The organism is Nonomuraea montanisoli (assembly GCF_013363975.1).
GTDB classification, from domain to species: Bacteria; Actinomycetota; Actinomycetes; order Streptosporangiales; family Streptosporangiaceae; genus Nonomuraea; species Nonomuraea montanisoli.
Map to the genome: position 1 here is coordinate 222,795 of NZ_JABWGN010000004.1, position 54,949 is coordinate 277,743.

54 protein-coding genes (2 of these 54 only partly in view) are annotated in these 54,949 nt (G+C 74.4%); 38 read left to right on the forward strand and 16 right to left on the reverse strand.

Annotated elements, in window-relative coordinates; genetic code table 11:
• The 3 genes in view from HTZ77_RS10805 to HTZ77_RS10815 are tightly spaced (each overlapping or abutting the next) and all read left to right on the forward strand, a layout consistent with a single transcriptional unit that may run on beyond the window.
• Positions 1–1,367 carry the 3' portion of an MFS transporter gene (locus HTZ77_RS10805; RefSeq protein WP_175589374.1) on the forward strand. Its footprint begins 28 nt before the window's first position, so only the last 1,367 of its 1,395 coding nucleotides appear in the window; its start codon lies off the left edge, out of view; its stop codon occupies positions 1,365–1,367.
• Complete coding sequence (locus tag HTZ77_RS10810) at positions 1,364–1,876, forward strand: GAF domain-containing protein (RefSeq protein WP_205302485.1); 513 nt, start codon at positions 1,364–1,366, stop codon at positions 1,874–1,876. The genes HTZ77_RS10805 and HTZ77_RS10810 overlap by 4 nt, the downstream gene beginning before the upstream one ends.
• Positions 1,873–3,087 (forward strand): metal-dependent hydrolase family protein, encoded by a 1,215-nt coding sequence (locus HTZ77_RS10815; RefSeq protein ID WP_175589375.1) that lies wholly within the window; start codon positions 1,873–1,875, stop codon positions 3,085–3,087. Before HTZ77_RS10810 ends, HTZ77_RS10815 begins: the two co-directional genes overlap by 4 nt.
• Positions 3,088–3,163: 76 nt before the next feature.
• On the opposite strand, the gene pdxR is transcribed toward HTZ77_RS10815, so the two are convergent.
• Positions 3,164–4,582 carry a MocR-like pyridoxine biosynthesis transcription factor PdxR gene (gene pdxR, locus HTZ77_RS10820; RefSeq protein WP_175589376.1) on the reverse strand — a complete coding sequence of 473 codons (1,419 nt, stop codon included), beginning with the start codon at positions 4,580–4,582 and terminating at the stop codon, positions 3,164–3,166.
• A 151-nt stretch (positions 4,583–4,733) separates the two neighbouring features.
• Here pdxR and HTZ77_RS10825 point away from each other — a divergent pair, with 151 nt between their 5' ends.
• Positions 4,734–5,663 carry a DMT family transporter gene (locus HTZ77_RS10825; protein ID WP_175589377.1) on the forward strand — a complete coding sequence of 310 codons (930 nt, stop codon included), beginning with the start codon at positions 4,734–4,736 and terminating at the stop codon, positions 5,661–5,663.
• 126 nt (positions 5,664–5,789) lie between these two features.
• Here the strand turns inward: HTZ77_RS10825 and HTZ77_RS10830 are convergent, their stop codons facing one another.
• On the reverse strand, positions 5,790–6,611 hold the full coding sequence (locus tag HTZ77_RS10830) for an SDR family NAD(P)-dependent oxidoreductase (RefSeq protein ID WP_328808520.1): 822 nt from the start codon (positions 6,609–6,611) through the stop codon (positions 5,790–5,792).
• 133 nt (positions 6,612–6,744) lie between these two features.
• Here HTZ77_RS10830 and HTZ77_RS10835 point away from each other — a divergent pair, with 133 nt between their 5' ends.
• From HTZ77_RS10835 to HTZ77_RS10850, 4 genes are read left to right on the forward strand one after another with little or no spacing between them, the layout of a single operon-like run.
• Positions 6,745–7,344 carry a TetR/AcrR family transcriptional regulator gene (locus HTZ77_RS10835; RefSeq protein WP_175589379.1) on the forward strand — a complete coding sequence of 200 codons (600 nt, stop codon included), beginning with the start codon at positions 6,745–6,747 and terminating at the stop codon, positions 7,342–7,344.
• A gap of 60 nt (positions 7,345–7,404) precedes the next feature.
• Positions 7,405–7,815, forward strand: a complete 411-nt coding sequence (locus tag HTZ77_RS10840) for an SRPBCC family protein (protein ID WP_205302486.1) — start codon at positions 7,405–7,407, stop codon at positions 7,813–7,815.
• On the forward strand, positions 7,812–8,246 hold the full coding sequence (locus HTZ77_RS10845; RefSeq protein WP_175589380.1) for a MarR family winged helix-turn-helix transcriptional regulator: 435 nt from the start codon (positions 7,812–7,814) through the stop codon (positions 8,244–8,246). The genes HTZ77_RS10840 and HTZ77_RS10845 overlap by 4 nt, the downstream gene beginning before the upstream one ends.
• Positions 8,243–9,082: a DNA-3-methyladenine glycosylase family protein gene (locus tag HTZ77_RS10850; protein ID WP_175589381.1), complete on the forward strand. Its 840-nt coding sequence runs from the start codon at positions 8,243–8,245 to the stop codon at positions 9,080–9,082. Before HTZ77_RS10845 ends, HTZ77_RS10850 begins: the two co-directional genes overlap by 4 nt.
• A gap of 240 nt (positions 9,083–9,322) precedes the next feature.
• On the opposite strand, the gene HTZ77_RS10855 is transcribed toward HTZ77_RS10850, so the two are convergent.
• The gene (locus tag HTZ77_RS10855; RefSeq protein ID WP_235994544.1) at positions 9,323–10,081 is read right to left on the reverse strand and encodes a TetR/AcrR family transcriptional regulator; all 759 of its coding nucleotides are present in this window, start codon (positions 10,079–10,081) and stop codon (positions 9,323–9,325) included.
• Between the two features lie 258 nt (positions 10,082–10,339).
• On the opposite strand from HTZ77_RS10855, the gene HTZ77_RS48155 reads away from it, so the two are divergent.
• The gene (locus tag HTZ77_RS48155) at positions 10,340–11,227 is read left to right on the forward strand and encodes an NAD(P)-dependent oxidoreductase (RefSeq protein ID WP_175589382.1); all 888 of its coding nucleotides are present in this window, start codon (positions 10,340–10,342) and stop codon (positions 11,225–11,227) included.
• Between the two features lie 245 nt (positions 11,228–11,472).
• Here HTZ77_RS48155 and HTZ77_RS10865 read toward each other — a convergent pair whose 3' ends face one another.
• Positions 11,473–12,024: a PadR family transcriptional regulator gene (locus HTZ77_RS10865; RefSeq protein WP_175589383.1), complete on the reverse strand. Its 552-nt coding sequence runs from the start codon at positions 12,022–12,024 to the stop codon at positions 11,473–11,475.
• A gap of 92 nt (positions 12,025–12,116) precedes the next feature.
• Between HTZ77_RS10865 and HTZ77_RS10870 the strand changes: the two genes are divergently transcribed.
• Both HTZ77_RS10870 and HTZ77_RS10875 read left to right on the forward strand, forming a co-directional pair.
• Entirely contained in the window at positions 12,117–12,701 is a 585-nt protein-coding gene (locus HTZ77_RS10870) for a hypothetical protein (RefSeq protein ID WP_175589384.1), read from the forward strand.
• A gap of 99 nt (positions 12,702–12,800) precedes the next feature.
• A complete protein-coding gene (locus HTZ77_RS10875; RefSeq protein ID WP_175589385.1) occupies positions 12,801–14,177 on the forward strand; it encodes a carotenoid oxygenase family protein in 1,377 nt (458 codons plus the stop codon).
• A gap of 27 nt (positions 14,178–14,204) precedes the next feature.
• Here HTZ77_RS10875 and HTZ77_RS10880 read toward each other — a convergent pair whose 3' ends face one another.
• Positions 14,205–15,491: a serine hydrolase domain-containing protein gene (locus tag HTZ77_RS10880; RefSeq protein WP_235994545.1), complete on the reverse strand. Its 1,287-nt coding sequence runs from the start codon at positions 15,489–15,491 to the stop codon at positions 14,205–14,207.
• A 309-nt stretch (positions 15,492–15,800) separates the two neighbouring features.
• Between HTZ77_RS10880 and HTZ77_RS10885 the strand changes: the two genes are divergently transcribed.
• From HTZ77_RS10885 to HTZ77_RS10895, 3 genes are read left to right on the forward strand one after another with little or no spacing between them, the layout of a single operon-like run.
• Entirely contained in the window at positions 15,801–16,907 is a 1,107-nt protein-coding gene (locus HTZ77_RS10885; RefSeq protein WP_328808521.1) for a protein kinase family protein, read from the forward strand.
• A 57-nt stretch (positions 16,908–16,964) separates the two neighbouring features.
• Positions 16,965–18,179: a cytochrome P450 gene (locus tag HTZ77_RS10890; RefSeq protein WP_175589386.1), complete on the forward strand. Its 1,215-nt coding sequence runs from the start codon at positions 16,965–16,967 to the stop codon at positions 18,177–18,179.
• Positions 18,173–18,943 (forward strand): TetR/AcrR family transcriptional regulator, encoded by a 771-nt coding sequence (locus HTZ77_RS10895; protein WP_175589387.1) that lies wholly within the window; start codon positions 18,173–18,175, stop codon positions 18,941–18,943. The genes HTZ77_RS10890 and HTZ77_RS10895 overlap by 7 nt, the downstream gene beginning before the upstream one ends.
• On the opposite strand, the gene HTZ77_RS10900 is transcribed toward HTZ77_RS10895, so the two are convergent.
• Positions 18,888–19,340, reverse strand: a complete 453-nt coding sequence (locus HTZ77_RS10900; RefSeq protein WP_175589388.1) for a helix-turn-helix domain-containing protein — start codon at positions 19,338–19,340, stop codon at positions 18,888–18,890. The genes HTZ77_RS10895 and HTZ77_RS10900 overlap by 56 nt on opposite strands.
• Before the next feature lie 132 nt (positions 19,341–19,472).
• Between HTZ77_RS10900 and HTZ77_RS10905 the strand changes: the two genes are divergently transcribed.
• Positions 19,473–20,216 (forward strand): TetR/AcrR family transcriptional regulator, encoded by a 744-nt coding sequence (locus HTZ77_RS10905; RefSeq protein WP_175589389.1) that lies wholly within the window; start codon positions 19,473–19,475, stop codon positions 20,214–20,216.
• 52 nt (positions 20,217–20,268) lie between these two features.
• Here HTZ77_RS10905 and HTZ77_RS46020 read toward each other — a convergent pair whose 3' ends face one another.
• Positions 20,269–20,994 (reverse strand): DUF4440 domain-containing protein, encoded by a 726-nt coding sequence (locus HTZ77_RS46020; protein ID WP_175589390.1) that lies wholly within the window; start codon positions 20,992–20,994, stop codon positions 20,269–20,271.
• A 149-nt stretch (positions 20,995–21,143) separates the two neighbouring features.
• Between HTZ77_RS46020 and HTZ77_RS10915 the strand changes: the two genes are divergently transcribed.
• The 5 genes from HTZ77_RS10915 to HTZ77_RS10935 all read left to right on the forward strand — a co-directional run bounded on the left by HTZ77_RS10915 (position 21,144) and on the right by HTZ77_RS10935 (position 24,265).
• The gene (locus HTZ77_RS10915; RefSeq protein ID WP_175589391.1) at positions 21,144–21,758 is read left to right on the forward strand and encodes a TetR/AcrR family transcriptional regulator; all 615 of its coding nucleotides are present in this window, start codon (positions 21,144–21,146) and stop codon (positions 21,756–21,758) included.
• Positions 21,759–21,760: 2 nt separating this feature from the next.
• Positions 21,761–22,630, forward strand: coding sequence for an NAD-dependent protein deacetylase (locus HTZ77_RS10920; protein ID WP_175589690.1), 870 nt, complete (start codon positions 21,761–21,763; stop codon positions 22,628–22,630).
• A 102-nt stretch (positions 22,631–22,732) separates the two neighbouring features.
• Positions 22,733–23,134, forward strand: a complete 402-nt coding sequence (locus HTZ77_RS10925) for a YchJ family protein (protein ID WP_175589392.1) — start codon at positions 22,733–22,735, stop codon at positions 23,132–23,134.
• An 8-nt stretch (positions 23,135–23,142) separates the two neighbouring features.
• Positions 23,143–23,709, forward strand: coding sequence for a TetR/AcrR family transcriptional regulator (locus HTZ77_RS10930; protein ID WP_328808523.1), 567 nt, complete (start codon positions 23,143–23,145; stop codon positions 23,707–23,709).
• Positions 23,710–23,743: 34 nt separating this feature from the next.
• The gene (locus HTZ77_RS10935; RefSeq protein WP_175589393.1) at positions 23,744–24,265 is read left to right on the forward strand and encodes a GNAT family N-acetyltransferase; all 522 of its coding nucleotides are present in this window, start codon (positions 23,744–23,746) and stop codon (positions 24,263–24,265) included.
• On the opposite strand, the gene HTZ77_RS10940 is transcribed toward HTZ77_RS10935, so the two are convergent.
• The gene (locus tag HTZ77_RS10940; protein WP_328808524.1) at positions 24,262–24,750 is read right to left on the reverse strand and encodes a MarR family winged helix-turn-helix transcriptional regulator; all 489 of its coding nucleotides are present in this window, start codon (positions 24,748–24,750) and stop codon (positions 24,262–24,264) included. The genes HTZ77_RS10935 and HTZ77_RS10940 overlap by 4 nt on opposite strands.
• A 94-nt stretch (positions 24,751–24,844) precedes the next feature.
• On the opposite strand from HTZ77_RS10940, the gene HTZ77_RS10945 reads away from it, so the two are divergent.
• From HTZ77_RS10945 to HTZ77_RS10955, 3 genes are all read left to right on the forward strand, one after another.
• Positions 24,845–25,705, forward strand: coding sequence for a haloalkane dehalogenase (locus tag HTZ77_RS10945; protein ID WP_175589394.1), 861 nt, complete (start codon positions 24,845–24,847; stop codon positions 25,703–25,705).
• 137 nt (positions 25,706–25,842) lie between these two features.
• Entirely contained in the window at positions 25,843–26,493 is a 651-nt protein-coding gene (locus tag HTZ77_RS10950) for a LysE family translocator (RefSeq protein WP_175589395.1), read from the forward strand.
• A gap of 124 nt (positions 26,494–26,617) precedes the next feature.
• Positions 26,618–27,283 carry an alpha/beta fold hydrolase gene (locus HTZ77_RS10955; RefSeq protein WP_175589396.1) on the forward strand — a complete coding sequence of 222 codons (666 nt, stop codon included), beginning with the start codon at positions 26,618–26,620 and terminating at the stop codon, positions 27,281–27,283.
• A gap of 17 nt (positions 27,284–27,300) precedes the next feature.
• Here HTZ77_RS10955 and HTZ77_RS10960 read toward each other — a convergent pair whose 3' ends face one another.
• Positions 27,301–28,563 (reverse strand): M48 family metalloprotease, encoded by a 1,263-nt coding sequence (locus HTZ77_RS10960; protein ID WP_175589397.1) that lies wholly within the window; start codon positions 28,561–28,563, stop codon positions 27,301–27,303.
• Between the two features lie 134 nt (positions 28,564–28,697).
• Here HTZ77_RS10960 and HTZ77_RS10965 point away from each other — a divergent pair, with 134 nt between their 5' ends.
• The 8 genes from HTZ77_RS10965 (at position 28,698) to HTZ77_RS11000 (ending at position 40,964) form a co-directional block, all read left to right on the forward strand.
• Positions 28,698–30,044 (forward strand): alpha/beta hydrolase, encoded by a 1,347-nt coding sequence (locus tag HTZ77_RS10965; RefSeq protein ID WP_175589398.1) that lies wholly within the window; start codon positions 28,698–28,700, stop codon positions 30,042–30,044.
• Positions 30,045–30,161: 117 nt separating this feature from the next.
• Positions 30,162–31,478, forward strand: a complete 1,317-nt coding sequence (locus HTZ77_RS10970) for an alanine racemase (protein WP_175589399.1) — start codon at positions 30,162–30,164, stop codon at positions 31,476–31,478.
• A 50-nt stretch (positions 31,479–31,528) separates the two neighbouring features.
• Entirely contained in the window at positions 31,529–32,944 is a 1,416-nt protein-coding gene (locus HTZ77_RS10975) for a diaminobutyrate--2-oxoglutarate transaminase (protein WP_175589400.1), read from the forward strand.
• Positions 32,941–34,521: a pyridoxal phosphate-dependent decarboxylase family protein gene (locus HTZ77_RS10980; protein ID WP_175589401.1), complete on the forward strand. Its 1,581-nt coding sequence runs from the start codon at positions 32,941–32,943 to the stop codon at positions 34,519–34,521. The genes HTZ77_RS10975 and HTZ77_RS10980 overlap by 4 nt, the downstream gene beginning before the upstream one ends.
• Positions 34,518–36,410 carry an IucA/IucC family protein gene (locus HTZ77_RS10985; RefSeq protein WP_175589402.1) on the forward strand — a complete coding sequence of 631 codons (1,893 nt, stop codon included), beginning with the start codon at positions 34,518–34,520 and terminating at the stop codon, positions 36,408–36,410. The genes HTZ77_RS10980 and HTZ77_RS10985 overlap by 4 nt, the downstream gene beginning before the upstream one ends.
• On the forward strand, positions 36,407–37,786 hold the full coding sequence (locus HTZ77_RS10990) for a lysine N(6)-hydroxylase/L-ornithine N(5)-oxygenase family protein (protein WP_175589403.1): 1,380 nt from the start codon (positions 36,407–36,409) through the stop codon (positions 37,784–37,786). The genes HTZ77_RS10985 and HTZ77_RS10990 overlap by 4 nt, the downstream gene beginning before the upstream one ends.
• Positions 37,783–39,612, forward strand: a complete 1,830-nt coding sequence (locus HTZ77_RS10995) for an IucA/IucC family protein (RefSeq protein WP_175589404.1) — start codon at positions 37,783–37,785, stop codon at positions 39,610–39,612. The genes HTZ77_RS10990 and HTZ77_RS10995 overlap by 4 nt, the downstream gene beginning before the upstream one ends.
• Positions 39,609–40,964, forward strand: a complete 1,356-nt coding sequence (locus HTZ77_RS11000; RefSeq protein WP_175589405.1) for a glutamine synthetase family protein — start codon at positions 39,609–39,611, stop codon at positions 40,962–40,964. The genes HTZ77_RS10995 and HTZ77_RS11000 overlap by 4 nt, the downstream gene beginning before the upstream one ends.
• A 26-nt stretch (positions 40,965–40,990) precedes the next feature.
• Here the strand turns inward: HTZ77_RS11000 and HTZ77_RS11005 are convergent, their stop codons facing one another.
• From HTZ77_RS11005 to HTZ77_RS11020, 4 genes are read right to left on the reverse strand one after another with little or no spacing between them, the layout of a single operon-like run.
• Positions 40,991–42,991: a dipeptide ABC transporter ATP-binding protein gene (locus HTZ77_RS11005; RefSeq protein WP_175589406.1), complete on the reverse strand. Its 2,001-nt coding sequence runs from the start codon at positions 42,989–42,991 to the stop codon at positions 40,991–40,993.
• Between the two features lie 2 nt (positions 42,992–42,993).
• Positions 42,994–43,866: an ABC transporter permease gene (locus HTZ77_RS11010; protein WP_175589407.1), complete on the reverse strand. Its 873-nt coding sequence runs from the start codon at positions 43,864–43,866 to the stop codon at positions 42,994–42,996.
• Positions 43,863–44,822 (reverse strand): ABC transporter permease, encoded by a 960-nt coding sequence (locus HTZ77_RS11015; protein ID WP_175589408.1) that lies wholly within the window; start codon positions 44,820–44,822, stop codon positions 43,863–43,865. Before HTZ77_RS11015 ends, HTZ77_RS11010 begins: the two co-directional genes overlap by 4 nt.
• 4 nt (positions 44,823–44,826) lie before the next feature.
• Complete coding sequence (locus tag HTZ77_RS11020) at positions 44,827–46,545, reverse strand: peptide ABC transporter substrate-binding protein (protein WP_175589409.1); 1,719 nt, start codon at positions 46,543–46,545, stop codon at positions 44,827–44,829.
• A 200-nt stretch (positions 46,546–46,745) separates the two neighbouring features.
• On the opposite strand from HTZ77_RS11020, the gene HTZ77_RS11025 reads away from it, so the two are divergent.
• Positions 46,746–47,870 carry an ROK family transcriptional regulator gene (locus HTZ77_RS11025; protein ID WP_175589410.1) on the forward strand — a complete coding sequence of 375 codons (1,125 nt, stop codon included), beginning with the start codon at positions 46,746–46,748 and terminating at the stop codon, positions 47,868–47,870.
• Between the two features lie 92 nt (positions 47,871–47,962).
• Positions 47,963–49,393, forward strand: a complete 1,431-nt coding sequence (locus HTZ77_RS11030; RefSeq protein WP_328808525.1) for a M81 family metallopeptidase — start codon at positions 47,963–47,965, stop codon at positions 49,391–49,393.
• Positions 49,394–49,405: 12 nt separating this feature from the next.
• Here the strand turns inward: HTZ77_RS11030 and HTZ77_RS11035 are convergent, their stop codons facing one another.
• Both HTZ77_RS11035 and HTZ77_RS11040 read right to left on the reverse strand, forming a co-directional pair.
• A complete protein-coding gene (locus HTZ77_RS11035) occupies positions 49,406–50,146 on the reverse strand; it encodes an SDR family oxidoreductase (RefSeq protein ID WP_175589411.1) in 741 nt (246 codons plus the stop codon).
• A 111-nt stretch (positions 50,147–50,257) separates the two neighbouring features.
• Positions 50,258–50,890 (reverse strand): LysE family translocator, encoded by a 633-nt coding sequence (locus tag HTZ77_RS11040; protein WP_175589412.1) that lies wholly within the window; start codon positions 50,888–50,890, stop codon positions 50,258–50,260.
• Positions 50,891–50,969: 79 nt separating this feature from the next.
• Here HTZ77_RS11040 and HTZ77_RS11045 point away from each other — a divergent pair, with 79 nt between their 5' ends.
• The gene (locus HTZ77_RS11045) at positions 50,970–51,494 is read left to right on the forward strand and encodes a GNAT family N-acetyltransferase (protein WP_175589413.1); all 525 of its coding nucleotides are present in this window, start codon (positions 50,970–50,972) and stop codon (positions 51,492–51,494) included.
• A gap of 100 nt (positions 51,495–51,594) precedes the next feature.
• On the opposite strand, the gene HTZ77_RS11050 is transcribed toward HTZ77_RS11045, so the two are convergent.
• Positions 51,595–52,200 (reverse strand): TetR/AcrR family transcriptional regulator, encoded by a 606-nt coding sequence (locus tag HTZ77_RS11050; protein ID WP_175589414.1) that lies wholly within the window; start codon positions 52,198–52,200, stop codon positions 51,595–51,597.
• Positions 52,201–52,302: 102 nt separating this feature from the next.
• On the opposite strand from HTZ77_RS11050, the gene HTZ77_RS11055 reads away from it, so the two are divergent.
• The 4 genes in view from HTZ77_RS11055 to HTZ77_RS11070 are tightly spaced (at most 37 nt apart) and all read left to right on the forward strand, a layout consistent with a single transcriptional unit that may run on beyond the window.
• Positions 52,303–52,911, forward strand: coding sequence for a TIGR03086 family metal-binding protein (locus HTZ77_RS11055; protein WP_205302487.1), 609 nt, complete (start codon positions 52,303–52,305; stop codon positions 52,909–52,911).
• Entirely contained in the window at positions 52,905–53,297 is a 393-nt protein-coding gene (locus HTZ77_RS11060) for a hypothetical protein (RefSeq protein ID WP_175589415.1), read from the forward strand. The genes HTZ77_RS11055 and HTZ77_RS11060 overlap by 7 nt, the downstream gene beginning before the upstream one ends.
• Positions 53,294–54,502, forward strand: a complete 1,209-nt coding sequence (locus HTZ77_RS11065; RefSeq protein ID WP_175589416.1) for a patatin-like phospholipase family protein — start codon at positions 53,294–53,296, stop codon at positions 54,500–54,502. Before HTZ77_RS11060 ends, HTZ77_RS11065 begins: the two co-directional genes overlap by 4 nt.
• A gap of 37 nt (positions 54,503–54,539) precedes the next feature.
• Positions 54,540–54,949, forward strand: the 5' portion of a protein-coding gene (locus HTZ77_RS11070) for an SRPBCC family protein (RefSeq protein ID WP_175589417.1). Its footprint extends 109 nt past the window's final position; only the first 410 of its 519 coding nucleotides appear in the window; it begins with the start codon at positions 54,540–54,542; the stop codon falls past the right edge of the window.

The window sequence follows — 54,949 nt, forward strand, 5'->3', positions numbered from 1 at the left end:
TCCCGCTGAGCCGTCCCCACTACCTCCTGCTGCTCATCGGCGGCCTCGGCTACACCTTCGACGGGATGGACTCGGCGGTGGTCGCGTTCCTGCTGCCGAGCGCGCAGGAGGCGTGGGGCCTCGACAACGGCCAGCTCGGGCTCATCGGGTCGGCCACGCCGTTCGGGTTCCTGTTCGGCGCGACCGTGGCGGGCCTGCTCGGCGACCGCATCGGCCGCAAGAAGGTCATGATGTACGCGCTGGCGTTCTACGCGGTGTTCTCCGTGATCGCCGCCGCGGCGCCCAGCTACGAGGTGTTCCTGGTGGCCCGGGTGCTGGCCGGGGCCGGCGCGGGGGCGGAGAGCGCGATCATCGCGCCGTTCCTGTCGGAGTTCGTGCCCGCCCGGCGGCGCGGCTGGTTCATCGGGGCGCTGGCCGGGTTCTTCTCGTTCGGGTTCGTGCTGGCGGCGCTGATCGGCCGGTTCGTCGTGCCGACCATGGACGACGGGTGGCGGGTCGCCCAGGTGCTCACCGCGGTGCCGATCGTCATGCTGCTGTGGTGGCGGCGCTCGCTGCCGGAGTCGCCGCGCTTCCTGGTCCAGCAGGGCCGCCACGACGAGGCCGAGGCCGTGGTCGCCGACCTCGAACGGCGCGTCGAGCGGGCCACCGGCCGGCCGCTGCCGCCGGTGCCCGACGGCGACGCGCCGCCGGTGTCCGAGACGCCGAAGGTCAACCTGCTCAGTGCGCTGCGCTTCCTGTGGAGCCCGGCCATGGCCCGGCGGACCGCCGTGATCTGGCTGATCTGGTTCGTGATCACGTTCTCGTACTACGGGTTCTTCTCCTGGATCCCGACGCTGCTGGTCCAGCGCGGCATCACCGTGACCAGGAGCTTCGAGTTCTCGATCATCATCTACCTGGCGCAGATCCCCGGATACTTCTCCGCCGCCTGGCTGTCGGAGCGGCTCGACCGCAAGAACACCATCGCGCTCTACCTGGCCGGCTCGGCGGTCAGCGCGTTCTGGCTCTCGCAGATGGAGTCGCCGGCCGCGATCACGCTGGCGGGCGCCGTGCTGTCGTTCTTCCTCAACGGGACGTACGCGGGCGTCTACTCCTACACCCCCGAGGTGTTCCCCACCTGGATCCGGGCCACCGGCACCGGCCTGTCCAGCGCGTTCGGCCGCGTGGGCAGCATCCTCGCGCCCACGATCATCGGCCTGTCGGCGGCGAGCCTGGGCTTCGGCGGCGTGTTCGGCCTCACCACCGCCGTCCTCGTGGCCGGGGTCGTGTGCGTGGTCGTCTTCGGCCTGGCCACGGCCGGCCGTTCACTGGAGGACCTCACCGAAGGCGGCGAGCCCGCCCGGCAGAGCCGAGAGGAGATGACGTCATGACCGGCTTCCGGGATCCCCGGGGTTTCGAGGCGCTGGAGGAGGAGGTGCGCCGGACGGTCGGGGTGCGGCTGTTCACGGTGCTGGCCTGGATCCCGGGGCGCAACGCGCTGCGCCGGGTGCACAGCAGCCACCCCGAGGCGTACCCGGTGGGCGGGGAGAAGACCGTCGAGGTCGCCCGCGGCTGGCTGGCCCGGTGCGTCGAGGCCGGGCAGCCGTACCTCGGCCCCGACCGGGCCGCCGTGCGGGAGATCTTCGCCGACCACGAGCTGATCGAGGGACTGGGCTGCGGCTCGGTCGTCAACGTGCCCGTCATCGACGGGGGAAGGGTTCTGGGAGTGCTCAACATCCTCGACGCCGAGGGACGCTACGACGAGGGGTCGGTCGCGGCGGCCGTGTCGCTCGCGCCGCTCGCCGTTCCCGCTCTGCGCGCCGCCACCGCGTCCGTCGCGTCCGTCGCGTCCGGCGAGGCCGGCGGAGCCGGCGCCGCCACCGACGGAGGTGCCGCATGAGCCTGCTGCTGCGTGATGCGCTCATCCTCGACCTGGAGTCCGGCGAGTACGCCGAGGGCGACCTGCGCTGCGAGGACGGCCGGATCGCCGAGACCGGACGGGGGCTGCGCGCGCCGGACGGCGCCCGGGTCCTCGACCTCGCCGGCGCCCGTGTCGTGCCCGGCCTCATCGACGCGCACGTCCACGTCAGCGCCTCCACCGCCGACCTCGGGGCGCTGCCGTCGATGTCGCCCGCGTACGTCGCCGCGCACAGCGCCCGCACCATGGGCGGGATGCTCGACCGCGGCTTCACCACGGTCCGCGACGCCTCCGGCGCCGACTACGGCCTGGCCGACGCGCAGGCCGAGGGGCTGATCCGGGGGCCGCGGCTGCTGTTCTGCGGCCGCGCGCTGAGCCAGACCGGCGGCCACGGCGACCTGCGGGGACGCGGCCAGAGCGCCAAGGACGACCACCTGTGCTGCGCGGGCGTCGGCCGCGTCGCCGACGGTGTGGACGCGGTCCGCGCCGCCGCGCGCGACGAGCTGCGCAAGGGCGCCCACCACGTCAAGGTCATGGCCTCCGGCGGCGTCGCCTCCCCCACCGACCGGATCGACTCCACGCAGTACTCCATGGACGAGCTGCGCGCGATCGTCGAGGAAGCCGAGGCCGCCAACCGCTACGTCGCCGCGCACGCCTACACCGCCCGCGCGGTCAACCGGGCCCTGGAGGCCGGGGTCCGCTCGGTCGAGCACGGCAACCTCATCGACGACACCAGCGTCGAGCTGTTCCTGCGGCACGACGCCTTCCTCGTGCCGACGCTGGTCACGTACTGGGCGCTCAAGGAGGAGGGCAGGGCGTTCGGCCTGCCGGAGGGAAGCTGGCGCAAGGTGGACGAGGTGCTGGACGCGGGGCTGCGGGCGCTGGAGCTCGCCCACCGCGCCGGGGTGCGGCTGGCGTTCGGCACGGACCTGCTGGGCGGCATGCACCGGCACCAGAGCCACGAGTTCCGGCTGCGCGGCGAGGTGCAGCGGCCCCTCGACGTGCTGCGGGCCGCCACGACCGGGGCCGCGGAGCTGGTGGGGATGACCGGCGAGATCGGCACGCTGTCCGTGGGGGCGCGCGCCGACCTGCTCGTGCTGGACGGCGACCCGCTGCGCGACCTCGGCGTCCTCGCCGAGCCGAAGCACCTGCGGCACGTCGTGCAGGACGGCCGGGTCGTCGCCCCCGTCTGACCTCCGGCGGCCGGGCCTTCGCTCCCTGACGTCCGGCGGGCGGGTCGTGGCCCCCCTCTGACGGCCGGCGGGTGGGTCAGCGGGCGTGGAGGAGGTCGGCGACCGCCTCGACCCCGCGGGCGACGGCGTCCTCGCGCAGGTTGCCGAAGCCGAGGACCAGCTCCGCGCGCCCGTGCGGACCCACCAGCTGCCGGCCGGACCGGTAGCCGCTCATCCCGTACAGCCCGACCGACCGTTCCCGCGCGGCGGCGACGACCTCCTCCTCCGCGACCGCCTCCGGCAGGCGGGCCACCGCGTGGAACCCGGCGGCGAGCCCGCGCAGCTCGACGCCGGGCGCGTGGCGGGCCAGGGCGGTCACCAGCGCGTCGCGGCGGCGGGCGTAGGAGGCGCGCATCCGGCGCAGGTGCCGGTCGTAGCGGCCGGAACGCATGAGCAGGGCGAGGGCGAGCTGGTCCAGCCCCGGGGAGCCGCGGTCGGCGAGGTGCTTCTCGGCCGCCACCGCGGCGGCCAGGTGCGGCGGGCACAGGATCCAGCCGAGCCGCAGCGCGGGCGCCAGCGCCTTGCTGACCGTGCCGAGCGCGGCCACGTGCCCCGGGGCCAGCCCTTGGAGGGATCCCACGGGGTCGCGGTCGTAGCGGAACTCGGCGTCGTAGTCGTCCTCGATGATCGTCGCGTCGCGCTCCCGGGCCCACGCCACCAGCGCCTGGCGCCGGGACGGGGCCAGGGCGACGCCGGTCGGGCACTGGTGGGCGGGGGTGAGCACGACCGCGCGGGCGTCCGTGGCGGCGAGGGCCGCGACGTCGAGGCCGTCCTCGTCGACGGGCACGGCGACCGTCTCCAGACCGGCCCGCGCGGCGAGGAGTCGCTGGTCGGAGTCGCCCGGGTCCTCGACGGCGACGCGGCGCACCCCGCGCTCCCCCAGCACGCGGAGCACCAGGCCGTACCCCTGCGCGAACCCCGAGCAGACCACCAGCCGGTCCGGCTCGGCGACCGCGCCGCGCACCCGCCCCAGGTACGCGGACACCACCGCGCGCAGGTCGGCGTCGCCGTACGGGTCGACATAGCCGAGCCGCGAGTCCGGCAGGCGGCGCGACGCCTCGCGCAACGCCCACAGCCAGTCGTTGCGCGGGAAGCTCGCGAGGTCCGGCACGCCGGGACGGAAGTCGGCGGCGAGCCGCGGCGGCTCGGCGGCGACCGGCGCGCGCGGCGAGGGCGGCACCGGGGCGCAGGGGGCCACCCGCGTGGCCGAACCGAGGCGCGTGACCAGGTATCCCTCGGCCTGGAGCTGGGCGAAGCAGTCCACGACCAGCCCGCGCGAGACGCCGAGCCCCTGGGCCAGGGCGCGGGTGGAGGGCAGCCGCTCCCCCGCCGCCAGGCGGCCGGTGCGGATGGCCTCGCGCAGCTCCCGTTCGAGTTGAGCCCGCAGCGGCTCGGGGCGGTCGCGGTCGAGACGCAGCAACAGGTCCGGGATCGAACCGGTCCACTCAATCGGCACAGAACTGGAGCTTATCCGCGTACCGGTTGGCGGCTTACGGTCGGCTGGCCGGCTCAGGGCCGGCCGGCCAAGGGTTCGGCGGCTCGCGGGTTGTTCCGGCGGGCTCCGCGGCTCAGGTGGACGACGTGACATGAGCATGAGGTGGTGGCGCGTGAACGCGCGTGCGTGGGGGGCCTTCGGGGCCGTGTCCCTGCTGTGGGGCTTGCCGTATCTGCTGTTGAAGGTCGGGGTCGACGGCGGGCTCTCGCCCGGCTTCCTCGCGTGGGCGCGGGTGGTGCTGGGGGCGGTGACGCTCCTCGTGCTGGTCCCGCGGAAGGCCGTGCGGGACGCGTTCCGCGGGCGGGTGCGCTGGCTGGCCGCGTTCGCCGTGGCCGAGGTCGTCCTGCCGTTCCCGTTGATCGCGGTGGGCGAGCAGCACGTGTCCTCCTCGCTGGCCGCGACGCTGATCGCGGCGGCGCCGCTGTTCGTGGCGCTGCTCGCCCTGCGCTTCGACGTGACCGAGCGGGTGACCGGGCGGCGGCTGGCCGGCCTGCTGGCGGGTCTCGCCGGGGTGGCCGCGCTGGTGGGGGTGGACGTCAGCGGACGTCCGGACGAGCTGCTCGGCGCGGCGGCGATCCTCTGTGCCGCGTTCTGCTACGCCGTCGGCCCGATGATCCTCAAGCGGCGGCTGGCCGACCTGGACCCGCGCGTGTCGATGGCCGCCGTCCTGCTGCTGTCGTCGGTGCTGCTCGCCCCGGCGGCCGCCCTGGACCCGCCGCGGGCGATGCCGTCGGCCGGGGTGATCACGGCCGTGGTGCTGCTCGGCGTGCTGTGCACGGCGGCGGCCATGGTCTTCTACGGCATGCTGGTCGCCGAGGCGGGCGCGGGCCGCGCGCTGGTGATCACGTACGTCAACCCGGTCGTGGCGGTCATCCTGGGGATGGCGCTGCTCGGCGAGCGGCCGGGCGCCGGCATGGCGGTGGGCCTGCCGCTGATCCTGCTGGGCTCGTGGCTGTCGACGGGCCGGGCGAAGAAGCCGCGGGTCACCGTCGCCGCCCGCGATGGCTCACGATCGTGTCCCCCGGTGCCGGGTACGCCATGACCAGCAGCCGCTGGATGCCGAGCCTCTCGCCCTTCCACGGGACCCACGCGAAGTGGACGCGGACGCGGTAGTGCCCCTTGCGGCCGGCCCCGGACGTGGCGGCCGCCCGGTCGGCACGGTGCCCGGTCAGCCCGGCGCCTGGCGGCTGAGGTGCTCCCACGCCTGGTACAGCTCCGTGCGGGCGCGGTCCATCTGCTGCACCATGTCGTACGACGCGCCGCCGACGATCAGCCGCCGGGGCGGCTCCGGCAGCGACGCCAGCTCCAGGATGACCGGCGCCGCCGTGCTCGCGGCGGGCCCGGCGTCGTCGCCCCACATCTCGGCCAGCTTGGCGCGCAGCGGCTCGTACGCGGGCAGCGGCGCGGTGGCCGTGGTGCCGGCCGTGAACAGGCCCGTGTCGTAGCCGCCCATCTGCACGATCGTCACCTTGACGCCGATCGGCTCCAGCTCCATCGCCAGGGCCTCGCTGAGGGAGTCGAGCGCCGCCTTGCCGGCCCCGTAGAAGCCGACCGAGGCCATGCCCCCGCTCGTGCCCATCGAGGTGACTTGCAGGATGCGGCCCGCGCCCCGCTTCCGCAGGTGCGGGATCACGGCCTGGCTCACCCAGAGCGCGCCGAAGAAGTTCACGTCGAGGTGGGCCCGGACCTGCTCCTCGGTGGCCTCCTCGACCATGCCGTACAGGAGCCCGCCGGCGTTGTTGACCACGACGTCCAGGTGGCCGAAGGCGGCCACCGCCCGTTCCACCGCCTCGTGGACGGCCGCCCGGTCGGAGACGTCCAGCGGCAGCGGCACCAGCCGGCCGGGATGGCGCTCGGCGAGCTCCGCCAGCGGCTCGACGTGGCGCGCGGCGGCCACGACGCGGTCCCCGGCCTCCAGCGCGGCCTCGGTGAAAGCCCTGCCCAGACCACGGGAAGCGCCGGTGATGAACCACACCTTTCCGGTCGTCACAGGCCTCACCTCCTTGTTGTTGTTCTCCTCGATGACGAGGCGAGACGGTTCGTCTCGTCGCCAGAGTCTGCACGACCCGCGGCCTTTCGTCAAGACGAACCGTCTCGTCTCGTTGAGTGGTATCCTCGCGGGCATGTCCGATGCCAGGAAGCCCTACCCCGCGCGGCGCAGCGAGCGGTCGCGGCACGCCATCCTCGAGGCCGCCCGCGCGCTCATCGGCGAGGTGGGCTACGGGAAGGTCTCCATCGAGGCCATCGCCGCGCGCGCCGGCGTGGGCAAGCAGACGATCTACCGCTGGTGGCCGTCCAAGGGCGCGGTCGTCTTCGAGTCGATCCTCGCGCTCAGCCAGGATCCCCAGAGCGAGGAGATCGCGCTGCCCGACACGGGCGACATCGAGGCCGACCTGAAGCTCGTCATGCGGGCGACGGCGGCCGAGTTCGCCGACCCGGCCTTCGAGGCGCCGATCCGGGCGCTCACCTCGGAGATCGTCAACGATCCCGACCTGGCCGCCCAGTACCACGAGAGGCTGGCCGGCCCGCTCGAGGAGGCCAAGAAGGCGCGGCTTCGCGCCGCCCAGGAGGCGGGCCAGCTCGCCGCCGACGCCGATCTCGACCTGGTGCTCGACGTGCTCTACTCCCCGCTCCACCGGCGCTGGCTGTACCGCTCGGGCCCCCTGACGCCCGAGTACGCCGACGCGCTCGTGGACGTCACGCTCCGGGCGTTCCGCCCGTGACGCGTTCCGGGATATAGTCTGCGCATAGACAATCTACGCGCAGACTGAAGGAGTGCGTCCATGTTCATGTGGACTTTCGAGCACAGCGCCGACACGACCGCCCCCGCCGAGGCGGTGTGGGCGCTGTACGCCGACGTGCCCGGCTGGGTGCGCTGGGACAGCGGCCTGGAGCGGGCCGAGCTCCACGGCTCCTTCGCCGCCGGGTCCGAGATCGTCATGACGCCCCAGGGCCAGGACGAGGTCCGCGCCCGCATCACCCGCGCCGACGAGGACGACACGTTCGCCGACGAGACCCTGTTCGGCGAGGTGGTCCTCCGCTTCACGCACACGCTGGAGCCGTTCGCCGGGGGCACCCGGGTGACGCACCGCCTGGAGGTGACCGGCCCCGGGGCCGAGGAGATCGGCCCGGCCGTCGCGGCCGACCTGCCCGACGCGGTGGCCGCCCTGGTCAAGCTGGCGGAGACGGCGTGAGCCTCACCCCGGACGACAGCCCGGGCTTCCTGCTGTGGCGGACCACGCTGCGCTGGCAGCGGGCCGTCACGGCGGCCCTGGAGCCCTTCGACCTGACGCACGTCCAGTTCGTCCTGCTGGCGTGCGCGTGGTGGCTGAACCGGCAGGGCGGCCGGCCGAACCAGCTCAGCGTGGCCCGGCAGGCCGGCACCGACGTGAAGATGGCCTCCCAGGTGCTGCGCAAGCTGGAGGACAAGGGCCTGCTCGTCCGCGAGACCGACCCGGCCGACACCCGCGCCAAGCTGCTGCGGGTCACCGAGCGGGGCCGCGAGCTGATCGAGCGGGCCGTCACCGAGGTGGAGCGCACCGACGCGGCGTTCTTCGCGGCGGCGCCGGACCGGCCCTCGCTCGTCTCGACGCTGCGCGCGCTGGCTGAGGAGGAACGCCGATGATGCTCCTGGGCGCCCGCGCCCCCTTCGACTTCGGCGCGTCCCTGCGCTTCCTCACCTGCTTCCCGCCCGCCGCCGGCGAGCAGGAGATCACCGGGACGACGCTGGTGAAGGCGTACCGGGTGGGCGGGCACACGGTACGGGCGCGCCTGTCCCCCGCCGGGACCGGCCTGCGCTGCGAGCTGGAGTCCCCCGAGCCGCTGACCGACGACGTCGTCACGGCGGCGGCCGACCGGATCCGGTTCCACCTGAGCCTGGACGACGACCTGACCGGTTTCTACGACTCCGCCGACGAGGGGTTCCGGCCGGTGGTGGAGCGGCTGCGCGGCTACCACCAGGTCAAGTTCCCGTCGCCGGTGGAGAACCTGGTGTGGGCCATCCTGTGCCAGCGGACGCCGATGCGGGCCGCCGCCCGGGCCAAGGCCGCCATCGTCGCCCACGCCGGCAATCCGTACGGCGCCTTCCCGGACGTCGGCCAGCTCCTGGAGACACCGGCCGACCTGATCGGCGGCCTGATCGGCGACCCGCGCAAGGCCGGCCGGCTGCGCGGAGCGCTGGAGGAGTGGGCGGGGGTGGACGAGGCGTTCCTGCGTCACGGGCCGTACGAGGAGGTCAGGGCGTTCCTGCTGGGGCTGCCGGGGATCGGGCCGTGGTCGGCGTCGTTCATCCTCATCCGCGGGCTGGGGCGGATGGAGGAGGCGCCGATCGACCGGGAGCTGACGCGCTCGGCCGCGGCGGCCTACGGGCGGACGCTGGGCGAGCGTGAGCTGCGGGAACTGGCCGCCGGGTACGGGCCGTGGCAGGGGTACTGGGCGCACTACCTGCGCGTGGCCGGGTGAGACGGGAGACCTTCCGTTCGGGCGACTGGGCACCCGGCCTCTCACGAAAGACCATCTACTCGGACGACCCCACACCCGCCCCCTCGGGAGACCATCCACTCCGCCGCCCCCACCCGGCCCCCTTACGTGAGCACGTCCCCGCGGGCGCGCTCCCCTGCGGGGCGGACGGATCGGCGAGGCCGTCAGGTCAGCGAGGACGTCAGGTCGACGGGGATGGCAGGCCGCAGGTCAGCAGGGCCCTCAGGTCGACGGGGACGCGGCGGCGTCGAGGAGGGGGCCGAGCTCGCGGGTCACGGTCGTCAGGGCGCGCACGTCGCGTTCGGCTCGCGCGATGAGGATCGCCCCCTCCAGCGCACTGATCATCAAGGTGGCGAGCGGCTCGGCCCGGGCGGCGGGCACGCCCATGTCCGCCAGCGCCCGCGCGACCGGCGCGGTCCAGCGGGCGAACGCGGCCGCCGCGGCCTCCCTGGTGGACTCGGCCGCCTCCGAGCAGTCCACGGTCGCCGCCGCGACGGGGCACCCGCCCGCCTCGAACCCCGCGGAGCCGTACTCGTCGATCCACTGCGCGGCCATCGCGGCGAACAGCCGGCTCGGCGACGGCTCCGGCATGCCGGCCAGGAATCGCGCGACGCGGCCGGCGGCGTAGCGGCCCGCCCAGTCCACGGCCTCGTTGACGAGCTGCTCCTTGCCGCCCGGGAAGTAGTGGCGCAGCGAGCCACGGGGCGCCCGCGCGTGGGCGACCACGTCGCGCATCCCGGTGGCGGCGACCCCGTCGCGGCGGATGAGCTGCGCCGCGCTGAACACCATCCGCTCCCGCGGCCCCCGCTCCTTGTCCGCCATCCCGGCCCCCTTGTCGCCCTTGTCGCCCTCGTCGTTCCACCGGGCCACGCCACCCATCGGCCCGGCCGCCCAGCTCGGTCGCACTGCTCGGCCAGGCACCGCAGGCCCCAGCAGCACCATCATGCCCAGCAGCACCGCAGGTCCCAGCAGCACCACCATGCCCGCAGCACCGCGTGGACCTGCAGCAGCACCATGCCCGCAGCACCGCGTGGACCTGCAGCAGCACCATGCCCAGCAGCACCGCCTGGGCCTGCCGCATCGCCGGGCCCGGCCGCCGCCACACCGGAGCTGCCCTGCCGCTCGGATGCTCACGTCCCAGGAAAAGGTTACCGCCGCCTCTATGACGCTTGTCATATCGCGCTCTAGTATGACGACTGTCATAGACATGCTGGTCGCACGGGCAGGTGGTGGTGCGTCGTGGACGTGGGGTTCATCGGTCTCGGGGTCATGGGACAGCCGATGGCGCTCAACCTGGCCCGCGCCGGGATGCCGCTCGTGGTGTGGAACCGCACCCAGTCCCGGGCCGAGCCGCTGCGCGCGGCCGGCGCCCACGTCGCGTCCGGCCCCGGTGAGGTGTTCGGGCGGGCCCGGGCGGTGATCCTCATGCTGGCGGACGAGGCGGCCATGGACACGGTCCTGGGCCGGGGCACGCCCGCCTTCGCCGCCCGGGTGGCGGGACGGGTCGTCGTCCACATGGGCACGACCTCGCCGGGCTACTCGCGCGAGCTGGAGGAGGACGTCCGGGCGGCGGGCGGCGGCTACGTCGAGGCGCCGGTCTCCGGCTCGCGCGAGCCCGCCGAGGCCGGGCGGCTCGTGGCGATGCTGGGCGGGGAGCCCGGCGACGTCGAGGAGGTGGCGCCGCTGCTGGCGCCGATGTGCCGGGAGACGTTCGCCTGCGGACCGGTGCCGGGCGCGCTGCTGACGAAGCTCGCGGTGAACCTGTTCCTCATCACCATGGTCACCGGCCTCACCGAGGCGTACCACTTCGCCGACCGGCACGGCCTGGACCGCCGGCGGTTCCTCGACATCCTCGACGCCGGGCCGATGGCCAGCGCCGTGTCGCGCATGAAGGCGTCCAAGCTGCTGACCCGCGACTTCGCGGTGCAGGCCGCGGCCCTGGACGTGCTGAAGAACAACCGGCTGATCGCCGAGGCGGCCCGGGCGTCGGGCCTGGCCTCGCCCCTGCTGGACGTCTGCCACGACCTGTTCGGCGAGACCGTGGAGCTGGGGCACGGCGGGGCCGACATGGTGGCGGTCCTGCACGCCATCGAGGCCCGCACCGGGACCCACGCCGGGGCGCGCTAGACCCCCGACCGGGAAGTCACTCCACGTTCACGGATCCGGCCGCCACGTTCGTGCGTACGTGCCGGTGCCCCTCGGCCGGGAAGGCGGGGGGTCGGGCGGGGAGTACGGAGTGGCGTCCGCGGGATCGGCGATGAGCCGCCGTGAGGCCCGCCGCGTCCTCACCTCGCCACGGTCGCGGGCGCAACGCGGGCGCGGACACAGTGGGCTCCACGGACAGGACCACGTGGCGATCCGCGCCGGGTGCGCTAGGCGTGGTCCGCGTCCTCGGGCGGCGCGGCGTGCCGGGCCAGTTCGGCCTCCGCCCACTCGGCCCACTCCTTGCGCATCTCGAAGAAGCGCCGGCCGTACTCCAGGGTGAGCCGCCCGTAGAGCGACAGGTTGTCGTCGCCCCACGTCACCTCCTCCTGGAGCGCGGCCAGGCCGTCGCGCCGCTCCCCCATGAGCGCGGCGCTGTCGCGCAGGTACGCGCGGGCCCGCCCGGGTTCGAGCTGCCCGAGGAAGAACACCTTGAGCAGCACCCCGTCGCGCCGCGCGGGCCTGGGCTGCTCCTCGACCAGCCACCGGCGCAGCTCCTCGCGCCCCGCGTCCGTCGCCCGGTACTCCTTGCGGCCGCGCGGGCCCTCGGCGGCGACCTCGATGAGGCCGTCGGCCGTGAGCTTGGCCAGCTCGCCGTACACCTGGCTCTGGGTCGCCGTCCACACGTTCGCCAGCGAGATCTCGAACAGTTTCATCAGGTCGTAGCCGCTCGCGCCGTCGAGTTCCACGATCAGGCCGAGGACCGCATGCCGCAGGCTCATGTCCAGGACTCTACCGTTCTGAATTGACATGTCAAAACTGGAAGGTCTAGATTCGACGTGTCAAAGTTGGAATGTCGTCTGGAGGCGACGTCATGCTGAAGTACTACGGCCGGACCTTTCTCCCCTGGATCGCCCTCGCCATCGTCAGCGGGTTCGACGCCCGCACCGGCGCGATCACCGGCCTGGCCGCCGCGCTCGTCCTGCTCGCCCTCGACCGGCTGCGCTCCGGCATCGCGTGGGACGCGCTGATCCTGGAGACCTCGACCGCCGTCTACATGGCGCTGCTGACCGCGCTCTCGTTCGCCGCGCCGGGCTCGCCGGTGCTGGGGTACGGCGCGTCGCTGGCCATCGCCTGGCTCGCCGTCACCGCGTGGGGCACCCTCGCCGCCGGCCGCCCGTTCACCGAGGGCATCGCCCGCCGCCAGGTCGACGCGCACATCGCCGCCACGGAGCGGTTCCGGCAGATCAACGTGGTCATCACCAGGGCCTGGGCCGTCGGCTTCACGATCACCGCGATCGCGCTGGCCGGTGTGCAGCACTGGGCGCCGCAGGCCGTCGCCGTGCTGGTGGCCTGCAAGGTCGCCGGTTTCACCCTGCCGGCCGTCTTCACCGCGCGCTACACCGCGCGGGCCCGGGAGCGCGCGGCGGCGGCCGCCGCGACGCGGCCGAGCCTCTGACGCCGCGCCGCCTCGCGCCACCCCGCGCCGCCCCACCACCTCACCACCCACCGCCCCGCCACCCCGCCCCGCCCCGCCGAGCCTGTGAGGAGCATCGAGATGAGCCAGCCGAACGGAACCGCCCCCTCCCTGTGGCTGGAGGGCCACCGCGCCCCCGTCCCGGACGAGATCGACGCGGTCGGCCTGCCGGTCGAGGGCACCCTGCCGCCCGAGCTGACCGGCCGCTACTTCCGCAACGGCCCCAACCCGCTGCCGGGCACCCCGTCGGCCCACTGGTTCACCGGACCCGGCATGGTGCACGGCGTGCGGCTGCGCGACGGCCGCGCCGAGTGGTACCGCAACCGCTGGGTGCGCACCACGGAGTTCACGGACGGCGCCCGGTTCGTACGCCCCGACGGCACGTTCGACCACGCGGCCGTCCCGGCCAACACCCACGTCGTCCCGCACGCCGGCCGCATCCTCGCGCTGGTCGAGACCGGCCTGCCGTACGAGCTGACCCCCGAGCTGGACACGGTGGGGCCGTGCGACTTCGGCGGGCTGCTGAAGGGCGGCATGACCGCCCATCCCAAGGAGGACCCGGTCACCGGGGAGCTGCTGTTCTTCGGCTACGGGCTGGTCCCGCCGTACCTCACCTACCACCGGCTCTCGGCCGGCGGGCGGCTGGTGGAGAGCCGCGAGGTGGAGGTTCCGGGCCCGACGATGATGCACGACTTCGCCGTCACCGCGAACCACGTCGTGTGGCTGGACCTGCCGGTGGTGTTCGACATGGCCCTGGCGCGGAGGGGCGGGGGCATGCCGTTCCGCTGGGACGACGCCTACGGGGCGCGGCTCGGCGTGATGCCTCGGGCCGGGGGCCCGGTGCGGTGGTTCGACGTCGATCCCTGCTACGTCTTCCACGTGGGCAACGCCTACGAGGACGAGGCCGGGCGGGTGGTCGTGGACGGCGTCCGCTACCGGCCGGAGGACTTCATCGCGTTCTGGCCGAGCATCGGCGGCGAGAGCGATCCGTCCGCCGCGACCGTCGCGAACGCCCCGGTCCGGGCGGCGGCCACCGGGAGCTCCCGGCTGCACCGCTGGACCCTGGACCCCGCCTCCGGCGCGGCCAAGGAGGAGCCGCTCGACGACCGGCCCGTGGAGTTCCCCACCCACGACGACGCCCGCACGGGTCACGCGCACCGCTACCTCTACACCGCCGCCGCCGACGCGATCGTGAAGCACGACCTGCGCTCCGGCTCCTCGGCGGCGCTGGAGCTCGGCCCGGACCTGGTGCCGGGCGAGGCGGTGTTCGTGGCGGCCGAGGGCGCCCGGACCGAGGACGAGGGCTGGCTGCTGTCGATCGTCACCGACCGCGCCGGGCAGGGCTCCGAGCTGCTGGTGCTGGACGCCGCCGACCTGTCGCGCACGGCCTCGGTGCGGCTGCCGCGCCGTGTCCCGGCCGGCTTCCACGGGAGCTGGATCCCCGACCCCGTGTCCTGACACTCTCCCTGCTGCGAGACGGGGCGGTCAGGCGAGGGTCTGGTAGGCGGCGGTCCAGAAGTCCCTGATGAGGTTGGGCGTGTCCGGGGAGTCCTGGGCCGTCTGGGTGAGCAGGACGCCGACGAGCCCTTCGGCGGGGTCGGCGTACGCGCTCGTGCCGAGGCCGCCGTCCCAGCCGAACTGTCCCGGCGAGGCCAGGTCGCGGCGGTGGGTGCGGACGGCCATGCCGAAGCCGTAGCCGCCGTGGCGGCCGAAGTGGTCGCCGAAGGCGTCCTTCTCCGTCTTCTGCGCGGGCGTGAGCCGGTCGCCGGTCATGAGCTCGACCGAGGCGCGCGACAGGACCCGCACGCCGCCGAGCGTCCCCTTGCCGAGGAGCATGCGGTAGAAGGCGTGGTAGTCGTCGGCCGTCGAGACCAGCCCGTCGCCGCCCGCCGCGAACACCGGCGGCTTGCTGTACTTGCCGCCCGCGGCCTCGTCCCACACCGTCAGCGCGCCCGTCCCCGGGTCGTGGGCGTAGCAGACGGGCAGCCGGTGGATCTTGTCCTCGGGGACGTGGAAGCCGGTGTCCTTCATGCCGAGGGGGTCGAGGATCCGTTCGCGCAGGAACGTCTCGAACGGCTGTCCCGCGACCCTGGCGATGAGCACGCCGAGCACGTCGGAGCCCGTGTGGTACTGCCACAGCTCGCCCGGCTGGCGCATGAGCGGAAGCTCGCCCAGCCGCCTGATCCACTCGTCGGGCCCGAAGTCCGGCGCGGTGGTGTCGAGGCCCAGCTCGCGGATCGCGACCTGCACGGGGTACGTGTCCGGAGCCGCCAGCACGGCGCCGAAGCCGAAGGTGAAGGTCAGCAGGTCGCGCAGGGTGATCGGCCGGTGGGCCGGCACGGTGTCGTCGAGCGGCGCGTCCAGGCTCCTCAGGACCCGCCGATCGGCCAGCTCGGGCAGCCACGGGTCGACGGGGTCGTCGAGCCGCAGCCGGCACTCCTCGACCAGGACCATCGCGGCGGCCGCCGTGACGGGCTTGGTGGCGGAGGCCATGCGGAAGATCGTGTCCCTGCGCATCGGCTCGTCGCCCCCGGCGCTGAGGGTGCCCATGACCTCGACGTGCGTCTCGTCGCCACGGCCGACGAGGGCGACGAGGCCCGGGACGGCGCCGGACTCGACCGGCCCGGCCAGCACCTCGCGCATCCGGTCGAGCCCGGCCGCGGACAGGCCGCCGCCTGACGCCGGGGCGTGCTCCTCGGCCCTCCCCTGCGTGGCCCATCCCCCCTTGGAGTCCCAGGTGCCGCTCATGTCCCAGGTGGTGGTCTTCGGCATGGTGGCCGTCCTCTCGTTGCGCACATTGCTCGCTGCTTGCGAACACTGTACGCACACTGGCATGCCGTACGCAACCAGGAACGGCGACGGCGCTCAGCCGAGCCGGTCGCGCAGGGCGCGCAGGCCGGTGAGCATGATCGTGAGGCTGTAGCCGAAGTCCTCGTCCGGCGTGATCCCCGCCTCGTGGCGTTCGCGCAGGGCGGCGGCGAGCACGGGGAAGGGGAAACCGTCCCGCGCGGCCGCTGCCGTGACGGGCTCCGGGCCCGAGAACGGCGGAACCCCGGGCGGCTCGCGCGCGTTGGACGCCCCGTGAACGCGACGGAACGAACCGGAAGCAGGACCAGGACCGGGACCGGGGCCGGGGCCGGGACCCGGCGGGAGCGGCTGCGCGCGCACGACGCCGTGTCCACGTCCCTGGCGCTGCTGGGCGACCGGAGGCTGGGCGAGCTGCTGGACGGGGCCGTCCCGGCCGGGGCGGGCATCGGCGGGACGTCGGCGCTGCTGGAGGTCGAGGACGTCCCCGTCTTCGTCAAGCGGGTGCCGCTCACGGCCGTGGAGCTCCTGCCGGCGAACCGGGGCTCCACGGCCGACCTCTTCGGCCTGCCGCCGTTCTTCCAGTACGGCCTCGGCAGCCCCGGGTTCGGGGCGTGGCGGGAGCTGGCGACCCACGTCATGACCACGAACTGGATGCTGTCCGGCGCCTTCGACGGGTTCCCGCTGACCTACCACTGGCGGGTCCTGCCGGGCGGCGCCCCCGCGCCGCACGAGCTGCTCGCCGACGTCGACCGGGCCGTCGGCTCCTGGGGTGGTTCGGCGGGCGTGCGCCGCCGCCTCGAAGCCCTGCGTGACGCCCCCGCGAGCCTGGTCCTCTTCCTGGAGCACATCCCGTACAACGTCCACCAGTGGCTCCGGGAGCGGATGGGCGCCGGCGGGGAGGCCGCCGACCGGGCGTGCGCGCTGGTCGAGCGCGAGCTGGCGGACGGCGTGGCGTTCATGAACGCCCGGGGGCTGCTGCACTTCGACGCCCACTTCCTGAACGTCCTGACCGACGGGCGGCGGCTCTACTTCGCCGACTACGGCCTGGCCGTCTCCTCCCGGTTCGAGCTGTCGCCGGCCGAGACGGCCTTCTACGACCGGCACCGCACCTACGACCGCTGCTACACCCTCAACCACCTGGTCCGCTGGCTGGCCGCCGAGCTGCACGGGTTCGACGGGACGGACGAGCGGATAGCGGCGTGGGCCGGCGGCGAGCCCCCGGAGGGCGCCCCGGAGAAGGCCGCGGCCCTGCTGTCCCGCTACAGCCCGCTGGCCCAGGTCATGTCCGGCTTCTTCCAGGCGCTCCAGCGCGAGAGCAGGTCGACCCCGTACCCGCTGGAGGAGATCCGCGACGTCTGGGCGCGCTGCGGGCTCGGTTGACGGGATTAAGTCATATGGCTTAGACAAGGGGGTGTCGGCCCGAAGCGAGGAGGCCCCATGAGCGACGCCGTCCCCGACTACCCCTTCCGCAACCCGTCCGCGCTGGAGCCGCCTCCGGAGTGGGCGGACCTGCGCGACGGCTGCCCGGTGGCGCCGATCCGGCTGGCCAGCGGCGACCAGGCGCTGCTCCTGACCCGCTACGAGGACGTGCGCCGGGTGCTGTCCGACCCGCGCTTCACCCGGCAGCTCGACGCCGGCGACGCCGCCCGGGTGACGGCCAACGAGTCCGGCGGCGTGTTCGGCCGCTCCGACACCTCGACGTCCGCCATGTCGTCCTCCGGCGAGGCGCACATGCAGTGGCGGCGGCTCGTGGGCCGGGCGTTCACGGCCAAGCGGGTGCTGGCTATGCGGCCGCGCATGGAGGAGATGGCGGACCAGCTCGTCGACGCCATGGTGGCGCAGGGGCCGCCCGCCGATCTCGTCGCCGGGCTGGGGTTCCCGCTGCCGGTGTGGGTGATCTGCGACCTGCTGGGCGTGCCCGACTCCGACCGCGACCGGTTCTCGTACTGGTCCGACACCATGCTGAGCCTGACCCGGTACACGCAGGCGGAGATCGACGCTGCGCAGGCGGAGTTCGACGCGTACCTGGCGGCGCACGTGGGCGCCAAGCGCGCCGAGCCGGGCGAGGACCTGCTGAGCGAGCTCATCGGGATCGTGGACGCGGCCGACGGGCGGCTGACGGAGCCGCTGCTCGTGGGCACCGCCCGCGGCCTGCTGGTGGCCGGGCACGAGACCACCGCGAACATGATCGGCAAGATGGCCGCGATGCTGCTGTCCGACCGCTCCCGCTGGGAGGCGCTGCTGGCCGAGCCGGCGCTCGTCCACCCGGCGGTGGAGGAGGTGCTGCGCTTCGACGCCAACCCCGGCTTCGGCATGCCGCGCTACCTGACCGAGGAGGTCGAGGTGGGCGAGCGCAAGCTGCCCGCCGGCACCACGGTGATCTGCAGCATGGCCTCGGCCAACCGGGACGAGCGGGCGTTCGGCCATGCCGACGGGATGGACCTGCGCCGCTCCCCCAACCCGCACCTCGCCTTCGGCGTCGGCCCCCACTCGTGCCTCGGGCAGGCGCTGGCCCGCACCGAGCTGCAGACCGTGCTGGACGTGCTGCTGCGGCGGCTGCCCGGCCTGGAGCTCGCGGTCCCGGCGGCGGGGCTGGCGGCCCGCGAGGGGCTGCTGGTCGGCGGGTTGCGCGAGGTGCCGGTCCGATGGTGAGCACCGGTCCCGCCCGTACGCGGGACAGGCGGCCCGGCCGCGAAGCGGACACCCGCGAGCGACCCGGACGCGGAGCCGACACCCGCGAGCGACCCGGACGCGGAGCCGACACCCGCGAGCGGATCCTCGCGGCGGCCGAGCGGCTGTTCGCCGAGCACGGCATCGCGGCGGTGTCCAACCGGCAGATCGGCGAGGCCGCGGGCCAGTCCAACAACTACGCCGTGGGCTACCACTTCGGCACCAAGACCGACCTGGTGCGGGCCGTCCTGCGCCGCCACAACGGGGCCATGGAGGAGCGGCGCGCCGCGATGCTGGCGGCCGTCGGCGACGCCTCTGGCGTGCGGGAGTGGGCGTCGTGCCTGGTGCGTCCGGCCACCGAGCACCTGGCCTCGCTGCCCGCCCCCACCTGGTACGCCCGGTTCCTCGCGCAGGCCGACACCGAGCCGACCATGCGGGCCGTGGTCATCGAGGAGGCGGTCGCCATGCCGTCGCTCGGCCCGATCGCGGAGCACCTGTTCCGGCTGGCGCCGGGGGTGCCGGAGGAGGTGCACCGGCAGCGGACCGACATGTGCCGGGTGCTGGTCGTCCACATGCTGGCCGAGCGGGAGCGCGCCCTGCACGAGGACCCGGCGGCCGACCCGGCGGCCGTGTGGCGGCAGACCGCGGACGCCCTGGTGGACGCGCTGGCGGGTCTGCTCGCGGCCCCGGTCACCGCGTCCCGGGGACAGCCCGCTCCTCACCCACCAGCAGGTCGACGATCTTGAGCAGCTCGGCGGCGCCGTCGAGCGTGCCGAGGATGACGATCGTCAGGGCGGCCCGTTCCTCGTCGTAGACGGTCTCGACGCGCAGCGGGCCGCCGCCGTCGCGGGGGCGGCTCCCGGCCGCGGCCACGACGGTGTTGGACAGCCGGATGACCTCCTCGCGCCCGATGCCGTCGACCCGGACGACGGCGGACGTCTCGGCGTGGAGCCCGCCGCGGGCCGGCGCCGGGGCGGGGCGGCCGGTGAACGCCTCCAGGTCCTCGGCGGCGATCCGGTACTGCCGGCCGATGCGGGTGGCCTTGAGCCGGCCGTCGCGGACGTAGCCGCGCACCGTCTTGACGTGCAGGCCGAGCAGCTCGGCCACGCGCTCCACCGAGTAGTACGGCTCCGCCGCCCTCACGCCTTCCCCTCCGCTCCCGGAAGCTCCCAGTCGCTCCCCGACACTGCCCAACCTACAGCCCGCGAGGGAACGACAGCGCCTGTACGCCTATGCGAACACCGTACGCTAGGGTGGGGCGGGAAAGGAGGCGCCATGCCGACCGGCAAGCCGGCCGTCCCCTCTGTGTGGGCGCGGCAGCGGAACAAGCGGGAGCAGCCCGCGCTCAGCCAGGACCGGATCGTCGCCGAGGCCGTCCGCCTGCTCGACGAGGAGGGCATCGAGGCGCTCAGCATGCGCAGCCTCGGCACCCGGCTGGGCGCCGGCGCCACCTCCCTCTACCGGCACGTCGCCAGCAAGGACGAGCTGATCGAGCTGGTGGTGGACGAGATCTACGGCGAGCTGGAGGTGCCGGGCGAGTCCGGGGCGCCGGACGCCTGGCGCGAGTCCGTCGCCGCGTGCGCGGGCAGCCTGCGGGCGATGATCCTGCGCCACCCGTGGGCGGCCTCGGTGCTCGGTCAGGTCGGGCTGGCCGAGCTGGGCCCGAACCTGACCCGGCAGTCCGAGCGGATGCTCGCTCTGTTCCACCGGGCCGGCTTCCCCGCCGGCGAGGCCGACCGGGCCATGAACACCGTCATCGCGTACGTCATCGGCATGACCGTCAGCGAGGCGGCGTACCTGTCGATGCTGGCCCGCAGCGGGCAGAGCGAGCAGGAGCTGATGGAGGGCCTGCGGCGGGTGGCCGAGGAGGCCGTGCGCGACCTGCCGTTGCTGCGCGAGGGGTACGACGAGCGGGCCGGCGAGGACCCGTCGCGGCTGCGCGACGAGGGCTTCGCCTACGGCCTGGAGCGGTTCCTCGACGGGCTCCAGGCGCGGCTGGACGCCCTCGGGGCGCACTAGGAACCGGACGCGTGCCCGGGACTCGTCTGGCGCCGGCCGGCCTCGGCGCGCGTCAGGCGCCGGTCTCCAGCGGCAGGCCCGCCGCCGCCCAGTCCTCGATCCCGTCGGCGTACAGGCGGACGTTCGCGTACCCGAGCCGCGTCAGCTCGGCGACGAGGGCCGGGCCGCGGTCGCAGTCGGCGTCGGTGGAGTAGGCGACGATCGGCGCGGTCCGGTCGGGCAGCAGCTCGCCCGCCGACCCGGCGGCGTCCTCGGCGGTGAGGTTGAGCGCGCCGGGCAGGTGCCTGCGCCGGTACGGGGCCGCGGGCAGGGCGTCGACCACGGTGACCGCCTTCGCCTCGATCGAGGCCCGCAGCTCGTCGCGGGCGACGCGCCCGCCCGGCCGGGCGAAGGGCGGCGGCGCGGACGGGTCCTGGAGCGGGCCGCTGAGCTGGATGTTGGCGATCACCCAGTCGTCGCCCCGCCGCACGGCGACCAGGGTCAGCCGGAACGAGTGGTCGACGTCGTGCCCTCTGACGCTGGTGCGCTGCTCCTGGATCCCGCCCACGATCGCGGTGTCGCCGTGGAGGCGCACGCTCGGCTGCAGGATCGCGAAGTGGTGGTTCTTGAGGTCGCCGCGGTGACGGCCGGCCCACTGTCCCTTGTCGAGGACGAACCCGACGGGGCCGATGCCGGCGAAGTCCGCGCCGAGGAGGTCGTCGAAGGCGTCGGCGTCGCCGTGAAGCTCGGCCTCGGCCCAGCGGTTGACGAGGTCGAGCACCTGCGTCTCGCTGCTCATGATGTGTTCCGTCCCTTCCAGGCGGGTGCAACCGGGGAAAGATTCCCCACTTAACAGTGACACGTCCGCGAGAGCGGCACAAGATGAAGTGGGGGAAATTCCCCCGGTTCGTGGTCTATGCTGATCGTCACGACGCGAGAGGGGACGAGGTGGAGGCCAGACCCATGCGGGCCGACGCGCGGCGCAACCTGGAGCAGATCCTGCGCGCCGCGCGGGACATGATCGCCGAGCGCGGGCCCGACGTGCCGCTCGACGACATCGCCCGGCGCGCGAAGGTCGGCAGCGCCACGCTGTACCGCCGCTTCCCCGACCGCGACCGCCTGCTGCGCGCGGTCGCCCTCGACGCGCTGACCAGCACCGCGACAGCCGCCGCGGCGGCGGCCGAGCAGGAGGACGACCCGTTCGAGGCGCTGGCGCGCTACCTGCGCGACGCGCTGGAGCTGCGGGTCTCCGCCGTGCTGCCCGCCATGATCGACGTGGTGGACCTGGACGCCGACCCCGAGCTGTCGGCCGCGCGCGAGACCTCCGCCCGCCTCGTCCGGCGCCTGGTGGACGACGCCCGCGCCGCCGGGGCGCTGCCCGAGGACGTGACGTTCATGGACGTCGGGACGATGCTGGTGCGCATCGCCCGCCCCCTCCCCGGGCCGCTCGACGCGGACGAGAAGCACGCCTTCGCCCGGCGGCACCTGGAGCTGTTCATCCGCGGGCTCCGGGCGACGGGCGGTGCCCGGCACCCGCTGCCGTCGGGCACCATGGACGGGTGAGCGTGAGCGCAGAGGACCGCGAGATCGCCGTTTCGTCCGGCCTGGCCGGTTTGTGCGAGCTCGTCGCCGGGGGCGGGGCGGTGGTGCTCAGCGGGGCGGGGCTGTCCACCGAGTCGGGCATCCCCGACTACCGCGGCCCGACCGGGCGGGCCCGGCGCGCCGACCCGATGACGTACCAGCGGTTCGTCGGCAGCGCCGAGGCCCGGCGGCGCTACTGGGCGCGCAGCCACGTCGGCTGGCGGCGCATCGGCGGGGCCGCGCCCAACTCCGGCCACCGTGCCGTGGCCGAGCTCGAACGGCGCGGCCTGGTCGACGCGGTCATCACCCAGAACGTCGACGGCCTGCACCAGGCGGCCGGGGCGCGGCGGGTGGTCGAGCTGCACGGCGGGCTCGACCGGGTGGTGTGCCTGTCGTGCCGTCAGCGCACGCCCCGCATGGAGCTGGACCGCCGCCTGCGCCGCGCCAACCCCGGCTGGGAGGCCGCCGCGGCGGCCATCAACCCCGACGGCGACGCGGTCCTCACCGACGAGCAGGTCGCGGGCTTCCAGGTGGTCGACTGCACGGGCTGCGGCGGGCTGCTCAAGCCGGACGTCGTGTTCTTCGGCGAGAACGTGCCGAAGCCGCGCGTGGACGAGTGCTTCGCGCTGGTGGCGGGGGCGCGGGCGCTGCTGGTGCTCGGCTCGTCGCTGGCCGTGCGCTCGGGGCTGCGGTTCGTCCTGCGGGCCGCCGAGCTGGGCATCCCGATCGCCGTCGTCAACCAGGGAGCCACCAGGGGCGACGCCGAGGCCACGATCCGGCTGAACGCGCCGCTCGGGGCCACGCTCACCGAGCTGACGACCCGGCTGCCGGGGCCGGCCGCCCGGACCACCTAGCGATCCAGGCGTTCCGCGGCGTTCCCGGCCCAGGCGTTCCGGGGCGTTCCCCGGACAGGCGCTCACGGCGGGCAGGCGTTCCCGGGCGGGCAGAATGGGAGCATGTCCCGTCGCGAACCCGCCGGCTGCCCGTGCGGCCTGCCCGCCCCCTACCGTGACTGCTGCGGCCGCTTCCACCGGGGCGAGGGCGCGGCCCCCACGGCCGAGCTGCTCATGCGGTCGCGCTTCGCCGCGTTCAGCGTGGGCGACGAGGCGTACCTGCTGCGCACCTGGCACCCGGCCACGCGGCCGGCGAGCGTCGGCCTGGACCGCAAGCTGCGGTGGGTGCGGCTGGAGGTGCTGGAGACCGCCCGCGGCACTGTCCTGCACACCGACGGCACCGTCCGCTTCCGCGCCCACTACGTCGAGCGCGGGCGCGAGGGCGCGATGGAGGAGCACAGCCGGTTCGTACGGCTCGACGGGCGCTGGGTCTACGAAGGCGCTCTCGGGCCGGCGGGGCTATAGTCAGTCAGGTGACCAACTCAGTACGGAGCGGCAAGCGGGAACGCCTGGCGGCCGCGGCGGCCAGGGTGCTGCACGAGCAGGGCGTCGAGAAGACGACGCTGGCCGACATCGCCCGCGTGGCCGACGTCCCGGTCGGCAACGTCTACTACTACTTCAAGACCAAGGACCAGCTCGTCGAGGCGGCCATCGGCGAGCACGGCCGGTTCCTGCGCGGCCTGCTCGACCGGCTCGACGAGATCCCCGAGCCGGAGCAGCGGCTCAAGGCGCTCGTGCGCGGCTGGGTCGATCAGCGGGAGGTCGCCGCCCGCTACGGCTGCCCCACCGGCACGCTGGCCTCCGAGCTGGACAAACGCGCCGACGGCCTCGACCAGGCGGTCGCCGCCCTGATGCGGGAGCTGCTGGACTGGATGGAGCGGCAGTTCGCCGCCCTGGGGCGCGACGACGCGCGGGGGCTGGCCGTCGCCCTGCTCTCCTCCTACCAGGGGATCTCGCTGGTCACCAACACCCTGCGCGACCCGGAGCTGATGAAGGCCGAGGGCGACCGCCTGGAGCGCTGGATCGACGCGCTCCGCTGACTCCTGCCCGCGTGCGACCCCCGAGGAGAGCTGCGTGACGCGTGTGACGCTCCGGCCGGTCCGGGAGAACGACCTGACGATCTTCGAAGAGGAGTTCGGCACGCCGGCCGGGCGCGGCGAGCTGCACTGGTTCGGCCACCGCTCCCCCGGGCGCGACCGGCGCGCGTACGCCGAGAACGGGATGCTGCAGGACGACGGCGGCACGCTGACCGTGTGCGAAGGCGACGACGTGGCGGGCCGGGTCGACTGGGGCAGGGCCTCGGGCTGGGGGCCGCCCGCCGACTCGTGGTGCTGGACGATCGGGATCCTGCTGCGGCCCGCCGTCCGGGGCCGCGGGATCGGCACCGAGGCGCAGCGCCGCCTGGTCGCGTACCTGTTCGACCACACCCGGGCGCACCGCGTCCAGGCGTACACCGACCCCCGCAACCGGGCCGAGCAGCGGGCGCTGGAGAAGGCGGGGTTCCGGCGGGAGGGGGTGCTGCGGGAGGTGCAGTGGCGCGCCGGAGCGTGGCACGACCAGCTCCTGTACGCGCTCCTGCGCACCGACCCGCGCTAGCCCGGGGCGGAATGTCCGCCGGCGTGGCCTCCGTGGTGGTCGAGGAGGCGGGTGAGCAGCGCCGTGAGCTGGTCGCGTTCGGCGGCGTCGAGCGGGGCCAGCACCTCGTCCGCCAGTGAGCCGAGCAGGGCGTCGAGCCGGCGCAGCCGGTCGCGGCCGGCCCCGGTCAGGGTGATGACGTTGCGGCGGCGGTCGCCGGGGTCCGGGGCGCGCTCCACCAGACCGCGCGCGGACAGCTCGTTGATGACGGAGACCAGGTCGCTTCGGTAGACGCCGGTGCGGCGGCTGAGCTCGGCCTGGCTGGCCGGGCCGGCCTCCTCCAGCGTGGCCAGGACGGCGTAGTGCCACTTGCGGGCGTCGGCGCCCGCCAGGCCCTCGGTGACGATGCGGTCGGAGTGCATCGTCACCAGGGACAGCAGCCGCGTCGGCAGGCTGCGCAACCGCGCGGGGGCGGCGGTGTTCCGTTCTTCGGCGGGGTCCGTCACGGGACTGATCCTACCGCTTGCGTTAGTCGCACTAACGATGTACTTTCGTTAGTGCCACGAACGTTAGTCACACGAACGACTTGCGAGGAACCCCATGCCTGTCATCGACCTGCTCGACTCGACCCTGTTCTACGAGGAGACGGGCGCCGGCGCCCCGATCGTCTTCCTGCACGGCAACCCCGGCTCCTCCCGCCTGTGGCGCCAGGTGATGCCCGCGATCGGCGTGTCCGGCCGGCTGCTCGCCCCCGACCTGATCGGCATGGGCCGCTCCGGCAAGCCGGACATCGCCTACACCTTCGCCGACCACGCCCGCTACCTGGACGCCTGGTTCGACGCCCTCGGCCTGGACGACGTCATCCTGGTCGGCCACGACTGGGGCGGCGCCCTCGCCTTCGACTGGGCCGCGCGCCACCCCGAGCGGGTGCGCGGGATCGCCTTCTTCGAGACCATCGTCAAGACGTTGTCCTGGAGCGACCTGGGCGAGGGTCCGCGGGCGCGGTCCCGGGCCATCCGCGGTCCGGAGGGAGAGGCACTCGTCCTCGACGGGACCTTCCTCATCGACACCGCGTACACCGGAGGCGTCCTGAACCCGCTCCCCGAGGAGGAGATCGCGCTCTACCGCGAGCCGTACCCGACGCGCGAGAGCCGCCGGCCGCTGCTGCAGTGGGCACGCTCGATCCCGCTGGACGGCGAGCCGGCCGAGGTGGCGGAGCGGGTCGAGCGCTACGACGCGTGGCTGGCCAAGAGCGACGACGTGCCGAAGCTGCTGCTCACGTTCGACTCCTCGCCGACGCTGCTCATCACGCCGGACGTCGCCGCGTGGTGCGCGGACACGTTCGCGGCGCTGGAGGTCGAGCACTGCGGCCCCGCCGGGCACCACGCCCCGGAGGACCGGCCCGAGGCCATCGCCACGGCCGTCACCGCCTGGGCCCGCCGGCACGACCTGGCCGGTTGAGCCGGGCGCCGCTTCACCGCATCCTCCGGAATCTCGATCGCGGCGCGGACGGCCACTCCGGAATCTCGATCGCGGCGCGGACGGCCACTCCGGAATCTCGATTGCGGCGGGGACGGCCGCGCCGCGATCATCCCGTCATGGAACTCCTGCCCTCCCTGCCCGCCTTCGTCCTCGCCGTGATCCTCATCTCGGCCTCGCCGGGGCCCGCGATGGCCCTCATCCTGCGCCGGGCCGCCGTACGCGGGCTCTCCGGCGCGGTCCCCACGGTGCTCGGCCTCGAGGCCGGCCTCTACGTCTGGGCGCTGTGCGCCGCCGCCGGCCTGGCCGCCCTCGTCGCCGCCTCCGAGGTGGCCTTCGTCGTCCTACGGGTGGCCGGCGCCGCCTTCCTGCTGTACCTCGGGGTGAAGGCGTGGCGCTCCGCGTGGCGCAGCCGCCGGACCGGCGCCGCGGCGCAGCCGGAGGAGGAGCCCCCGGCGGCCTCCGCCCGGTCCTGGTGGAAGGCGTTCGGGGAGGGCGCCGTCGTGATGCTGGCCAACCCGAAGGCCGCCGCCTTCATGATCGCCTTCTATCCGCAGTTCGTGCCGCACGACCGGCCGCTGCTCGCCACCACGGCGCTGCTGGCCCTGCTCCAGGTCGCCCTGGAGACGGTCCTCTACCTGTCGCTCGCGGCGGTGGTGGGGCGCGCGGGCGCGTGGTTCCGCCGTCCGGTCGTCCGCCGCCGGCTCGACGCCGTGAGCGGCACCGTGCTCGTCGCCCTGGGCCTGCGGGTCGCCGCCGAGAGCCGCTGAGAGCCGCTGACCCCATCATAACGATTGCTTCTGGACGCCATCGCGATCATCTCTTGGACTTCTGACAGTCGCCGGGGGCACCCTGGAGGGGAACGACCGGACCCAGCGACAGAGAGCACTCACCATGGCCACCTACGTCCTCGTCCCCGGCATGTGCCACGGCGGCTGGAGCTTCGCCCCCGTCACCGAGCGGCTGCGCTCCCACGGCCACCGCGTCATCCCGGTCACCCTCACCGGGGTGGCCGAACGCCACCACCTCCTGACCGGCGGGGTCAACCTCGACACCCACGTCCGGGACGTGACCGCCCTGCTGGAGGTCGAGGAGGTCGAGGACGCCGTGCTCGTCGGCCACAGCTACGGCGGCATGGTGATCACCGGCGCCGCCGACCGCGCCCCCGGGCGGGCCGGCGCGCTGGTCTACCTCGACGCGGTCGTCCCCTCCGACGGCGACTCCTGCTGGTCGCTCGTCCGCGACGAGGAGCGCCGCTGGTACGCCGACGTGGACGACACCGGCTACGCGACGCGCCCCCTGCCCTTCTTCGACCCGCGCGCCACGGCCCACCCGATCGCCTCGGTGCTGCAGCGCCTGCGGCTCACCGGCGACCTCGCGCACGTGCGCCGCAGGGACTACGCGTACGCGACCGGCTGGGACGGCGAGTCGCCGTTCACCGTCTTCCGTGACCGGCTGCGGCACGACCCGGCGTGGACGGTCCACGACCTGGCCGGCGGCCACAACCTCATGCGCGACGCCCCCGACGAGCTGGTCAAGGTCCTGCTCGGCGCCGCCTGAGCCCGGGGAGAGCCGGGTCAGGCGTAGGACACCTCCCGCCGCTCCTCGCCGAGGGCCGTGGCGATGGCGGCGAAGCGCGGCGCCAGCTCCGCCTCGACGGCCGACTCCTCCTCCTCGCCCAGTTCCACGACGGGCGCCGCGTACCCCAGGGAGCGGACGAACTCCACCCGCAGGTGGGTCGGCGGGTGCGAGTGGAAGACGTGCCCCCGCGTCCGGGCCTCCAGCCGGCGCCGCCGCTCCAGCTCGTGCTCCGGCACCTGGCCGTGCTTCTCGGGCAGCCGCGACCACACGGACGTGCCGAACGAGGCGGCGAGCCAGCTCAGCTCGCCCAGCTCGACGCGCGCGGTGGCCAGGCGGTCCAGCATGACGGCCGCCGCCTCGGACGACGCCACCCGGGCGGCCCGCTCGTCGGCGACGTACTCCCCCTGCCGCGACGCGCGCATCGACACGGCCAGCAGGAGGAACCCGAGCATCCGCAGCACGAGCCCGGCCAGCCACATGAGGGCCGCCAGCGCGAGGGAGAGCATGGCGACGAAGCTCTGCGCCGTCACCTCGGCGGAATCCCTGCCGCCGCGCGCGACCGCCCGGACGACCTCGTGGACCTCCTCCAGAGCGCGGATCGCGGTCCCGGTGAGGCGCCCCTCACGGACGTCGCCGTTGCTGGAGTGGCTGAGCTCGTGCCCCAGGAGCGCCACCTTCTCCTGCGGGCCCAGTATCGCCCAGAGGGGCGCGCCGAGGATGAGGGCCCGCCTGCCGCGCAGCCCGATCCGCGCGTACGCGGCGTTGTACTCGGCCGAGACGAACACCACGTCGACCGGCGGCGCGCCCACCTCGGCGCCGACCCGGTCCAGCAGGCCGAACAGGCGCGGCGCGCGGTCGCGGCCGAGGAGGTGAGGGCCGGCGGGCAGGCGGCCGAGCCGGGGCCGCATCAGCCACGCCGTGCCCAGCAGGAGCACGGCCAGGAGGACGCCCACGATGTTCGGCACCGCGACGACGATCACCGCCGCCGCCACCAGGCAGCCGGCGGTGATCAGGTGGATCAGCACCGCCAGCAGCATGGCCACCGCTCGGGAGAGCCCGCCGCCCTCCAGCGCGGCGCCGCGGCGCAGGACGTGGGCATGCTGCCCGGCGGTGAGCCGGTCCGCGAGCACGGCCCCGAGGGACCGACTGCCGGGTAACTCCTCGGCGAGGTTCCATTCGCACGACGGGCACCAGACGGCGTAGCGGCCGTCCCGGACGATGTCGGCGGAGCACTGGGGACAGGGGGTGTGAGAAGACATGATCGCGAGTGTGGCACGGCCGGCGCCCCGCCGTTCGCACACCGGCCATTGACGGCACGGGCGGATCACTGATGCCATGATCCCAGGCACTGACCAAGCGGCCGTTCGGCCCTGTCGTGCGCCGAGGAGGATCCGTGCGACGCCCCATCCCCCGCTCCCGCCGGCCGGTCCGCGCCCTTGCCGCGGCCCTGCTCACCCCGCTGCTCCCCCCGCTTCTCACCGGCCTTCTCTCCGGCCTTCTCGCCGCGCCGGCGATCGCGCCGCCCGCGCAAGCCGCACAGAGCGCCCACGCCGCCGGCTGCTCGGGCGTCCTGCCCGCGCCCGACGCGTACGGCATCACCTGTTTGCGCGTCGAACGGCACCCGCAGCGCGACGGGTCCGAGCTGCGCGACGTCACCATGACCTCGACCGCGATCTTCCAGGCGTCCGGCGGGACCCCGGTCATCAGCCCCCTGGCCGAGCCGATCACCGTCCGGGTCTACCTCCCCCCGGGCTACGACCCCGCCGCCTCCCCCCGCCACCGCTCCCTCTACCTGATCAACGGCGGAGGCGACGCCCACGACGAGTGGACCACCAAGACGGACCTGGTGTCGCTGCTGGCCGAGGTCCCCGGGCACCCGTACGACGGGATCGTGGTCATGCCGACCGGTGGCCGGAGCGGCTGGTACGCCGACTGGGCGGGCCGCACCGACGGCTTCTTCGCGCCCAGATGGGAGACGTACCACATCTCCCAGCTCGTCCCCTGGATCGACGCGAACTTCGCCACCGTCGCCGACCGGTCGGGGCGCGGGCTGGCGGGGGTGTCGATGGGCGGGTACGGCACGCTGCGCTACGCCGCCGCGCACCCCGACGTGTTCTCGGTCGTCGGCGCGCTGTCGCCCGGCATCGAGCTGCGGGCCAGGCCCGCACAGGGCACGATCTCCGACTCCATGTGGCAGGCCGGCGCCGCGATCGCGCCTCTCGACCTGCTCGACGGCGCGTTCCGGGTCAACAAGTACGACGCCGGCGGCGTGCTCGTGCTCGACCAGGACGTGCAGCGTCTCTATCGGCTGGACACGCTGTTCGGCCCGCACACCACGACCGTCTCCGGCGGACGCACCGTGTACGACTGGCCCTCGGCCAACCCGGCCACGCTCGCCACGCAGGGGAGGTACGCGCCGTTCAACGGCCGGCTCGCCGTGTACGCGGGAGGCTGTGCCCCCGCCGCGGCCGACCCGCCCGGCCACGGCACGGGGCCGGCGCCGTCCGGCTGCGGTTACAGCACCACCTCATCGGCGGTGACCGGCGCGACGACGGTGAACGAGTACATCCTCGGCTCGTACGCCGCCGCCTTCGACGCCACGCTGACCGGCCTCGGCGTCGGCCACCGCTACTGCTACAGCGCGGGCGGCCACGACTGGAACTCCTGGCCGGCCTACCTGACCGATTTCCTCCAGTACGCGTACGGCACGCCACCCGCCCGCTGCCCGACCGTTTCCTGACATTCGCGGCACGCCGAGCCGGAGCCTTTACGTTGTAGATCACACGGACGGGGCCTTGCCAAGCCATGATCCGCAGTTTAGGTTAGCCTTACCTAATACTTCGGAGGCAGAAGCTTCATGTCCGTGCAGTTCCCGCCTTCCGCCGCGCCGCGCTCCGCCTACCCGGTGGACGTGCTCCCCGCCCGGCTCCGCCGACTCCTCCTCCACCTCGCCTCGGCCGGCACCCCGGTGTCGGCCTACGTCTACGACGGCGAGGTGGCCGCCGAGCGCGCCCGCGAGCTGCGGGCCGCCTTACCCGGCTGGGCGGCCGTCCACTACGCCGTCAAGGCCAACTCCTTCCCTGGCGTCGTCGCCGCCCTGGCCCCGCATGTCGACGGGTTCGAGGTGGCTTCCCGGGCCGAGCTCGACCTCGCCCTCAGCGCCCGTCCCACGGCGGACCGGCCGGGGCGGGAGGCGGCGGCCACGCGGAGTTCCGCCCCGGCCCCCGTCGCGGCGGCGGCCATGCGGCGTTCCGCGCCGGCTCCCGTCGTGGCGGCGGGCCCGGCCAAGTCGCCGCCCTTCCTGGCCGCGCTCATCCGGGCACGGGTCGAGGCGATCAACGCCGAGAGCCTGCTGGAGCTGCACCGGATCAGCGCCATCGCCGTCGCCGAGGGCGTCCGCGCCCGGGTGACGCTGCGGGTGAACCCCGCCTCGATCCCCGTCACCGGCTCGCTGCGGATGGGCGGCGTCCCGTCCCAGTTCGGCGTGGCCGAGCCGGACGTGCCGGACGTGCTGCGCGCCGCGGCCCGGCTCCCCGGCCTCGACCTGGTCGGCTTCCACGTGCACGCGGCCTCCGGCAACCTCGACGCCGACGCCCACGCCGCGTACCTGCGCTGGTGCGTGGAGTGGAGCACCCGCACCGCCCGCGCGTGCGGCGTCGACCTGCGCCTCGTGGACGTGGGCGGCGGCATCGGGGTGGCCTTCGAGGGCGAGAAGCCGTTCGACGTCGCCCGCTTCGGCGAGCTGGCCGCCCAGGTGGAGCCGCCACCCGGCGTCCGCGTGCTGCTGGAGCCGGGCCGCTACCTGGTCGCCGACTGCGGCTGGTACGCCGCCGAGGCGATCGACGTGAAGACCTCGTACGGGGCGTCGTACGTGCTGATCCGCGGCGGCATCAACCACTTCCAGCTCCCCACCTCCTGGGACATCGTGCACAACATGGCGGTGCTGCCCGTCGAGGACTGGCCCGAGGACTGTCCGCGTCCCGCCCTGACCGACACCGAGGTGACCGTCACCGGCGAGCTGTGCACCCCCGAGGACACGCTGCTGCGCGACGTCCGGGTGGACCGGGTGCGCGCCGGCGACATCGTCGTCTTCCCGTACGCCGGCTCCTACGGCTGGGAGTTCGCCATGCACCGCTTCCTCGGCCACCCCGTCGCCGAGCGCCACCTGCTGTGACTCCCGCCGGGTTCCGGCTTCCTCCCTGTCCGTCCACTATCTGGAGACCCATGACCGCGCATCCGGCCGACCTGGCCCCGGACTCCGCCCTCGACCCCTTCGCCTCTCCCGACGACGCCGGCGCGGCGGTGCTGCGCCGTCAGCGTGACCGCGAGTCCTCCGCCCGCACCTACGCCCGGTCCTTCCCGATCGTCCCGGTACGCGCCGAGGGCATGGTGGTCGAGGGCGCCGACGGCCGCCGCTACCTCGACTGCCTGTCCGGCGCGGGCACCCTCGCCCTCGGCCACAACCACCCGGTGGTCCTGGAGGCGATCCGGCGCACGCTCGACAGCGGGGCCCCGCTGCACGTCCTCGACCTGGCGACGCCGGAGAAGGACGCGTTCGTGGAGGAGCTGTTCGCCACGCTGCCGCGCGGGCTGGCCGACCGGGCGCGGATCCACTTCTGCGGGCCCGCCGGGACCGACGCGGTGGAGGCGGCGCTGAAGCTCATGCAGACCGCCACCGGCCGCCGCGGCCTGCTCGCCTTCACCGGCGGCTATCACGGCATGACCCTCGGGGCCCTGGCCGCGACCGCGAACGTCGCGGTCAAGGAGCCCGTGGCCGGCATCGCGGCCGACGTGACGCGGCTGCCGTACCCGTACCCGTACCGCTGCCCGTTCGGCGTGGGCGGGCAGGCGGGGGCGCGGCTGTCGGCGGCGTACACGCAGCGGCTGCTCGACGACCCGGCGGGTGGCGTCGTGCCGCCCGCGGCGATGATCGTGGAGGCGGTGCAGGGCGAGGGCGGCGCGGTGCCGGCGCCCGACTCCTGGCTGCGGGAGATGCGGCGGATCACGGCCGAACGCGAGATCCCGCTCGTCGTGGACGAGGTGCAGACCGGTGTCGGACGCACCGGGGCCTTCTGGGCGGTGGAGCACAGCGGGATCGTGCCGGACGTCATGGTGCTGTCCAAGGCGATCGGCGGCAGCCTGCCGCTCGCGGTCATCGTCTACCACGAGGACTACGACGGGTGGCTGCCGGGCGCGCACACGGGAACGTTCCGCGGCAACACGCTGGCCATGGCGGCCGGCACGGCCACGCTGCGCCACGTCGCCCGCGAGGGCCTGGCCGGGCGCGCCGCCGAGGTCGGCGGCCGGATGCTGGACCGGCTCGGCGCGCTGCGCGACGAGCTGCCGGTGGTCGGCGACGTGCGGGGGCGTGGGCTGATGCTCGGCGTCGAGCTGGTGGACCCGGGCGGCGAGCCCGACGCGTGCGGGGCGTTCCCCGCGGCGCCGCGCACGGCGGCCGAGGTCCGCGCGGCGTGCCTGGAGCGCGGGCTCATCGTGGAGCTCGGCGGCCGGTACGACTCCACGGTGCGGCTGCTTCCGCCGCTGGTCATCACGGACGAGCAGGCGGAGGCGGTCGTGGACCGGCTGGCCGACGCGGTCGCCGCGGTGACGGCCCCCCGCCTGGCGGGACGGCTCGCATGACCGACACCTTGCGGGAGCCGGCACAGGCCGGCGCCGAGGAGCCGACCGCGCAAGCCGGTCCTCGTGTGTCGGTCACGCCCCCGGGCGCGCTCGCGGCGGGGGCGGGCGATGGGCTCGCCTCGGTGCGACCGGGCGAGGCGCTGGCGGCGGCGGTGCGGGACGTGCTCGACGGGCTGGCCGCCGGGGCGGCGCGGCGGGGCGGGCCCGTGCCCGCCGAGACCCCTGAGGCCCTGGCCGCGCGGGTCGCCCGCACCCTGGCGGAGACGCGCGGCGAGGAGGCCCTCGGCCGCCTGACCGAGCTGCTGGCGTACGGCGCGGCCGACCCGGCCGACCCCGCCTGCGCCGCGCACCTGCACTGCCCGCCGCTGGCCGTCGCCGTGGCCGCCGACCTGGCCGTCTCCGCGCTGAACCCGTCCCTGGACTCCTGGGACCAGGCCCCCGCGGCGACCGAGCTGGAGACGCTGCTGCTGCGGGAGCTGGCCGGGCTCGCCGGCTACCCCGGCACGGCCGCGGGCGTGCTGACCTCCGGCGGCACCGAGTCCAACGTGATGGGCCTGATGCTGGCCCGCGACCGCGTCCTGGAGCGGGTCACCGGGGAGCCGGTCCAGCTCCGCGGCCTGTCCGGGCGGGTCCGGCCGAGGATCTTCGCCTCGGCCGCCGCCCACTTCTCCGTGCGCCGGGCCGCCGCCCTGCTCGGGCTCGGCGAGGACGCGGTCGTCGCCGTCCCCGTGGACCGGGAGCTGCGGATGGACCCGGCCGCGTTGGACCGCGCCCTGCGGGAGGCCGCGCGGCGGGGCGAGCCGCCGGTCGCGGTGGTCGCCACGGCCGGGACCACCGACACGGGCGCGATCGACCCCTTGCCCGCGTGCGCGGCCCTGGCCGCCGAGCACGGCGCGTGGCTGCACGTGGACGCCGCCTACGGCGGGGGGGCGCTGCTGTCGGACCGGCTCGCGCCGCTGCTGGCGGGCGTGGAGCTGGCCGACTCGATCTCCCTGGACTGGCACAAGCTCGGCTGGCAGCCCGCGGCGGCGGGGGTGTTCCTGGTACGGCGGGAGGAGACGTACGCGTCGCTGGCCCGGCGCGCCGCCTACCTCAACCCGGCCGACGACGAGGAGGCCGGCTACCCGAGCCTGCTGGGCCGCTCGCTGCGCACCACGCGCCGGGCCGACGCGTTCAAGATCGCGGTCACGTTGCGGACGCTGGGCCGGGACGGGCTCGGGCGGCTGGTGGACGCCTGCCACGACCTCGCCCGCGCGGGCGCGGCGGCGGTGCGCGCCCACTCGCGCCTGGAGTTGCACACCGAGCCGGTGCTGACGGCGTTCCTGTTCCGCTACCTGCCCCGCGACCCGGGGCGCGCGGACGAGGTGAACGCCGCGCTGCGGCGCCGCCTGCTGCGCGAGGGGCTGGCGGTGGTCGGCCGCACCGAGCTTCCCGCCGACCACGCGTCCGGCACCGGAGGCGGGCGCGTGCGGCTGAAGCTCACCCTGCTGAACCCGCACACCACGGCCGTCGAGGTCGAGCGGCTGGTCCGCCTGGTGGCGTCGGCGGGCGAGGCCGAGGAGGCGGGTCTCTCGTGAACGCCCCCGACCCGCTCGACCATCCCGACGTGGCGCGGGCCGGGGAGGCGGCGGCCACGGAGACGCTGGTGCGGGCGTACGTGCGCGACCTGGCGATCCCGGTGCCCGCCCCCGGCGAGGAGCTCGTCCTGGACTTCCCCGCTGCCGGGGTGCGGCTGCGGGTCCCGGTGCGCCACCGGTCCGCGACCGGCTGGCACCGCTTCGGCGAGCCGTACCTGGCCGGCGGTGGACCGGCGGCCGCCGGGGTGGCGCTGGTCGCGGCGGTCGTCGTGCGCGAGACCGCCGCGCGCGCCGGGCTGCCCGCCCACCGGGTGTCCGACGCCACCTCCCGGGTGCTCGACTCCGCCCGCCGCGTCACCGCGCACCTGGCGGGCCGCCGCGCCGAGGGCCCGGACACGCCCGTCGACACGGCCGCCTTCCCCGACGCGCAGCCGCTCTCCGGCACGGCGAGCTCCCCGCCCGCCAGCGCGGCCCCCGGCACGGGCAGCCCACCGAGCACCAGCGTGGCCCCCGGCGCGGCAAGGCCCCCGGTCACGGACGCATTTCTCCGGGCCGAGCAGGCGCTGCTGCTGGGACATCCGTTCCACCCCGCGCCCAAGAGCCGCGAGGAGGCGTCCGCCGGCGAGCTGGCCGCGTACTCCCCCGAGCTGCGCGGCTCGTTCCCGCTGCACTGGTTCGCCGCCGCCCCCGGCGTCGTGACCGGCGAGAGCGCGGACGGCCACGACCCCGCGGAGCTGTGCCGGCGGATCGCCCCGGCCGGGCTCGGCCTGCCGGACGGCTGGACGCCCGTGCCCGCCCATCCGTGGCAGGCGCGCGAGGTCATGCGCCGCCCGGCGGTGGCGGCCCTCGTGGAGGCCGGCCTGCTGCGGCCGCTCGGGCCCGCCGGCCCGGACTGGCACCCGACCTCCTCGGTCCGCACGGTGTACCGGGCGGACACGGAGGTGATGCTGAAGCTGTCGCTCGGCATGCGGATCACCAACTCCCGCCGCGAGAACCTGCGCGGCGAGCTGCGCCTCGGCGTGCGGGCCGCCCGGCTGCTGGCCGCCGGGCCCGCCGCGTGGCTGCGCGCCGAGCACCCCGCGTTCGGGATCCTGCGCGACTTCGCCTGGGTGGCTGTGGGAGGCGCGGGAGCCGGGGACGCCGAGACCGGCTTCGAGACCGCCGTCCGCGACAACCCGTTCCGGGGCGGCGCGGGCGGGGCGCTGTGCGTGGCCGGGCTGCTCGCCGAGCGCACCGGCCCCGGCGACGGCTCCCCGCCCCGCCACCGGGCGCTCCTGTCGGCCGCCGTGGAACGCGCCGCCCGCGCCCACGGCCTGTCCGTCGCCGCGGCGTCCGCGCTGTGGCTGGCCCACTACCTCGACGTGCTCGCCGTCCCCCTGATCCGCCTCCAGGCGAGGTACGGCGTCGCGCTGGAGCCGCACCACCAGAACACCCTGGTGGCGCTCGACGCCGACGGCCTGCCCCGGGCCGGCTGGTACCGCGACAGCCAGGGCTACTACGTGGCCGCCTCCCGCGCCGGCGAGCTGGAGCGCCTGGTGCCCGGCCTGACCGACGGCGTGGCCCTGGTCTTCGACGACGCGTTCGTGGACGAGCGGGTGGCGTACTACCTGGGCATCGGCAACCTGCTGGGCGTGGTCGGCGCGTTCGGCGCGCTGGGCCTGGCCGCCGAGGAGGACCTGCTGCGGGTGCTGCGCGCGGCGCTGGAGCGGCTGCGCGCGGCCGAGCCCGGCGCCAAGGGCCTGCTCGGGCTGCTGCTCGACGCCCCGGTGCTGCGCTGCAAGGGCAACCACCTCACCTGTGTGGACGGCCGCGACGAGCTCGCCGGCGACGTCCACTCCCAGTCCGTCTACATCGACCTTCCCAACCCCCTCCCGGAGGTGCAGCGGTGACCGCCCCCTACGACCTGGCCGGTGTCGGCATAGGCCCGTTCAACCTGTCGCTGGCCGCCCTGGGCGACGGCGTCCCCGGCATGCGGGCCCTGTTCCTCGACGCCAAGCCGGCCTTCTCGTGGCATCCCGGCCTGCTGGTGGAGGGCACGGTGCTGCAGGTGCCGTTCCTCGCGGACCTGGTCACCATGGCCGACCCGACGAGCCCCTGGTCGTACCTCAACTACCTGCGCAGCCACGACCGGATGTTCCCGTTCTTCTTCTCCGAGCGCTTCCACATCCCGCGCCGCGAGTACGACCACTACTGCCGCTGGGTGGCCGAGCGGCTGCCGTCGTGCCGGTTCGACGCCCAGGTCACCGCGCTGGAGTGGGACGGCGCGGCCGGGGCGTTCGCGCTGACGTACCGCTCGGCGGCCGGAGCGGTCTCGCGCGCGCACGCCCGGCGGGTGGTGCTGGGCGTCGGGACGGCGCCGGTCGTGCCGGAGCCGCTGCGCCCGCTGCTGGGCGGCGCCCACGCGGGGCGGGTGCTGCACAGCGCCGACTACCGCGCGCACCGGGCCGCGCTGGCCGCCGCCCCCGACGTCACGGTGGTCGGCGCCGGGCAGTCGGGCGCCGAGATCGTGCTGGACCTGCTGCGCCACCAGGACGGGCGGGGTCACGGCGGTCCGTACGTCCGCTGGCTGGCCCGCACCCCGGCGTTCGCCCCCATGGAGTACTCGAAGCTGGGCCTGGAGCACTTCACCCCCGACTACGTGCGCTACTTCCGCCACCTGCCCGAGGCCGCGCGCGACCGGCTGGTCCGCGAGCAGTGGCAGCTCTACAAGGGCGTCAGCGGCGAGACGCTCGGCGACATCCACGACGAGCTGTACGAGCGGACCATCGGCGGCGCCGAGCCGCGCGCCGCGCTGCACCCCGGGGTGGAGGTGGTGGCGGCGGCCGAGCGCGACGACGGTTACGCCCTGACCTGCCGGCACCGGGAGCAGGGCACCACGTTCGAGGTGCGGACCTCGGCCGTGGTGCTGGCCACCGGGTACGCGGCGGCGCGGCCCGCGTTCCTGGAGCCGCTGGCCGAGCTGGTCGACTGGGACGAGCGGGGCCGTTACCAGGTGGACGGCGACTACCGGGTGGCGCTCGACCCGCGGGTGCCGGGCGAGCTGTACGTCCAGAACGCGGAGACGCACACGCACGGGGTGGGCGCGCCGGACCTGACGCTGGGCGCGTGGCGGGCGGCCACGATCCTCAACGCCGCCGCCGGACGCACCGTGGTGCCGGTGCCGGCGCGGGCCGCGTGGACCACGTTCGGCGCTCCCGAGCCCCCGCCCCCGGCCGAGCCCGCGCTCACCGGGTCCGAGGCCCGCTCGGAAGGGAGCGCGAGGTGAGCGGGGTCGCGCGCGGCACGTGGCACGAGGCGTGGGCGGAGGCCGGGCGGCGGCTGCTGGTCAAGGCGATCGAGGAGTTCGCCTACGAGGAGCTGCTGGTCCCGCGGCCGGACGGGACGGACGGCGGTCACCTGCTGGAGCTGGGCGGCGGGGTGAAATGGAGTTTCCGGGCGGCGCGCGGGTCGTTCGGCTCGTGGCGGGTCGAGCCCGGCACGCCGCGCCGCCACCCCGACCCCGGGGACGCGGCGGACGGGCCCGAGCGGCTGCTGCTCGACGCCCGCGCGGTCCTCGGCTGGGACGGCCCTACCACGGCCGAGGCGCTGCGCGAGCTGACCGCCACCCGCCGCGCCGAGGCCGAGATCCTCTCCCGCGCCCGGCCCGCCGCCAAACTGGCCGACCTGGACCACCTCGACCTGGAGGCGCACCAGCACGGCCATCCCTGCATGCTGCTCAACAAGGGCCGCCTGGGCTTCTCGGCCTCCGACGCCGCCGCCTACGCCCCCGAGGCCGCCGGGTCGGTGCGCCTGCGGTGGGCCGCCGTCCACGCGTCGCTGGCCGCGTACTCCGGTGTCCCGGGGCTGGACGCGCGGACGCTGCTGGCGGAGGAGCTGGATGAGGAGGTCCGCAAGGAATTCGCCGTCGTCCTGGAGGAGGCGGCGGCGCGCGGCGGGCTCGACCCGGCCGCGTTCACGTGGCTGCCCGTCCACCCGTTCCACTGGGACGAGGCGGTCGAGCCGCTGTTCGCCCCGTACCTCGCCGACGGCCGGATCGTGCCGCTCGGCGAGGGCCCCGACCGCTACCGGCCGCTCCAGTCGATCCGCACCCTCGCCAACCTGGACCGCCCGGAGCGGCGCAACGTCAAGGTGCCGCTGCTCATCCGCAACACGCTGGTCTGGCGCGGCCTGTCCACGGAGCCGACGCGGGCCGCGCCCGACGTGAGCGCGTGGCTGCTCGCGCTGCGCGAGTCCGACCCGTACCTGCGCGACGAGCTGCGCTTCCACCCGCTCGGCGAGGTGGCGTCCGTGGCCGTGCGCCACCCCCTGTACGCGTCCGTGCCCGACGCCCCGTACCGCTACCACGAACTGCTCGGCGCGGTGTGGCGCCAGCCGGTGACCGGGCTGCTGCGCCCGGGCGAGCGGGCGCGGACCATGGCGGCGCTGCTCGCGGTCGGCTCGGACGGCCGGGCCCTGGCCGCCGAGCTGGTGTCGCGGTCGGGGCTCGCGCCGTCCGCCTGGCTGGCCCGGCTGTTCTCGGCCCTGCTGCCGGGCCTGCTGCGCCACCTCTACCGGCACGGGGTGGCGTTCTGCCCGCACGGCGAGAACACGGTGATCCTCTACGACGCCGCCGACGTGCCGGTCGGGGTCGCGGTGAAGGACTTCGCCGAGGACGTGAACCTGCTGCCGGAGGACCTGCCCGCCTACGCCGGATTGTCGGACCAGGCCCGCGCGGTGCTGCTGCGCTGGCCGGCCGGCGAGCTGGCGCACTCGCTGCTGAGCGCGGTGTTCGCCGGGCACTTCCGGTTCCTGGCGCCGCTGGCCGAGGAGCACCTGGGCGTGCCGGAGCACGCGTTCTGGCGGATGGTCCGCGAGGAGGTCGAGCGCCATCACGCCCGCTTCCCGGAGGACGCCGGCCGGGCGGAGGCGTTCGGGCTGCTGGCCCCGTCCTTCGACCGGGTGGCGCTCAACCGGGAGCAGCTCCTCGGCGGCGGCTTCCACGACCGGGCCGAACGCGACGAGGGCTTCGACGTCGTCCACGGCACGGTCCCCAACCCCCTCTTCCGCGCGCGCGTCCCCGGGCCGCGCGCCGGCTCCCGGGAGGAGCGATGAGCGTGATCGGCTACGAACGGCTGCGCGAGGAGGCCGCCGCCGGGCGCGTGGAGGAGGTGATCGTCGCCGTCCCCGACCTGCAGGGGCGGCTGCAGGGCAGCCGCATGTCGGTGCCGTACTTCCTGGAGGAGGTGGCGCGGGACGGGTTCGGCGCGTGCGTGTACCTGCTGGCCGCCGACGTGGAGATGGCGACCGGCCCCGGGTACGCGATCGACGCCTGGCAGGCGGGTTTCGGGGACTTCGTCCTGCGGCCGGACCCCGGGACACTGCGGACGCTGCCGTGGGATCCCGGCACGGCGCTCGTCGTCGCCGACGCCGTGTGGCCGGGCGGCGAGCCGGTGGAGGTGGCGCCCCGGCGGGTGCTGCGGGCCCAGCTCGACCGGCTGGCCGAGCGCGGCCTGACGGCGCTGGCCGGCACCGAGCTGGAGTTCCTGGTGTTCCGCGGGTCGTACCGGGACGCCTGGGAGCGGCGCTACCACGGCCTGGAGACCGGCACCCGCTACAACGTCGACTACGCGCTGCACGGGTTGTCCGAGGTGGAGCCGGTGGTGCGCCGGATCCGCCGGGAGATGGTCCGCGCCGGCCTGACGATGGAGACCGCGCGCGGGGAGTGCCATCCCGGGCAGTACGAGATCGTGTTCCGGTACGACGAGGCGATGGCCACGTGCGACAAGCACGTCCTGTTCAAGAACGGCGCCAAGCGGATCGCCGAGCAGGAGGGGGTGGCGCTCACGTTCATGCCGAAGTTCGACGAGGGCGAGGGCAACTCCTGCCACGTCCACCTGTCGCTGCGCGGCGCCGACGGCTCACCGGTGTTCGCCGACGCGGGCGCGGGTGACGGGATGTCGGAGCTGTTCCGGCACTTCGTCGCCGGGCAGCTCGCCTGCCTGCCGGAGCTGACGCTGCTCATGGCGCCGAACGTCAACTCCTACAAGCGGCTGCGGCCCGGCGCGTTCGCCCCCACGGGGATCGCCTGGGGGCGGGACAACCGGACGTGCCCGGTCCGGGTCGTCGGGTCGGGCGCCTCCCTGCGCCTGGAGCACCGGGTGCCGGGCGGCGACGCCAACCCGTACCTCGCCGTGGCCGCCGTGATCGCCGCCGGGCTGTACGGGATCGAGCACCGGCTGCCGCTGCCCGCGCCGCACCCCGGCAACGCGCTGGCCGACCCGTCGGTGCCGCGGCTGCCCGCGACGCTGGGCGAGGCGCTGCGCCGCTGGGAGGGCGGGCCGGCGGCGAAGGTGTTCGGCGACGCGGTGGCCGGGCACTACGCGGCGGCGGCGCGGGCCGAGCTGGCGGCCTTCGAGTCGGCGGTCACGGACTGGGAACGCGTCCGCGGCTTCGAACGCCTGTGACCTGCCGCCGGTCCCGCGCCGCACGATCACGGCGCGGCCGTGGCCGTGGCCGTGGCCGTGGCTTCCGGGCGGAGCGGGAAGTGGCAGGCCACCTGGTGCGGGCCGCCCGCCAGCGGCGGCTCGGTCGTGCAGATGTCCTGGGCCAGCGGGCAGCGGGTGCGGAAGCGGCAGCCCGTGGGCGGGTCGATCGCGCTGGGCAGCTCGCCGCGGATGGCCGTGGCGGGGCTGGGCGCGTGCCCGGGGTCGGGCGAGGGCACCGCGTCGATGAGGGCCTGGGTGTAGGGGTGGCGCGCGGCGCGCACCACCTGGCTCGCCGGCCCGATCTCGACGAGCTTGCCCAGGTACATGACCGCGATCCGGTCGGCCATGTAGTCCACCACCGACAGGTCGTGGCTGATGAAGACGTAGGACAGGCCCAGCTCCGCCTGCAGGTCCCGCATCAGGTTGAGGACCTGCGCCTGGATGGAGACGTCCAGGGCGCTGACCGGCTCGTCGGCCACGATCAGCCGCGGCTCCAGCGCCAGCGAGCGGGCCAGGCCGATCCGCTGGAGCTGCCCGCCGGAGAACTCGTGCGGGTAGCGCTCCAGCGCCCGGGTGGGCAGCCCCACCTGGTCCAGCAGCCGGGTGACCCGGGAACGGCGGGCCGCCGGGTCGCCGACCTGCTGGATCTCCAGCGGCTCGGTGAGGATGCCGTCGATGCGCATGCGCGGGTTCATCGCCGCGTAGCTGTCCTGGAACATGAGCTGCACCTCGCGGTGCATGCGGCGGCGGGCCCGCCGGTCCAGGGCGCCGATGTCGGTGCCGTCCAGCACGATCTGCCCGCCGGTGGGCTCCTCCAGCCCGGCCACCAGGCGTCCCACGGTGGACTTGCCGCACCCGGACTCGCCCACGATCCCCAGCGTCTCGCCGGTCCTGACCTCGAAGGAGACGCCGGACACCGCGCTGACGCGGCTCTTGCCGCCGGCGTCGTACTCCTTGACCAGCTCGCGCACCGACAGGATCGTGTCCGACGCGCGAGAGGGCCGGGCCTCGCCCGCGCCGCGGGGGGCGAAGGCGACGGCCTCGGTCACCGGGTGCAGGCAGGCGTACAGGTGGTCCTCGGCGGCCCGGACGAGCGGGACGTCGGTGGCGCGGCAGGCGTCGGTGGCGTTGCGGCAGCGGGGCGCGAACCGGCAGCCGGTGAGCGGCTGCGACAGGTCCGGCGGCAGGCCCGGGATGGAGTACAGCTTGCCCTCCCGGCCCTGCGCCGCCTCCGGCAGCGCGTGCATGAGCGCCTCGGTGTAGCGGTGGCGCGGCGCCCGGAACAGCTCCTCGGTGGTCGCGGTCTCCACCACCCGGCCGGCGTACATGACGGCAACCCGGTCGGCGCGGCTGGCGATCACCCCGAGGTCGTGGGTGACGAGGATGACCGCCATCTTGAACTCGTCGCGCAGGTCGTCGATGAGCTCCAGGATCTGCCGCTGCGTGGTCACGTCCAGGGCCGTGGTCGGCTCGTCGGCGATCAGCAGGCGCGGCGAGCGGATGAGCGCCATGGCGATGACCGCGCGCTGGCGCATGCCGCCCGAGAGCTGGTGCGGGTAGTCGTCGACGACCTTGTCGGGGCGGGGCATGCCGACCCGGCGCAGGATCTCGACGGCCCGGTCGCGCGCCTCGGCCTTGCTCACGCCCTGGTGGACCCGGAGCGGCTCGGACACCTGGGCCCCGATCCGCATGGTGGGGTTGAGCGAGGTGAGCGGGTCCTGGAAGACCATGCCCATCTCCACGCCGCGCACCCGGCGCAGCTCCTCGGGCGCCATCGCCAGCAGGTCACGCCCGTCGAAGAGGATCTGGCCGTTCACGACCCGCCCGCCGGCCGGCAGCAGGCCCATGACCGACAGCACGGTCATGGTCTTGCCGCTGCCGGACTCCCCCACCACGCCGAGCGTCTCGCCCTGCCGTACCTCGAGGTTGACGTGGTCGAGGGCGTGGACGGCGCCGCGGCGCAGCGCGATGTCGGTGCTGAGGTCGACAAGCCGCAACAGGCTCATGGCTACCTCCTCCTGAGACGGACCTCGAAGACGTCCCGCAGGCCGTCGCCGATGAAGTTGAAGGCCAGGACGATGAGGATGATGGCGATACCGGGCGGGTAGAGCAGCCACCAGTGGCCGCTGAAGGTGTCCGACAGGCCGTCGGACAGCATGCCGCCCCAGTTGGCGGCGGGCGGCGGCACCCCGAGCCCGAGGAAGGACAGGTAGGCCACGTACAGGATCGCGTCGGCGATCTGGAACGTGGCGTTGACGATCACGGTGCCGATCGCGTTGGGGATGATGTGCCGGCGCACGGCACGGCCGCCGGCGCCGCCCATGCCGCGCATGGCCAGCACGTACTCGCGGGTGCGCAGCGTCAGCGCCTCGCCGCGCACCAGGCGGGCCGGGCCGAGCCAGGCGAAGGCGCCGATGATGACGATGAGCATCGGCACGGTCGGGGTGACGATGGCGGCCATGAGCATGAACAGGAACAGCGCCGGGATCGACATCATGGCGTCGACCACGCGCATCATGATCGCGTCCACCCAGCCGCCGGCGAACCCGGCGATGGCGCCCCACACGGTGCCCACCACGGTGGCCAGCAGGCCGGCGGCCAGGCCGACCACGATGGAGGTCTGCCCGCCCAGCATCAGCCGGCCGAGCTGGTCGTAGCCGACGCCGTCGGTGCCCATCGGGTGGCCGGCCGTGCCCGGGGAGAGGTAGACGTTGGCCAGGTCGGTGTGGACCTGGTCGCTGTGGAAGAAGAGCGGGCCGAGGAAGGAGAAGGCGGCCAGCAGCACGAAGATGCCCACGCCGGCCAGCGCCAGCCGGTTGTCGACGAACACCTCCAGGCCTTGCCGCCACAGGCCGCGCACGCGGTTGTGCTGGTCGTTCACGAACGGCTCCCCTTCAGCCGGACGCGCGGGTCGACGGCGGCGTACAGGACGTCGGCCACCAGCGCGCCGAGCACGGTCGCCACCGAGATCAGCAGCGTGACGCCGAGCAGGATCGGGTAGTCGCGCTTGAGCGCCGACTGCCAGAACAGCAGCCCCATGCCCGGGTAGTTGAACAGCCGCTCGACCACCAGCGCGCCGCTGAACAGCGCCGGCAGGTACATGCCGAGCAGCGTGATGACGGGGAACAGGCCGTTGCGCAGGGTGTGGCCGACGATGACCCGTCCCTCGGACAGGCCCTTGCTGCGCGCGGTGCGCACGTAGTTCTCGTTGAGGTTGTCCACCATCGAGGAGCGCACGTAGCGGGAGTAGACCGCGACGGTCAGGACGGCCAGGGTCACCGTGGGCAGCACCAGCCCGGCCGGGTCGGCCAGCACCTCGCCGAGGGTGAAGCCCTGCGGCGCCTCGGGTGGCAGCAGCGGCCACACCTGCGAGAACAGGATGATCATCATGAGACCCAGGAAGAAGATCGGCGTGGCGTAGGCCAGCAGTGACAGGGCGTTGATGGTGTAGTCGGGCCACCTGTTGCGGCGTACGGCCTGCACCACGCCCAGCGGGATCGCGACCACGACGGCCAGCGCGGTGGAGGCCAGCGACAGCACCATGGTCTTGGGCAGGCGCTGGGTGATCGCCTCGGCCACCGACTGGTTGAGCTGGAAGGAGTAGCCCAGGTCGCCGCGGACCAGCCGCTGCAGGTACAGCGCGTACTGCTCCCACAGCGGCCGGTCGTAACCCATGTCGTGGTTGAAGGCGGCGATCTGCTCCAGCGTCGCTTCCTTGCCCAGGATGGCCCGCGCCGCGCCCCCCGGCAGGAAGTGCAGGATGACGAACGTGATCAGTGTCACCAGGATCACGATGACCAGGGCCTGGCCCAGGCGGGTGAGGAGGTAGCGGGCCACCGGGTCAGCTCTTCCAGGACCAGTCTTGGAAGTACATCAGGTTCATCGGGTCCTGCGGGTCCACGCCCTGCAGCCCCGACTTGTACGCCGAGATCTGGTAGACCGGGTTCGGCATCCACAGCACCGGCAGGTCCTTGGCCAGGAAGGCGTTGTAGGCCGTCAGCGCCGAGGCGTCGGCGGAGAACTGGGCCTGCTCGATGAGCTTGTCGGCCTCGGGGTTGGAGTAGCTGCCGAGGTTGACCGGCGCGCCGGTCTGGAACAGCCGCTCGCCGGAGGCGAAGGCCGGGTAGTACCAGCTGCCCTGGGAGCCGAAGAAGCTCATGTCCCAGGAGCACTTGGACTCGCTCGGCTTGCAGGCCGGGGTGACCGCGACGGAGTCGGGCACCTCCTTGATGGTCAGCTGCACGCCGACCTTGGCCATCTGCGACTTGATCTCGGCGAACATCTTCGAGGTGGCGGTGAAGCCGGACTGGCTGGTCACGGTGAAGGCCAGCGGCGCGCCCTGCTTGACGCCCTCGCCGCACTTGGCGGCGTCCTGGCAGGTGGTCTGCCCGTCGGGGACGACCTTCCAGCCGTTGGCCTCCAGCAGCTGCTGGGCCTTGGCCGGGTCGAACGGGTAGACGCAGCCGTCACCCTTGGACGGGACCGGACCGCAGGTGGGCGAGGCCATGTCGCCCCAGATGACCTTGCTGATGGTCGGCTGGTCGATGAGCATCTGCAGCGCCTGGCGCAGGTAGGGCTGCTTGAACAGCACCCCGGTCTCGGGGTTGTTGAAGTTCAGCTGCAGGTACGTGATCGACCACCCGTACCAGGGGGAGACCGTGTAGCCCTTGGACTCCAGGTAGGTCTTCTGCGACAGGTTGGCCGGCGGGATGTAGCCGTAGTCGATCTGGCCGGCGCGCAGCACGTTGAACTCGGAGTCGTCGCCCGTGAAGGGGCGCAGCACGACCTTGTTCAGCTTCGGCTTGTCGGGGCCGGAGTAGGTGTCCGCCTTGGCGAGCACGACCTCGCCGTTGGGCACGTACTTCTCCAGCTTCCACGGGCCGCTGCCGACCTTCCACAGCGGGTTGGTGGCGTAGGACTTGGGGTCCTTGGCGGCCGCGGTCAGCTCGGCGAAGGTCTGCTGGGCGTCGCCCTTGTCCCAGGCGTGCTGGGGAAGCGGGACGATGCGGTTGAGCTGGTTGCCGATGAACCAGGCCGCGTTGTAGGCCTTCTTCGTGGTGAAGGAGAAGGTCTTGTCGTCCTTGACCTTGAACGCGTCGATGTTGTCCGGGAAGCCGCCGGGCCGGTAGGAGGCCCACTTGTCCTTGTTGGTGGTAACGAGATCCCACCAGAACTGGATGTCCTTGGTGGTGATCGGCTTGCCGTCGGACCAGGTGTTGTCCTTGAGCGTGATGGTCAGGGTCCTGCCGCCGTCGCTGACCGCCGGAGCCTCGGCCAGCGAGCGCCGCGGGTCGATGTTGTCCGGGCTCGAACCGTCGAGCTTGTAGCTGTACAGCTTGCGGTACAGGGCCGTGGAGAAGATGTCGTTCTCGCCCTGGGTGAAACCGGGGGCCGAGATCGGCAGGATCCAGTTGGGCGTGCGGAAGGCGACGGTGGCGGTGTCCTTGCCCTGGCTGCCGCCCTGTTGCGAACTGTTGCCGGCGCCGGCGCCGCCGCCGCAGGCGGTCAGGCTGAGCCCGATGGCCGCCACGCCGCAGGCGATGCGGATTCTCGTCCCCATGATTCTCCTCGTCGAGACATGCGCGGGCCCTCGGGGGGCCGTTCAGTCCGGAGAATGTAATGACGTATCTGAACGAAGTCAATGGGAAAAATCCACTTTGTTCGGGACACTTATTTCGCGGTAGGGTCCGGTCGGGAACTTCTTTCGGCGAGCCTCGTGCTCGATGATGGACACCTGCAAGACGCGTCAAGAGGAGAGGCATGTCGGATCCCGGCAGTCTGCGCGAGCAGGCGCTCCGCCTGCTGGCCAGTGGCCAGGCCGCCTCCCGGGCGGATCTGGTGGAGACCCTGCAGGTCGCGCCCTCGACCGTGTCCAGCGTCGTGCGCCGCCTGCTGGAGGAGGGCGTCATCCTGGAGGAGGGCGTGGGCGCCTCCACCGGCGGCCGCCGGCGCAGGATCCTGCGCCCGCGCGAGGCCGGCGGCCTCTACGCGGTGGCCGAGCTCGGCGCCCGCCACGCCCGCGCCGGTCTGTGCTCGCCCTCCGGCGGCCTGACCGTCACCGAGGAGTGGGCCATCGACATAGGAGCAGGCCCCGGCCCGATCTTCGACGAGGTGGGCGCGGCCTTCGACCGGGTCAGGGCCGCGCACGCCCCCGGCCAGCGGCTGCTCGGCGTCGGCATGGCGCTGCCCGGCCCGGTGCAGTTCCCGCAGGGCCGCATCATCGGCCCGGCCCGCATGCCCGGCTGGAGCGGCTACGACGCCGAGCGCGACCTGCGCGAGCGGTTCGGCGTCGACGTCGTCGTCGACAACGACGCCAAGGCCGCCGCCGTCGGCGAGCACGCCGTCCGCCGCGCGGCCGGCGACATGATCTACGTCAAGGCCGGCACCGGCATCGGCGGCAGCCTCGTCTCCGGCGGCCAGGTGTACCGCGGCGGGCGCAGCCTCAGCGGCGACGTCACCCACGTGCGCGTGGCCGACAGCGGCGAGCAGGAGTGCTCCTGCGGCAGCCGCGGCTGCCTGGAGACCGTGGCCAGCGGCGCGGCCCTGGTGCGCGACCTGGCCCGGCGCGGCCTGCCGGTCACCAGCACCGGCGACGTCATCGCCGCCACCCTCGACGCCGACCCGGCCGCGGTCACGCTCGTGCGCCACGCGGGCCGGCTGCTCGGTGTCGCGCTGTCGGGGCTGGTCAACTTCCTCAACCCCGACAGCGTGGTCATCGGCGGTTCGCTGTCCAGCCTGGACGTCTACGTCGCCGCGGCCAAGGGCACGCTGTACGAGCGATGCCTGCCGTCGATCACCCAGTCCCTGTCCATCGAGGCCAGCCTCGCCGGCCCGGACGCCGCGCTGATCGGGCTCGGTCACCTGGTGCGCGCCTCGGCCGGTTAGCTCCCGGCCGTGCGGCCCGCCCCGCCGCGGCCCTCACTCGTCCCGTCCACCGCCGTCCAGGTCCCGCCCTGTCCTGAAGGAGTCCAGTCACCGTGCCCTTGCGCATCGCCATCGGCGGCATCCACATCGAGTCCAGCACCTTCTCCCCGCACCGCAGCGGCACCGACGACTTCGAGGTCACCCGCGGCCAGGCGCTGCTGGACCGCTACGCCTGGCGCGACGAGCCGTGGGCCCGCGAGGTCGAGTGGGTGCCGCTGGTGCACGCCCGCGCCCTGCCCGGCGGCGCCGTCGAGCCCGAGGCGTACGACGCCTGGCGGACCGAGATCGTCGAGGGCCTGTCCGCCGGCCGGTTCGACGGGATGCTGCTGGACTTCCACGGCGCGATGAGCGTGGCGGGACGCCAGGACGCCGAGGGCGACCTCATCACCGCCATCCGCGGGGCGCTCGGCCCCGAGCCGCTGGTGTCGGCGGCCATGGACCTGCACGGCAACGTCTCCCCCACGCTGTTCGAGGGCTGCGACCTGCTCACCTGCTACCGCACCGCCCCGCACGTGGACGTGTGGGAGACCCGCGAGCGCGCCGCCCGCAACCTCGTGGACGCCCTGGAGCGCGGCGGTCGCCCGCACAAGGCGCTGGTGCACGTGCCGATCCTGCTGCCCGGCGAGATGACCAGCACCCGCGTCGAGCCCGCCGGCAGCCTGTACGCCCGCATCCCCGAGATCGAGGCCCGCCCGGGCGTGATCGACGCCGCGATCTGGATCGGCTTCGCCTGGGCCGACGAGCCGCGCTGCACGGGCGCCGTCGTGGCCACCGGCACCGACCGGGAGGCCGCCGAGCGGGCCGCCCGCGAGCTGGCCAGCGCCTTCTGGCAGGCACGCGAGGAGTTCGCGTTCGTCGCCCCCACGGGGTCGATGGACGAGTGCCTGGAGGTGGCGCTCAAGGACGCCGCCCGGCCGTACTTCATCAGCGACTCCGGCGACAATCCCGGCGCCGGGGGCGCCGACGACGTCACCTACGCCGTGGAGCGCATGCTGGCCCGGCCGGAGATCCGCGACGGCTCCGTCCGCGCCGTCTTCGCGTCGCTGTTCGACCCGGAGGCCGTCGCCGAGATCGCCGATCTGCCGGTCGGCTCGCCGGTCGCCGTCCGCGCCGGCGGCCGCGTCGACGCCCGCCCGCCGGGGCCGCTGCTGCTGGAGGGCACGCTGGAGGCCGTCGCCGACGATCCCGACGGCGGGCGCGTGGCCTCGGTGCGGGTCGGCGGGCTCAGCGTCTTCCTCACCTCGCGCCGCATGCAGTACCGGCTGCTGGAGTCCTACCGCCGCCTCGGCGTCGACGTGGCCGGCGTGGACGTGGTCACCGTGAAGATCGGCTACCTGGAGCCTGAGCTGTTCGAGGCCGCCGCCGGCTGGATGCTCGCCCTCACCCCGGGCGGCGTGGACCAGGACCTGGTCCGCCTGCCGTACGCCCACCTCAACAGGCCGATCTTCCCGCTGGACCGCGACTTCACGCCCGAGGGCCTCTAGCGCCCGGGCGCGTCAGACGATGCCGCCGTTGGCGCGTACGACCTGGCCGTTGACCCAGTGACCGGGGCCGGCCAGGAACGCGACGACGTCGGCGATGTCGGCCGGGGTGCCGAGGCGTTCCAGCGGCGGCTGCGCGGCCAGGGCCGAGACCGTCTCCTCGTCCTTGCCCTCGAAGAACAGGTCGGTCGCGGTCGGGCCGGGCGCGACCGTGTTGACGTTGATGTCGCGCCCGCGCAGCTCCCTGGCCAGCACGAGGGTGAGCGCCTCGACGGCGCCCTTGGTCGCGCTGTAGGCGCCGTACCCGGGGAAGGCCAGGCCGACGACCGAGCTGGAGAACAGGATGATCGCGCCCCCGTCCCGCATCCGCCGTACGGCCTGCTGGGCGACCACGAACGTGCCGCGGACGTTCGTGCGGTACAGGGCGTCCAGGACGGCGAGCTCCAGCTCGGCGACCGGGGCGAGGCCCATCTTCCCGGCGGCGTGGACGACGATGTCGGTGCCGCCGAACGACGACTGGGCCGCGTCGAACAGCTTGGCCGCGGCGTGCTCGTCGGCCACGTCGGCCCGGACGGCGACGGCCTGGCCGCCCGCCTCGGTGATCTCCCGTACGGCGGCCTCGGCCTCGGCCCGGTCTCCCGCGTAGCCGACGACGACGGCGACGCCGTCCCGCGCCAGGCGCCGGGCGCTGGCGCGGCCGATGCCGCGGGAGCCGCCGGTCACCACGGCGACCCGTGAGGAATCATCGGTAGGCACATGCGCTCCTGTCGGACGAACGGGCCCTCCCCCGCGGGGACCCCTCCCCGGGTTCGTACCACCGGGAGCGTCAGGTCACCCCCCGCCTCGCCGCTCCTCCGGGAGGCGGGCTCAGCGCTCGGCGGCCAGCCGAACCCCGAGGCCGATGAACAGGCCGCCGGTGGCGACGTCGATCCGGCGGCGTGCGGCGCGGCGGGCGCGCAGCCAGCCGCCGATGCGGCCCGCGAGCACGCCGACCGTCCCGTCCACCAGGAACTCCAGCGCGATGAGGACGACGCCCAGGATCGCGAACTGCAGCCACACGCCGCCCAGGGCCGGGCTCACGAACTGCGGCAGGAACGCGATGGTGAAGGTGACCATCTTGGGGTTGAGCAGGTTCGTCACCAGCCCGCGCAGGAACGCCTGGCGGCCGGTCATCCCCGCGCCGCCGGCCCGCTCGTCGAGCGCGACCTCGCCGCGCTTACGGATCATCTGGACGCCGAGGTAGACGAGGTACGCGGCGCCCACGACGCGGACGACGGCGAACGCCGTGGGGGCGGCCTCGAACAGCGCGGCCAGTCCCGCGGCGGCCACGGCGACGTGGATGGCCTCGCTCGTCGCCACGCCCGCGGTGGCCAGCAGCCCGGCGCGTGCGCCGCCGCGCATCCCGCACCCGAGGACGAACAGCATGTCCGGGCCCGGGGCGATCATGGCCACGAGGGAGGTGAGGGTGAACGCCAGGAGGAGATGCGCGTCGATGGGCATACCAAAAGCCTGACATATCGCCACGGGCCGCTGGGCCTCGCATCCGGGCCGCGCGGAAGGGGTCCCTAGGATCGCCCCCATGGAAGCGATGATCACGTACTTGGAGATGACGTCCCCCGACCAGCTCGTGCCCGGTCGTGAGGTGACCGGTCTCGCCCTGGAGCGGGTGGAGCGCGACCGCCCCGACCTGCCCGCCGTCCAGACCCGGATCGGCGCCCCGTACGGCTGGCGGGCGGCCCGGCTGTCCGCGGAGGAGTGGGAGCGGAAGCTGGCGACCGACCCGTTCGACTACTACCTGATCCGGCACGAGGGCGAGATCGCCGGAATGCTGGCCGTGCACCCGCAGGACGGCGGCGACGTCGAGATCGAGACGTTCGGGCTGGTCCCCGAGTTCGTCGGCAAGGGGCTCGGCGGGCACGCGCTGACGCTGTGCGTGCGGCAGGCGTGGGCGACCACGCCGCGTGACGGCGGGCCGGCCCGGCGCGTCTGGCTGCACACCTCCAGCGACGACAACCCGGCCGCCCTGCCGAACTACCGGGCGCGCGGCTTCCGCCCGTACCGCACGGAGATCGAGGCCGTCCGACCGGACCGCACACCGGCCTGACCGCACCGCACACCGGCCTGACCGCACCGCACACCGGCGTCCTGGAGGCGCCGCGGGCGCGGGCCGGCGCGCCCTGGTCGCCGGGGACCCGCGGCGCGCCTCACCGGCGCGCGCTCGCCGCGTCGAGGCGCCCGCGGATGGCCGTCCGGGCCCGCTCGTAGGCGTTCGGGTCGTCGTGCAGCAAGGAGACGGCATTGGCGGTCTCCATGAACGCTATGAGCTCGAAGGCGAGCTGGCCGGGATCCGTGTCGGCGGCGAGCTCGCCGAGCTGGCGGGCGTCGTCGACGGTGCGCGCCACGAAGCGGGACCAGTCGAGGCCGGCCGCGGCGACGGCGTCGCGCACCCGGCCGGGGCGGGCGTCGAACTCCGCGGTGACGGCGAAGAAGAAGCAGCCGCCCGGGAAGACCCGCCGCTCCGAGTAGCTCAGCCAGCTCTCGCACAGCCGGCGCACCCGTCCCGTGCCCGGCGGCACGGTCAGGGCGGGCTGGATGACCTCCGTGAGGTAGACGTCTCTCGCGACGCGGATCGTGGCGAGCTGGAGCTCCTCCTTGGAGCCGAAGTAGCCGAACAGGCCGCTCTTGCTCACGCCGAGGTCCGCGGCCAGCCGGCCGATCGACAACCCTTCCAGGCCGTCTTTCGAGGCGATGTCCGCCGCCCGGCGCAGGATCACCTCGCGCGCCCGTTCGTCTCTCGGCCTGCCCGGCATCTCCAACCCCTCTGAGTACGAACGTTCGGTTCAGGATAGCCGCTTGACGTGGTTTCAGCGCACTCCTATTCTCAGCACGAACGTTCGTACTTTGAAAGGCGGATGATGATCGACCTGACCACCGCGGACCTCCGGGCCTTGCACCGGAGCGCTCTCGACCTCGCCGGACGAGCGATCGCCCAGGTGACCTCCGCCGACCTCGACGGGCCCACACCGTGCGCGGAGTGGACGCTGGGCGAGCTGCTGCTGCACATGGTGAGCGAGAACCGCGGCTTCGCCGCCGCCGCCGCGCACCCGCCGGCACAGCCACCCGTCTGGGACGACGGCGACCTCGGCGACGACCCGTTCGGCGCCTACCACGACTCCGCGGCCGCCGTCGCGAAGGCGTTCGCCGCCCCCGACATCTATGAACGCCAGGTGGAGGTCCGCGAGTTCGGGGTGTTCTCCGGGCGGACCGCCATCGGCATGCACATGATCGACTGCCTCGTGCACGGGTGGGACGTCGCCGCGAGCATCGGCGCGTCCTACCGGCCCGACCCCGAGCTGGTCGCGGCCGGGCTGGCGGTGGCCGCGCGGATCCCGGACACGCCGAAGAGCCGCGGTCCGGGCGCCGCGTTCGACACCCGGGTTCCGGTGCCCGACGACGCCCCGGACTTCCAGCGGGTGCTCGCCCTGCTGGGCCGTTCCCCGTCGTGGACGGCGCCATGCTGAGGAGCCGCTGGACCCCCGGAGAGGCGGCCGGAACCACCGGCACGGTGCTGGTCAGCGTGACCGACTACCGGGCCGACCGGATGCGCGACCTGCCCGGCGTCTACCGGGACGGGCTCGCCCTGCGCCGGTCCTGGTCCGAGCTGCCCGGCGCGGTCGGCATGTGGCTCTGGACGGAGCCGCTGCGCGGCCGGTGCGGCTCGGTGTCGATCTGGCGGGACGACGTGGCCCTGCGCCGGTTCGTCGCCTGGCCGCAGCACGTCGCCGTCGTGCGGCGCCACCGCGGGCACGGGCGCCTGAGGTCCACCACGTGGACGACCACCTCGACCGACCGCGGGATCTGGGACCGGGCCCTGGCCTACCTGGCCGGAGAGACCGGGACACCGTGACCGGCGGACACGAGGTGCTGCGCGTCCTCGCCGACCGGGTCCGCCGCGGCAGCCGTCCCGGCGAGCGGCAGGACGGCCACCGCGTGGCGCTGGCCGTCGAGGGCGGCGGCATGCGCGGCACGATCTCCGCCGGCATGGCCCTGGCCCTGCACGAGAGCGGAGTGGCGCACGCCTTCGACGCGGTCTACGGAGCGTCGGCGGGCGCGATCACCGGGGCCTGGCTGCTCAGCGGGACTCCCGAGCACCTCACCGGCTGGGCCGAGCCCCGCTACGCCCGGGCGATGATCCGCCCGTCCAACCTCCTGCGCGGCCGGCCCGTGGTCGACGTGCGCAACCTGGTCGAGCACCTGTACTGCGAGGTGGCGCGGATGGACTTCGACGCCGTCCTCGCCAACCCCGTCGAGTACCACCCGCTGGCCACCGACGTCCGCACCGGGCGCTCCACCGATCTGCGCCCGTATCTGACCGGTCCCGCCGAGCTGCGGCTGGCGTTGCGGGCCAGCGCCGCGCTGCCGTTCCTCGCCGGGCCGCCGGTCGAGCTGGCCGGGCGGCGGTACTACGACGCGGGCCTCGCCGAGTCGATCCCGTACCGCACCGCTCTGGCGCAGGGCGCCAGCCACGTCCTGGTCCTGCGGTCGCGTCCCGCGCCTCCGCCCACGACCGGGACGGCGACGGCCGGAACGGGCGCGCCCAGGGCGGGGGCGCCCGGGACGGCCGCCGGGACGGGAGCGGCCGAGGCGGGACCCTGGACCGAGGCGGGGGCCTGGACCGAGGCGGCCGGCCTCGGCGCGCGGCCGTCGTACGGGGCGCGTCTGGTCGCCGCGACCGTGCTGCGGGGGTATCCCGAGGCGCTGCACCGGAGCTACCTCGCGCGCGCCCACCGCCTGCTGCACGACGACGCGGTGCTCACGCGGTACGACCAGTCGGCTCCGCCCGCGTCCCGCCCGCCCGCCGACGGCCGGACACCGGCGGATCCGGCGGATCCGGTCGTGTCGGCGGATCCGGTCGTGTCGGCGGTTCCCGCCGGGCCTGCGGATCCCGCCGTGCCTGCGGTTCCGGCCGTGCTGTCCGTGCGTCCCGGCCCCGGCACCCCGCGCATCGGCCGCCTCACCCGCGACGGCGAACCGCTCAGGGCCGCGCTCGAAGCCGGGCGCGCGGCGGTCGACCTGCTGTTGCGCCCGCTCGGCCTGCTGACCGCCGGCTGAAAGCCATCCCCCGTCACACCCCCCTGGAGGTCACACCATGGTCAAGTCGCTGCTGTACACCGGTCCGGCGCTCGACGACCTGCACGAGCAGTACGCCAAGCAGGGCCGCATCGACGACCGGGCGGCGGTGCGCGCCCGCTGCGACGTCGCGATCGACGCGCCGGTCGAGACGGTCTGGGACGTGCTGGCCACCCCGGCCGCCTGGTCCCGCATCGACCCGGCGATCCACGACGTGCGGCTGAGCGGCGCGCTCGCGCCGGACACGTCCTTCTCCTGGGTCAACGGCAAGGCGTCGATCCGGTCCAGGTTCGCGGTGGTCCGCCCGGATGAGGAGCTCACCTGGACGGGCGTGAGCTTCGGCGCCCGGGCCGTGCACCGGCACGTGCTGCGGCGCCGGGCCGACGGCGGCACGGACCTGGAGGTGAGCGAGTCCATGGCCGGGCCGCT

What these genes read in the sequence shown, in the direction of transcription:
- HTZ77_RS10810 (WP_205302485.1), top strand. Translation starts at nt 1,364, where the DNA reads ATGACCGGCTTCCGGGATCCCCGGGGTTTCGAGGCGCTGGAGGAGGAG.
- HTZ77_RS10815 (WP_175589375.1), top strand. Translation starts at nt 1,873, where the DNA reads ATGAGCCTGCTGCTGCGTGATGCGCTCATCCTCGACCTGGAGTCCGGC.
- HTZ77_RS10835 (WP_175589379.1), top strand. Translation starts at nt 6,745, where the DNA reads ATGTCCGATGCCAGGAAGCCCTACCCCGCGCGGCGCAGCGAGCGGTCG.
- HTZ77_RS10840 (WP_205302486.1), top strand. Translation starts at nt 7,405, where the DNA reads ATGTTCATGTGGACTTTCGAGCACAGCGCCGACACGACCGCCCCCGCC.
- HTZ77_RS10850 (WP_175589381.1), top strand. Translation starts at nt 8,243, where the DNA reads ATGATGCTCCTGGGCGCCCGCGCCCCCTTCGACTTCGGCGCGTCCCTG.
- HTZ77_RS10855 (WP_235994544.1), bottom strand. Translation starts at nt 10,081, where the DNA reads ATGGTGGTGCTGCTGGGACCTGCGGTGCTGCTGGGCATGATGGTGCTG.
- HTZ77_RS10865 (WP_175589383.1), bottom strand. Translation starts at nt 12,024, where the DNA reads ATGAGCCTGCGGCATGCGGTCCTCGGCCTGATCGTGGAACTCGACGGC.
- HTZ77_RS10870 (WP_175589384.1), top strand. Translation starts at nt 12,117, where the DNA reads ATGCTGAAGTACTACGGCCGGACCTTTCTCCCCTGGATCGCCCTCGCC.
- HTZ77_RS10875 (WP_175589385.1), top strand. Translation starts at nt 12,801, where the DNA reads ATGAGCCAGCCGAACGGAACCGCCCCCTCCCTGTGGCTGGAGGGCCAC.
- HTZ77_RS10880 (WP_235994545.1), bottom strand. Translation starts at nt 15,491, where the DNA reads ATGCCGAAGACCACCACCTGGGACATGAGCGGCACCTGGGACTCCAAG.
- HTZ77_RS10890 (WP_175589386.1), top strand. Translation starts at nt 16,965, where the DNA reads ATGAGCGACGCCGTCCCCGACTACCCCTTCCGCAACCCGTCCGCGCTG.
- HTZ77_RS10895 (WP_175589387.1), top strand. Translation starts at nt 18,173, where the DNA reads ATGGTGAGCACCGGTCCCGCCCGTACGCGGGACAGGCGGCCCGGCCGC.
- HTZ77_RS10905 (WP_175589389.1), top strand. Translation starts at nt 19,473, where the DNA reads ATGCCGACCGGCAAGCCGGCCGTCCCCTCTGTGTGGGCGCGGCAGCGG.
- HTZ77_RS46020 (WP_175589390.1), bottom strand. Translation starts at nt 20,994, where the DNA reads ATGAGCAGCGAGACGCAGGTGCTCGACCTCGTCAACCGCTGGGCCGAG.
- HTZ77_RS10925 (WP_175589392.1), top strand. Translation starts at nt 22,733, where the DNA reads ATGTCCCGTCGCGAACCCGCCGGCTGCCCGTGCGGCCTGCCCGCCCCC.
- HTZ77_RS10945 (WP_175589394.1), top strand. Translation starts at nt 24,845, where the DNA reads ATGCCTGTCATCGACCTGCTCGACTCGACCCTGTTCTACGAGGAGACG.
- HTZ77_RS10950 (WP_175589395.1), top strand. Translation starts at nt 25,843, where the DNA reads ATGGAACTCCTGCCCTCCCTGCCCGCCTTCGTCCTCGCCGTGATCCTC.
- HTZ77_RS10955 (WP_175589396.1), top strand. Translation starts at nt 26,618, where the DNA reads ATGGCCACCTACGTCCTCGTCCCCGGCATGTGCCACGGCGGCTGGAGC.
- HTZ77_RS10960 (WP_175589397.1), bottom strand. Translation starts at nt 28,563, where the DNA reads ATGTCTTCTCACACCCCCTGTCCCCAGTGCTCCGCCGACATCGTCCGG.
- HTZ77_RS10970 (WP_175589399.1), top strand. Translation starts at nt 30,162, where the DNA reads ATGTCCGTGCAGTTCCCGCCTTCCGCCGCGCCGCGCTCCGCCTACCCG.
- HTZ77_RS10975 (WP_175589400.1), top strand. Translation starts at nt 31,529, where the DNA reads ATGACCGCGCATCCGGCCGACCTGGCCCCGGACTCCGCCCTCGACCCC.
- HTZ77_RS10980 (WP_175589401.1), top strand. Translation starts at nt 32,941, where the DNA reads ATGACCGACACCTTGCGGGAGCCGGCACAGGCCGGCGCCGAGGAGCCG.
- HTZ77_RS11000 (WP_175589405.1), top strand. Translation starts at nt 39,609, where the DNA reads ATGAGCGTGATCGGCTACGAACGGCTGCGCGAGGAGGCCGCCGCCGGG.
- HTZ77_RS11005 (WP_175589406.1), bottom strand. Translation starts at nt 42,991, where the DNA reads ATGAGCCTGTTGCGGCTTGTCGACCTCAGCACCGACATCGCGCTGCGC.
- HTZ77_RS11020 (WP_175589409.1), bottom strand. Translation starts at nt 46,545, where the DNA reads ATGGGGACGAGAATCCGCATCGCCTGCGGCGTGGCGGCCATCGGGCTC.
- HTZ77_RS11025 (WP_175589410.1), top strand. Translation starts at nt 46,746, where the DNA reads ATGTCGGATCCCGGCAGTCTGCGCGAGCAGGCGCTCCGCCTGCTGGCC.
- HTZ77_RS11040 (WP_175589412.1), bottom strand. Translation starts at nt 50,890, where the DNA reads ATGCCCATCGACGCGCATCTCCTCCTGGCGTTCACCCTCACCTCCCTC.
- HTZ77_RS11045 (WP_175589413.1), top strand. Translation starts at nt 50,970, where the DNA reads ATGGAAGCGATGATCACGTACTTGGAGATGACGTCCCCCGACCAGCTC.
- HTZ77_RS11050 (WP_175589414.1), bottom strand. Translation starts at nt 52,200, where the DNA reads ATGCCGGGCAGGCCGAGAGACGAACGGGCGCGCGAGGTGATCCTGCGC.
- HTZ77_RS11055 (WP_205302487.1), top strand. Translation starts at nt 52,303, where the DNA reads ATGATGATCGACCTGACCACCGCGGACCTCCGGGCCTTGCACCGGAGC.
- HTZ77_RS11060 (WP_175589415.1), top strand. Translation starts at nt 52,905, where the DNA reads ATGCTGAGGAGCCGCTGGACCCCCGGAGAGGCGGCCGGAACCACCGGC.